Annotated in this window: 56 protein-coding genes (2 of these 56 only partly in view); 33 read left to right on the top strand and 23 right to left on the bottom strand. The window is 64.5% G+C overall.

Annotation, left to right across the window (positions count from 1 at the left end; genetic code table 11):
- Positions 1-41, top strand: partial view of a hypothetical protein gene (locus DEQ92_RS14575; RefSeq protein WP_199522921.1) — the 3' end only. 586 nt of this gene lie to the left of the window's left edge; the window shows 41 of its 627 coding nt (coding positions 587-627); its start codon lies off the left edge, out of view; its stop codon occupies positions 39-41.
- Between the two features lie 60 nt (positions 42-101).
- On the opposite strand, the gene DEQ92_RS14570 is transcribed toward DEQ92_RS14575, so the two are convergent.
- Entirely contained in the window at positions 102-422 is a 321-nt protein-coding gene (locus DEQ92_RS14570) for a CGCGG family rSAM-modified RiPP protein (protein ID WP_115821069.1), read from the bottom strand.
- 119 nt (positions 423-541) lie between these two features.
- On the opposite strand from DEQ92_RS14570, the gene DEQ92_RS14565 reads away from it, so the two are divergent.
- Both DEQ92_RS14565 and DEQ92_RS14560 read left to right on the top strand, forming a co-directional pair.
- Positions 542-2,824 (top strand): nitric-oxide reductase large subunit, encoded by a 2,283-nt coding sequence (locus DEQ92_RS14565; protein WP_115821068.1) that lies wholly within the window; start codon positions 542-544, stop codon positions 2,822-2,824.
- A 174-nt stretch (positions 2,825-2,998) separates the two neighbouring features.
- On the top strand, positions 2,999-3,268 hold the full coding sequence (locus tag DEQ92_RS14560) for a type II toxin-antitoxin system HicB family antitoxin (protein WP_115821067.1): 270 nt from the start codon (positions 2,999-3,001) through the stop codon (positions 3,266-3,268).
- Positions 3,269-3,336: 68 nt separating this feature from the next.
- Here DEQ92_RS14560 and DEQ92_RS14555 read toward each other — a convergent pair whose 3' ends face one another.
- The 3 genes from DEQ92_RS14555 to DEQ92_RS14545 all read right to left on the bottom strand — a co-directional run bounded on the left by DEQ92_RS14555 (position 3,337) and on the right by DEQ92_RS14545 (position 5,753).
- Positions 3,337-3,834: a hypothetical protein gene (locus tag DEQ92_RS14555; protein ID WP_115821066.1), complete on the bottom strand. Its 498-nt coding sequence runs from the start codon at positions 3,832-3,834 to the stop codon at positions 3,337-3,339.
- A gap of 95 nt (positions 3,835-3,929) precedes the next feature.
- Complete coding sequence (locus DEQ92_RS14550) at positions 3,930-4,496, bottom strand: halocyanin domain-containing protein (RefSeq protein WP_115821065.1); 567 nt, start codon at positions 4,494-4,496, stop codon at positions 3,930-3,932.
- A gap of 84 nt (positions 4,497-4,580) precedes the next feature.
- Complete coding sequence (locus DEQ92_RS14545) at positions 4,581-5,753, bottom strand: TIGR04053 family radical SAM/SPASM domain-containing protein (RefSeq protein WP_115821064.1); 1,173 nt, start codon at positions 5,751-5,753, stop codon at positions 4,581-4,583.
- Between the two features lie 32 nt (positions 5,754-5,785).
- On the opposite strand from DEQ92_RS14545, the gene DEQ92_RS14540 reads away from it, so the two are divergent.
- The 3 genes from DEQ92_RS14540 to nirK all read left to right on the top strand — a co-directional run bounded on the left by DEQ92_RS14540 (position 5,786) and on the right by nirK (position 7,687).
- Positions 5,786-6,145, top strand: coding sequence for a DUF2249 domain-containing protein (locus DEQ92_RS14540; RefSeq protein WP_082220651.1), 360 nt, complete (start codon positions 5,786-5,788; stop codon positions 6,143-6,145).
- 140 nt (positions 6,146-6,285) lie between these two features.
- Positions 6,286-6,438: an HVO_2142 family zinc finger protein gene (locus DEQ92_RS23450; protein ID WP_008096193.1), complete on the top strand. Its 153-nt coding sequence runs from the start codon at positions 6,286-6,288 to the stop codon at positions 6,436-6,438.
- A 169-nt stretch (positions 6,439-6,607) separates the two neighbouring features.
- Positions 6,608-7,687: a copper-containing nitrite reductase gene (gene nirK / locus DEQ92_RS14535; RefSeq protein WP_115821063.1), complete on the top strand. Its 1,080-nt coding sequence runs from the start codon at positions 6,608-6,610 to the stop codon at positions 7,685-7,687.
- 103 nt (positions 7,688-7,790) lie between these two features.
- Here nirK and DEQ92_RS23245 read toward each other — a convergent pair whose 3' ends face one another.
- Together DEQ92_RS23245 and DEQ92_RS14530 are read right to left on the bottom strand one after the other, a co-directional pair.
- A complete protein-coding gene (locus DEQ92_RS23245) occupies positions 7,791-8,144 on the bottom strand; it encodes a hypothetical protein (RefSeq protein ID WP_147299499.1) in 354 nt (117 codons plus the stop codon).
- Between the two features lie 137 nt (positions 8,145-8,281).
- A complete protein-coding gene (locus tag DEQ92_RS14530) occupies positions 8,282-8,617 on the bottom strand; it encodes a hypothetical protein (protein ID WP_004976073.1) in 336 nt (111 codons plus the stop codon).
- 178 nt (positions 8,618-8,795) lie between these two features.
- On the opposite strand from DEQ92_RS14530, the gene DEQ92_RS14525 reads away from it, so the two are divergent.
- On the top strand, positions 8,796-9,116 hold the full coding sequence (locus DEQ92_RS14525; RefSeq protein WP_004976068.1) for a hypothetical protein: 321 nt from the start codon (positions 8,796-8,798) through the stop codon (positions 9,114-9,116).
- 239 nt (positions 9,117-9,355) lie between these two features.
- Positions 9,356-9,976: a hypothetical protein gene (locus tag DEQ92_RS14520; protein ID WP_004976067.1), complete on the top strand. Its 621-nt coding sequence runs from the start codon at positions 9,356-9,358 to the stop codon at positions 9,974-9,976.
- Between the two features lie 33 nt (positions 9,977-10,009).
- Here DEQ92_RS14520 and DEQ92_RS14515 read toward each other — a convergent pair whose 3' ends face one another.
- Complete coding sequence (locus DEQ92_RS14515; RefSeq protein ID WP_004976066.1) at positions 10,010-10,315, bottom strand: cupin domain-containing protein; 306 nt, start codon at positions 10,313-10,315, stop codon at positions 10,010-10,012.
- A 143-nt stretch (positions 10,316-10,458) separates the two neighbouring features.
- On the opposite strand from DEQ92_RS14515, the gene DEQ92_RS14510 reads away from it, so the two are divergent.
- Positions 10,459-10,758 carry a hypothetical protein gene (locus DEQ92_RS14510; RefSeq protein WP_004976065.1) on the top strand — a complete coding sequence of 100 codons (300 nt, stop codon included), beginning with the start codon at positions 10,459-10,461 and terminating at the stop codon, positions 10,756-10,758.
- A gap of 32 nt (positions 10,759-10,790) precedes the next feature.
- Here the strand turns inward: DEQ92_RS14510 and DEQ92_RS14505 are convergent, their stop codons facing one another.
- Together DEQ92_RS14505 and DEQ92_RS14500 are read right to left on the bottom strand one after the other, a co-directional pair.
- The gene (locus DEQ92_RS14505; protein WP_115821062.1) at positions 10,791-12,131 is read right to left on the bottom strand and encodes a hypothetical protein; all 1,341 of its coding nucleotides are present in this window, start codon (positions 12,129-12,131) and stop codon (positions 10,791-10,793) included.
- Between the two features lie 110 nt (positions 12,132-12,241).
- Positions 12,242-12,475, bottom strand: coding sequence for a DUF2249 domain-containing protein (locus DEQ92_RS14500; RefSeq protein ID WP_004976062.1), 234 nt, complete (start codon positions 12,473-12,475; stop codon positions 12,242-12,244).
- 372 nt (positions 12,476-12,847) lie between these two features.
- Here DEQ92_RS14500 and glpK point away from each other — a divergent pair, with 372 nt between their 5' ends.
- From glpK to DEQ92_RS14475, 5 genes are all read left to right on the top strand, one after another.
- Complete coding sequence (gene glpK / locus DEQ92_RS14495; protein ID WP_050459369.1) at positions 12,848-14,398, top strand: glycerol kinase GlpK; 1,551 nt, start codon at positions 12,848-12,850, stop codon at positions 14,396-14,398.
- 1 nt (position 14,399) lies between these two features.
- On the top strand, positions 14,400-15,479 hold the full coding sequence (locus DEQ92_RS14490; RefSeq protein WP_004976060.1) for a hypothetical protein: 1,080 nt from the start codon (positions 14,400-14,402) through the stop codon (positions 15,477-15,479).
- A 47-nt stretch (positions 15,480-15,526) separates the two neighbouring features.
- A complete protein-coding gene (locus DEQ92_RS14485) occupies positions 15,527-16,693 on the top strand; it encodes a Cdc6/Cdc18 family protein (RefSeq protein ID WP_115821061.1) in 1,167 nt (388 codons plus the stop codon).
- A 54-nt stretch (positions 16,694-16,747) separates the two neighbouring features.
- Positions 16,748-17,137: a RidA family protein gene (locus DEQ92_RS14480; protein WP_050459370.1), complete on the top strand. Its 390-nt coding sequence runs from the start codon at positions 16,748-16,750 to the stop codon at positions 17,135-17,137.
- Positions 17,138-17,448: 311 nt separating this feature from the next.
- Positions 17,449-18,318 (top strand): class 1 fructose-bisphosphatase, encoded by an 870-nt coding sequence (locus tag DEQ92_RS14475; RefSeq protein WP_115821060.1) that lies wholly within the window; start codon positions 17,449-17,451, stop codon positions 18,316-18,318.
- A gap of 862 nt (positions 18,319-19,180) precedes the next feature.
- Here DEQ92_RS14475 and DEQ92_RS14470 read toward each other — a convergent pair.
- From DEQ92_RS14470 to DEQ92_RS14445, 6 genes are all read right to left on the bottom strand, one after another.
- Positions 19,181-19,414 carry a hypothetical protein gene (locus DEQ92_RS14470; RefSeq protein WP_004976054.1) on the bottom strand — a complete coding sequence of 78 codons (234 nt, stop codon included), beginning with the start codon at positions 19,412-19,414 and terminating at the stop codon, positions 19,181-19,183.
- A 132-nt stretch (positions 19,415-19,546) separates the two neighbouring features.
- Positions 19,547-20,653: an oligopeptide/dipeptide ABC transporter ATP-binding protein gene (locus DEQ92_RS14465; protein ID WP_115821059.1), complete on the bottom strand. Its 1,107-nt coding sequence runs from the start codon at positions 20,651-20,653 to the stop codon at positions 19,547-19,549.
- The gene (locus DEQ92_RS14460) at positions 20,650-21,696 is read right to left on the bottom strand and encodes an ABC transporter ATP-binding protein (RefSeq protein WP_115821121.1); all 1,047 of its coding nucleotides are present in this window, start codon (positions 21,694-21,696) and stop codon (positions 20,650-20,652) included. Before DEQ92_RS14460 ends, DEQ92_RS14465 begins: the two co-directional genes overlap by 4 nt.
- A gap of 42 nt (positions 21,697-21,738) precedes the next feature.
- Positions 21,739-22,800 carry an ABC transporter permease gene (locus DEQ92_RS14455; protein WP_394324755.1) on the bottom strand — a complete coding sequence of 354 codons (1,062 nt, stop codon included), beginning with the start codon at positions 22,798-22,800 and terminating at the stop codon, positions 21,739-21,741.
- Positions 22,787-23,791, bottom strand: a complete 1,005-nt coding sequence (locus tag DEQ92_RS14450) for an ABC transporter permease (protein WP_004976045.1) — start codon at positions 23,789-23,791, stop codon at positions 22,787-22,789. The genes DEQ92_RS14455 and DEQ92_RS14450 overlap by 14 nt, the downstream gene beginning before the upstream one ends.
- A 21-nt stretch (positions 23,792-23,812) precedes the next feature.
- Positions 23,813-25,411, bottom strand: coding sequence for an ABC transporter substrate-binding protein (locus DEQ92_RS14445; RefSeq protein ID WP_115805274.1), 1,599 nt, complete (start codon positions 25,409-25,411; stop codon positions 23,813-23,815).
- 520 nt (positions 25,412-25,931) lie between these two features.
- On the opposite strand from DEQ92_RS14445, the gene DEQ92_RS14440 reads away from it, so the two are divergent.
- Positions 25,932-28,082, top strand: a complete 2,151-nt coding sequence (locus tag DEQ92_RS14440) for a glycoside hydrolase family 3 N-terminal domain-containing protein (RefSeq protein WP_004976041.1) — start codon at positions 25,932-25,934, stop codon at positions 28,080-28,082.
- 996 nt (positions 28,083-29,078) lie between these two features.
- A complete protein-coding gene (locus DEQ92_RS14435; protein ID WP_004976039.1) occupies positions 29,079-30,176 on the top strand; it encodes a TrmB family transcriptional regulator in 1,098 nt (365 codons plus the stop codon).
- A 179-nt stretch (positions 30,177-30,355) separates the two neighbouring features.
- Here the strand turns inward: DEQ92_RS14435 and DEQ92_RS14430 are convergent, their stop codons facing one another.
- The 3 genes from DEQ92_RS14430 to DEQ92_RS14420 all read right to left on the bottom strand — a co-directional run bounded on the left by DEQ92_RS14430 (position 30,356) and on the right by DEQ92_RS14420 (position 34,464).
- Positions 30,356-31,174 carry an IclR family transcriptional regulator gene (locus DEQ92_RS14430; RefSeq protein WP_004976035.1) on the bottom strand — a complete coding sequence of 273 codons (819 nt, stop codon included), beginning with the start codon at positions 31,172-31,174 and terminating at the stop codon, positions 30,356-30,358.
- A gap of 641 nt (positions 31,175-31,815) precedes the next feature.
- Entirely contained in the window at positions 31,816-33,072 is a 1,257-nt protein-coding gene (locus DEQ92_RS14425; RefSeq protein ID WP_004976033.1) for a hydantoinase/carbamoylase family amidase, read from the bottom strand.
- Between the two features lie 129 nt (positions 33,073-33,201).
- Positions 33,202-34,464: an amidohydrolase gene (locus tag DEQ92_RS14420; protein ID WP_050459376.1), complete on the bottom strand. Its 1,263-nt coding sequence runs from the start codon at positions 34,462-34,464 to the stop codon at positions 33,202-33,204.
- Between the two features lie 185 nt (positions 34,465-34,649).
- On the opposite strand from DEQ92_RS14420, the gene DEQ92_RS14415 reads away from it, so the two are divergent.
- The 6 genes from DEQ92_RS14415 (at position 34,650) to DEQ92_RS14390 (ending at position 40,836) form a co-directional block, all read left to right on the top strand.
- Positions 34,650-36,392: an ABC transporter substrate-binding protein gene (locus DEQ92_RS14415; protein WP_004976029.1), complete on the top strand. Its 1,743-nt coding sequence runs from the start codon at positions 34,650-34,652 to the stop codon at positions 36,390-36,392.
- Between the two features lie 75 nt (positions 36,393-36,467).
- Positions 36,468-37,427 (top strand): ABC transporter permease, encoded by a 960-nt coding sequence (locus DEQ92_RS14410; RefSeq protein ID WP_008096151.1) that lies wholly within the window; start codon positions 36,468-36,470, stop codon positions 37,425-37,427.
- Between the two features lies 1 nt (position 37,428).
- A complete protein-coding gene (locus tag DEQ92_RS14405; protein ID WP_004976026.1) occupies positions 37,429-38,433 on the top strand; it encodes an ABC transporter permease in 1,005 nt (334 codons plus the stop codon).
- A complete protein-coding gene (locus DEQ92_RS14400; RefSeq protein ID WP_050459378.1) occupies positions 38,430-39,506 on the top strand; it encodes an ABC transporter ATP-binding protein in 1,077 nt (358 codons plus the stop codon). The genes DEQ92_RS14405 and DEQ92_RS14400 overlap by 4 nt, the downstream gene beginning before the upstream one ends.
- Positions 39,503-40,627, top strand: coding sequence for an ABC transporter ATP-binding protein (locus DEQ92_RS14395; protein WP_004976018.1), 1,125 nt, complete (start codon positions 39,503-39,505; stop codon positions 40,625-40,627). Before DEQ92_RS14400 ends, DEQ92_RS14395 begins: the two co-directional genes overlap by 4 nt.
- A complete protein-coding gene (locus DEQ92_RS14390) occupies positions 40,624-40,836 on the top strand; it encodes a hypothetical protein (RefSeq protein WP_004976015.1) in 213 nt (70 codons plus the stop codon). Before DEQ92_RS14395 ends, DEQ92_RS14390 begins: the two co-directional genes overlap by 4 nt.
- A 530-nt stretch (positions 40,837-41,366) precedes the next feature.
- Here the strand turns inward: DEQ92_RS14390 and DEQ92_RS14385 are convergent.
- Together DEQ92_RS14385 and DEQ92_RS14380 are read right to left on the bottom strand one after the other, a co-directional pair.
- The gene (locus tag DEQ92_RS14385) at positions 41,367-42,827 is read right to left on the bottom strand and encodes an FGGY family carbohydrate kinase (protein ID WP_004976013.1); all 1,461 of its coding nucleotides are present in this window, start codon (positions 42,825-42,827) and stop codon (positions 41,367-41,369) included.
- Positions 42,828-43,173: 346 nt separating this feature from the next.
- On the bottom strand, positions 43,174-43,935 hold the full coding sequence (locus DEQ92_RS14380; protein ID WP_004976010.1) for an IclR family transcriptional regulator: 762 nt from the start codon (positions 43,933-43,935) through the stop codon (positions 43,174-43,176).
- Positions 43,936-44,148: 213 nt separating this feature from the next.
- Between DEQ92_RS14380 and DEQ92_RS14375 the strand changes: the two genes are divergently transcribed.
- The 6 genes from DEQ92_RS14375 to DEQ92_RS14350 all read left to right on the top strand — a co-directional run bounded on the left by DEQ92_RS14375 (position 44,149) and on the right by DEQ92_RS14350 (position 48,652).
- On the top strand, positions 44,149-44,574 hold the full coding sequence (locus DEQ92_RS14375; RefSeq protein ID WP_004967184.1) for a secondary thiamine-phosphate synthase enzyme YjbQ: 426 nt from the start codon (positions 44,149-44,151) through the stop codon (positions 44,572-44,574).
- A gap of 2 nt (positions 44,575-44,576) precedes the next feature.
- Complete coding sequence (locus tag DEQ92_RS14370) at positions 44,577-45,353, top strand: class I fructose-bisphosphate aldolase (RefSeq protein WP_115821058.1); 777 nt, start codon at positions 44,577-44,579, stop codon at positions 45,351-45,353.
- Between the two features lie 28 nt (positions 45,354-45,381).
- Positions 45,382-46,059, top strand: coding sequence for a triose-phosphate isomerase (locus DEQ92_RS14365; protein ID WP_004976006.1), 678 nt, complete (start codon positions 45,382-45,384; stop codon positions 46,057-46,059).
- Between the two features lie 100 nt (positions 46,060-46,159).
- Positions 46,160-46,456, top strand: coding sequence for a PTS sugar transporter subunit IIB (locus DEQ92_RS14360; protein ID WP_004976001.1), 297 nt, complete (start codon positions 46,160-46,162; stop codon positions 46,454-46,456).
- A gap of 176 nt (positions 46,457-46,632) precedes the next feature.
- A complete protein-coding gene (locus tag DEQ92_RS14355; RefSeq protein ID WP_049905142.1) occupies positions 46,633-48,075 on the top strand; it encodes a PTS galactitol transporter subunit IIC in 1,443 nt (480 codons plus the stop codon).
- A gap of 115 nt (positions 48,076-48,190) precedes the next feature.
- Entirely contained in the window at positions 48,191-48,652 is a 462-nt protein-coding gene (locus DEQ92_RS14350; protein ID WP_004975995.1) for a PTS sugar transporter subunit IIA, read from the top strand.
- A 78-nt stretch (positions 48,653-48,730) separates the two neighbouring features.
- On the opposite strand, the gene ptsP is transcribed toward DEQ92_RS14350, so the two are convergent.
- Complete coding sequence (gene ptsP, locus DEQ92_RS14345) at positions 48,731-50,413, bottom strand: phosphoenolpyruvate--protein phosphotransferase (protein ID WP_115821057.1); 1,683 nt, start codon at positions 50,411-50,413, stop codon at positions 48,731-48,733.
- A gap of 129 nt (positions 50,414-50,542) precedes the next feature.
- Here ptsP and DEQ92_RS14340 point away from each other — a divergent pair, with 129 nt between their 5' ends.
- The gene (locus tag DEQ92_RS14340; RefSeq protein ID WP_081605232.1) at positions 50,543-50,824 is read left to right on the top strand and encodes an HPr family phosphocarrier protein; all 282 of its coding nucleotides are present in this window, start codon (positions 50,543-50,545) and stop codon (positions 50,822-50,824) included.
- Positions 50,825-50,953: 129 nt separating this feature from the next.
- The gene (locus DEQ92_RS23915; protein WP_199522920.1) at positions 50,954-51,127 is read left to right on the top strand and encodes a hypothetical protein; all 174 of its coding nucleotides are present in this window, start codon (positions 50,954-50,956) and stop codon (positions 51,125-51,127) included.
- 385 nt (positions 51,128-51,512) lie between these two features.
- Here DEQ92_RS23915 and DEQ92_RS14335 read toward each other — a convergent pair whose 3' ends face one another.
- Entirely contained in the window at positions 51,513-51,839 is a 327-nt protein-coding gene (locus DEQ92_RS14335) for a hypothetical protein (protein WP_004975981.1), read from the bottom strand.
- Complete coding sequence (locus tag DEQ92_RS14330) at positions 51,839-52,186, bottom strand: helix-turn-helix transcriptional regulator (protein WP_004975978.1); 348 nt, start codon at positions 52,184-52,186, stop codon at positions 51,839-51,841. Before DEQ92_RS14330 ends, DEQ92_RS14335 begins: the two co-directional genes overlap by 1 nt.
- Positions 52,187-52,468: 282 nt before the next feature.
- Between DEQ92_RS14330 and DEQ92_RS14325 the strand changes: the two genes are divergently transcribed.
- The 3 genes in view from DEQ92_RS14325 to DEQ92_RS14315 are tightly spaced (each overlapping or abutting the next) and all read left to right on the top strand, a layout consistent with a single transcriptional unit that may run on beyond the window.
- Entirely contained in the window at positions 52,469-53,935 is a 1,467-nt protein-coding gene (locus tag DEQ92_RS14325) for a hypothetical protein (protein ID WP_115821056.1), read from the top strand.
- On the top strand, positions 53,932-54,609 hold the full coding sequence (locus DEQ92_RS14320; protein ID WP_004975976.1) for an ABC transporter ATP-binding protein: 678 nt from the start codon (positions 53,932-53,934) through the stop codon (positions 54,607-54,609). The genes DEQ92_RS14325 and DEQ92_RS14320 overlap by 4 nt, the downstream gene beginning before the upstream one ends.
- Positions 54,606-55,453, top strand: the 5' portion of a protein-coding gene (locus tag DEQ92_RS14315; protein ID WP_004975975.1) for an ABC transporter permease. 295 nt of this gene lie beyond the right edge of the window; the window shows 848 of its 1,143 coding nt (coding positions 1-848); the start codon lies at positions 54,606-54,608; the stop codon falls past the right edge of the window. Before DEQ92_RS14320 ends, DEQ92_RS14315 begins: the two co-directional genes overlap by 4 nt.

Raw genomic sequence — 55,453 nt, 5'->3', positions numbered from 1 at the left:
CCGGCGGTGGAACCGCTGGAACCCCGGGTTCGTCGGGGTAGCTAGACACCGGATCGCCGCGAGTGCAGACATCGGTCTGGACGTTCGAGACCGAGATGCGGCTACCCGACGAACACCCGCGTCACGTGCCCGCCGCAGCCGCACTGCTCGACGTACTCGTACGCCACGCCGTCGAACCGCTCCGCCAGCGCGTCGTAGAGGTACGTCTCCGGGTGGCCGTGGTCGCCGTGGGTGACGAGGTTGACGTGGTGGCCGGCGGTCGTGTGTTCGACCGCGGCGACCGCCTCCGAGACCACGAGGTCGCGGTCGGCGGCGTGCCGCGGGTGTTCGAGGTTCGCCGACCACGACGTGTCGTGGACGCGGTCGGTCGCCGAGTCGGGCGGTTCGCGGTCGTGGTCCGCGGGTCGCGAGTCGGTCGTCATCACACTTCGAGAGACGGCTTCCGACTCAAAGAGCGGCTATCCGAACATGTTCGTCCGGGCTGTGCGAGGCCGGGAAGCGCCGCGTGTAGCCTATAGCAGGCGTGTGAACCACGACCTGTATGGAGCTTCAACGCAAGACCATCGCGAAGGCAATCGTCGTCGTGTTCGTCTTCAACCTCGTCGTGATGGGCGCGGGCGCCTGGTTCGCCTATCAGGAGGCCCCGCCCATCCCCGACGAGGTGGTCGGACCCGACGGCGACGTCGTCGTCAGCGGCGACGTGATTCGAGAGGGCAAGACGGTGTTCCAGAAAGACGGCCTGATGAACCACGGGTCGATACTGGGCAACGGCGCGTACTACGGCGCGGACTACACCGCCGACGCGCTGGATTTGAAAGTCCAGTTCATGCGGAACTACTACGCCCAAGAGCGGTACGGTGAATCCTACGACGAACTCGACTCCGCCGACCAGGCCGCCGTCGCCGACGTGGTGAAATCAGACCTCGACGACAGCTACGAGGGCGGCGCGATTCGGTACACCGCGGCCGAAGTCTACGCCCACGAGCAGGTTCGTCAGGAGTACGTCGAGCGCTACCACGAAGGCGACCACGAGCGCGGCGTCCCCGCGAACATGATCGACTCCGAGGAGGAGGCGCGGGCATTCGCGGACTTCGCCATGTGGACGGCCTGGTTCTCCCACACCGACCGCCCTGACGGCACTCACTCGTACACGAACGACTGGCCGTACCAGCCCGGCGCGGGCAACGACGCCACCGCCGCCTCGATGACGTGGAGCGTCATCGCCATGGTGCTTCTCGTCGCGGGCGCGGGCCTCGGCATCTGGCTGTACAAGTCGGTCGAACTCCCCGAGCCGTCGGCCGAAGACATCACGGTGCCCGAGCCGGGCGACGTGAGCGTCTTCCCGAGCCAGCGGGCGGCGCTTCGGTTCATCCCGGTGGCCGCGGGATTGTTCTTGGCGCAGGTGCTGTTGGGCGGCCTACTCGCGCACTTCTACATCGAGCGCGCCGGGTTCTTCGGCATCGAGTCGATATTCGGCGTGCCCATCCTGCAACTGCTCCCGTTCGCCATCGCCAAGACGTGGCACATCGACCTCGGTATCCTCTGGATCGCCGCGACGTGGCTCGGCGCGGGGCTGTTCCTCCCGCCGCTTTTGACCGGCTACGAGCCGCCGAAGCAGTCGACGTACATCAACGTCCTCCTCGGCGCGATCGTCGTCGTCGTGGTCGGCGGCCTGTCGGGCATCTGGCTGGGCGCGAACGGCTACATCGACGGCTCGCTGTGGTGGATTCTCGGCAACGAGGGGCTCGAATACCTCGAAGTCGGGAAGCTCTGGCAGTTCGGCATCCTCGCCGGCTTCCTCATCTGGGCGGGGCTGGCCGTCCGCGGCCTGAAGCCGCTTCTCGATAAGGAACCGCCGTACGGGCTGGCGCACATGATTCTGTACGCCGGCGGCTCCATCGCCCTCCTGTTCACCGCGGGCTTCCTCTTTACCCCCGAGACGAACATCGCCGTCACGGAGTTCTGGCGCTGGTGGGTCGTCCATATGTGGGTCGAGGGGGCCTTCGAGTTCTTCATCGTCGCCATCGTCGGCCTGACGCTGGTGTCGATGAACCTCCTGTCGCGCCGGAGCGCCGAGAAGGCGGTCATGCTCCAAGCGCTGCTCGTCATGGGCACGGGCATCATCGGCGTCTCGCACCACTACTGGTGGGTCGGCATGCCCGACATGTGGGTGCCCATCGGGAGCGTCTTCTCGACGCTCGAACTCATCCCGCTGGTGTTCATCCTCTACGAGGCGCTCGGGCAGTACCGCGCGATGTCGGGCGAGTCGTTCCCGTACCGCCTGCCGTTCATGTTCATCGTCGCCAGCGGCGTCTGGAACTTCGTCGGCGCGGGCGTGCTCGGCTTCTTCATCAACCTCCCGCTCATCAACTACTACGAGCACGGGACGTACCTGACGGTCGGTCACGCCCACGCCGCGATGTTCGGCGCGTTCGGCTTCCTCGCGCTCGGCATGGTCACCTACATGCTCCAACTCTCCATCGACGCCGAGCGCTGGGACGGCTCGTGGCTGCACGCCGCCTTCTGGTGTTGGAACGTCGGCCTCGTGTTGATGGTGTTCGTCTCCGTCCTCCCGGTCGGCTTCCTCCAGTTGGAGACGGCGTTTACCGGGAGCTACGCCGCCGCCCGGAGCGTCGCCTTCTACGACCAACCGCTGATTCAGACGCTGTTCTGGGCGCGGCTCCCCGGCGACTCCCTCATCATCCTCGGGACGGTCATCTACGCGGCCGACCTCGTCAGAAAGCGGTTCGTCCTCCGGCAGTCCGCCGACGACCCGAGCGTCGAGGACATGGCCGTCGCCGAGGGCATCCTGGGCGACGACTAACGAGCGAGGCTCCGTCGAACCTCGAATTTTCTGCTCGCTTTTCGAAGTCGTGCTGCATAGAGCGCGCGAGTCGGTCATCACACTCACCCGTTCCCGAACGAATCACGGTTTCATTTCGGTCGTGAGAGCGGTATGCCGAATGCTTATACAGTTCATCGGGCAACTAGAGGTAAGATGGCCAGTTCGACTCGTAACGGCGATACCAACGAAGGCGAGATTCGTCTCTGGCAAGAGGATGGCTGGTGGATTGCGAGGGACGTCGATACGGGCGTGACCACGCAAGGAGAGTCCAGAGAAGACGCGCTGGATAACCTCGACGACGCCGTTGCAGTCCACACCGGCGAACGCGGCCGCGAACCGACGGACGAGGAACTTCGTGCACTAGGTATCGACCCCGCGAACAACGCTACTGGCAGCCAAGAACCGCCGGACGTTCTCGACTAAGCTTCACTCTCGGCCACCGGGAACTGAGTAACGCGTTCTGATTTCTCGTTGATGTCGGCTCTCCCGACTCACTCCCACGCGAGCGCCAGCCCCGTCGCGGCCCCGACGACGACCGTCCCGCCGAGCGTCGCAATCACGCCCAGCGCCCCGAGGAGCAACGGGACGACGAGAAACAGGAGAACGGTCTCCACGAGCGCCGAGACCGCCCCCGCGCCGGGCGACGCTTCGAACGGGTTGCCCGCCGAGACGACCACCGCGAGTTCGAGCAGGTACATCGGGACCGGGAGCGCGAGCAATCCCACGAGCCCACCGACGAGCGCGCCGCGGACTCGGGAGTTCGCCCCGCCGAGTCGCCGCCAGAGCAGGCTGGCGAGCAGACCGCCGCCGAGAAACCCCCCGGCGACGAGCACCGCCATCGGCGCGGCGGGGGCGGCCGGGTCGCCGCCGGTCAACAACGCGACGACCGGGTCGGCGAGAACGTACCAGAGCGCGAACGCGCCGCCCGCGAGAGCGAACGTCATCGAGGGGCGGCGGCGCGCGGCGGCGAGGAGTGGTGGACGGCCCATGCGAGAGATTCGTCGCACCGGAAGAAGAAGTTCGCGGCAGTCGAGAACCGACCGACTGCGGGCGGAAACAGACCGAAAAACGACGTGGCCGGACGCTACTCAACGACGACCGCGCCCTTCATCCCGAGCGTCTCGTGGGGCGTGCAGGCGTATCTGTACGTCCCGGCCTCCTCGAAGGTGTGTTCGAACGTGTGACCGCTATTGCCCGCCAACTCCGATTCGAACCCGCCGTCCGCGGCGGCGACGTTGTGCGACCCGCCTTTTCCGTTCCACTCCCAGACGACCGTGGTTCCCGTCGAGACCCGCACGGCGGCCGGGCCGAACCCGAACGCCCCGCCGTTCGCCTGCGAACCCACTGTCACCGTCACCGTCGAACTCCCCGTCTCGTCCGAGACGCCGTCGTAGTTGTCCACGTTGTCGAACCAGCCGTCGAACTGCGGGGCGCTCCCGCCGCCGGAACCGTCGTCGCCGCCGGTCGTGCCGCCGGACTCGGTCGTCGGCTCCGCGGTCGATTCGGCGGTCGTCGCGTCGCCCCCGTCCGCTTCGGCCGCGTTCGCGGCGTCGTCGCCGGAGCCGGAACAGCCGGCGAGCGCCGTCGACAGCGCCGCCGTCGCAGTCAGTGCCGTAAAGCGCCGTCTCGTGAAGGTTGTGTCGCGCGTCATCAGCTACACCTCGGCGGCGACGGATGCAAGCGGTTATCCCGAACGTGTTCGGGGTTCTTCCCGTGCGCCGCCACTCCCGAGGCGTCAGTCGCCCGCCGACCGAGTCCCGGGCATCGGTCCGTCGTAGTCGGCGGGCACGTACCCGCAGAGCGGGTCGCTTGCCAGCGGGTCGCCGGTGTGGGCGTACGCCCGCGAGCGACTGCCGCCGCAGACGTGGCGGAACTCGCACGCGCCGCACTTCCCGCGGAGGGCGTCGCGGTCCCGGAGCGACCGGAAGAGGTCGCTTTCGCGGTACCGCTCGACGAGTCCGCCGTCGCGGACCGAGCCGGCGGACGCGGGGAGGAAGCCCGACGGGAACAGCTCGCCGGTGTGGCTGACGAAGGCGAAGCCGTCACCGGCGGTGATGCCGAGTCGGCGGCCGATGCCGTCGGTCGGGGGCGCGTCGCTCGCGTCCCGCCGGCGCTGGATGGCGACTCGGCGGTAGTGGGGCGCTTCGGTCGTCTTGACGCCGAAGGGCGCTTCCTCGCTCACCTCGGTCAGCCACTCCATGACGCGCTCGGCGCGCTCGGGAGAAATCGGGTCGAGAACGCGCCCGCGCCCGACGGGGACGAGGAAGAACACGGACCAGAGGACCGCCCCGAGGTCGGCCACGAGGTCGCAGAGCGCGGGGAGTTCGTCGACCGTTTCGGCGCAGACGGTCGTGTTTATCTGGAGCGGGAGGCCGGCCTCGCGGGCCGCACGGGCGGCCGCGACGGTCTGCTCGAAACTCCCGTCCTCTCCCCGGAAAGCGTCGTGCGACGCCGCGGTCGCGCCGTCGAGGCTGAGCGCCATGCGCTTGACGCCCGCGTCGGCGAGGTCGGCGACCGTCTCGGGCGTCAGCGACGACGTCCCGCTCGGGGTGAGCGTCATCCGGAGGCCCAAGTCGGTCCCGTACTCGACGAGGTCCACGAGGTCCGAACGGGCGAGCGGGTCGCCGCCGGAGAGGACGACGAGCTGCCCGGGGCCGAACTCGCGGGCCTGGTCGAGCAGGCGCGTTCCCTCCGCCGTCGTCAGTTCGTCGGGGTGCCGTGCGGGCGTCGCGTCCGCCCGGCAGTGATCGCACGCGAGGCCGCACGCCTGGGTGACCTCCCAGATGAGGACGAACGGCCGCCGCGAGGTGTCGATGCTCGACGGGTCAGGCGGGGCGGTCGCCGTCGGCGGCGCGTCCGCGTCGCTCCCCGTGCCCGTGTCGGTGTCGAGGTGTGGCGGTCGAGACATGGCTCTGGTCGGGTGGTTCGAGGGCGTGAAAGGTGAGCCACACCCCGAACGCGTTCGGCCGCAAGACCGGCGGCGACGGGACGAACACGTTCGGGGTGAACTTCCTGCTCCGGCGGCCCCACGACACCGGTATGGAGCACGAAGCGTACCTCGACGGACTCGACGCACCGAGCGAACGAGCGGTGAGCTTCCTCGACGTGCGGGAGCTGCCGCCGCCGGAACCGCTCACGGAGACGATGAACCGCCTCGCCGCACTCGACGGCGAAACCGTGTTCGTCCAGCTCAACGACCGCGAGCCGAAGTTCCTCTACCCGAAGCTCGACGACCGGGGGTTCGCCTACTGCTCGGCCGAGCGTGAGGACGGCGTCGTCACCGCGATTTGGGAACCCTGAGTCGTCGCCACCACCGACTCACCTCCAGCGTGCCCCTCGCTAACGTCGTCGTCGACACCCTTAGCGTCCCGAAACGTATCAATCGAACCTAATTTGGCATAATCGTTAATGTAATAACTCCTCACGCGTTTGTACGTGGTATGAGTTCAGACCACACGAATACCACCCACTCCGAATGGTGCCCTGACTGCGGCTCCGAGATGGCCTTCACCGGCACGCAGCCAGCGGGACTCGCGCAGTTCTTCTGCGAGCAGTGTCGGTACCGCCGCGACCGGTTCGTCGGCGACGACTGAACCCTCGTTCGTCTTCTCGGGACTCGCGCACTCGGGAGCGACCGCGCCCGCTCGCGTCTCGCGGTGTGGTACGACTCGCGAAGATGTTCGGAGCGCGTCTCTCAACCGTACAACCATTGTTCGTTTATACCCGTGTTCGGGCACTCGATTCAACCGGAGGGAGACACAGATGCTATCTACGACTCGGCGACGGACGCTCCAGTGGCTCGGACTCGGCGGCGCCGCATCGCTCGCCGGCTGTGCGACGAAAGCGCCGACCGCCGCGCAGTCGCTCGACGGGACGGAGGAACCGACACAACAGCGTTCGACGAATCTGGTCGACCAAGTCGCGGCCGACCCCACTGATATCCCCGGACCAATCGACCGAAGCGAGCCCGCCGAGGTCGACGTGACGCTCCGGCCGGAGGAGGTGACCGCCGAGGTCGAAGACGGCGTGACGTTCACCTACATGACCTACAACGGGCAGGTCCCCGGTCCGTTCATCCGCGTCCGGCAGGGCGACACGGTGAACCTGACGTTCGAGAACCCCGAGGAGAACGCGATGCCGCACAACGTCGACTTCCACGCGGTCGCCGGTCCCGGCGGCGGCGCGGAGGCGACGATGACGAACCCCGGCGAGACGGCGCACCTGCGGTTCAAGGCGACCTACCCCGGCGCGTACATCTACCACTGCGCCGTGCCGAACATGGACATGCACATCAGCGCCGGGATGTTCGGCCTCATCCTCGTCGAGCCACCGGAGGGTCTTCCCGAGGTCGACCACGAGGTCTACATCGGCCAGCACGAACTCTACACTGACAAGGCCGCCGGCGAGGAGGGCCAGCACAACTTCGACTACGCGTCGATGCGGGACGAGGACCCAACGTACGTCCTCATGAACGGCGAGAAGTACGCGTGGACGCCCAACGCCCGGGGACCGGCCGCGACCGTCGGCACGGGCGAGACGGTCCGGGTGTACTTCGTCGACGGGGGGCCGAACCTCTCCAGTAGCTTCCACCCCATCGGGAGCGTCTGGGAGACGCTCTACCCGGACGGCTCTTTGACGACGGAGCCCCAGAGCCACATCCAGACGCGGCTCGTCCCGCCGGGGAGCACGACCATCGCGACGATGAGCTCGCCCGTCCCCGGCGACTTCAAACTCGTCGACCACTCGCTGTCCCGCGTCGCCCGCAAGGGTTGTATGGCGGTCATCCGCGCCGAGGGGCCGGAGGACCCCGAGATATTCGACCCCGACCCTGACCCGCAGTAGCGCCGTCGCACCGACTGGCAACCATTGATCGCTGTTTTTCGCCCGTCTCTGTCGAAACCTCTCGGTGTTGAGAGAACACGCGTGCAACGCTTAGAGGGCGATGTCAACGACCGAATACAACAGCACTTCCAAAGAGTATGAACAGTGCCCCGAGTACAACTCCACCAACGAGCGTTCCGGTTGTTGACGAGGCAACAAGCCCGAGAGTCGCTATCCCGCCACCGATGAGTATCCAACACAGGCCAATCCAGTGACGGCTAAGGCGTTTGAACCACGGCGAGATGCGAGGGGCAAGAACCTGTACAAGACCAATAAGGGCCAAAACGATTCCGGCGATAACTCCACCAGTATTGATCGGGTTCGTCAAGAATACGAAGACGCCGATGGCGAGTACTGCGACTAGCAGCGTACTCACGCCACCCCACACACCACCGAACTCGTCGTTGATGTCAGTCATCGATAGAGGGCCGATGCTGGTTGCAACGCATACGTGAACGAGTACTGATTGGACGTGTAATATATTTCGCCAGCGAGTCGCTAGTGGCCGACTCGCACTCTGTGTTCAGCGAGGCGTATTACACATCGTGGCGGTTGTCAGTCCCAGTAGGAATCAACCGATTCACCGGCGAGTCGTGCGCGGACGAACAGGTACGCGAAATGAACTGGGACGTAGCCGAGACAGAGAATCCAGCCCTGTGGCTTCGAGACTAAGTCCCATGTGCGTTCAACACCCCTCGTAGCATCCATCGAGAGCGTTTCCAAGCCGGCTATCGAATCAAGCGCAGATCCGACGACTATCACAAACACGCAGATGTAGAGGATAGCCACGGCGAGGATTTCGAGCGATTGGTGAGCACGCATCGTTCCGCAAGTGGTGTACCGTATATGCGGGCCGAAAATAAAGCCACTCTGAGGCCGGTTGGCATTCATCGTGTACCTCGACCGTTCCGACCGCAACGGAGCGCCGGCACCAACCGGTCGTCCCCGGACTGACCGGTTTTCTACCTGACGCTGTTGACCCCCGCCGGACCTGACAGAACCCGCATGTCGGAAGTGACTACCGAGAATCGGCCACAGCATTATCCCGTTCGCTTTCGAAGTGCCAAGGATGCCAGACGACAAACAGGGCCGAAACAAGCAAGCGGCCAACGAAGAACAGCGCCAGCGCGAACGAGCGCTCCAAGAGGCGCGTGACCGCGCCGACGAACCCGCCCCCGGGGAGCAGCTTGGGGACCTCGACGATGCGCTTGAGATTCAGGACTACCCGACCACGACGGAGCAACTCGTCGAGAACTACGGCGACTACGAGGTCGAAACGCAAGGAGGGTTGAAACCCGTCGACGAGGTCCTCGCTCCGGTTGACAACGAGCTATACGACTCCGCGGACGAGGTTCGCGACCGGATTCAGCGATTGATAAATCGGAGATGAGTGCGTCCGAAGCCGTCTCCGTCGTGGCGATATTTCGGTAACCTACGCTCCGAGCCGTGTCCGGTCCGTCTGTGCCACTCTTTGGCCCGTCCATACGTAGCTCCCGTCCCGCGACGACGAATTTTGACAGCACCGAGCACCATCGACTCGTGCCACGACCGCGACGGGCGCCGGCACCGAACGGTGCGTTGAACGTGTTCGGGGGTGGGCCTACGCCCGTGGCGACCCCATTTCGGACCATGCCAGACATCCCATCCCTGTTCGGCGGGTCGCGAGCCGACCGCTTCGACGATATCGACCAGTTCGTCCCGGAACACCTGCCCGGCCCGGACGCCTTTCTCGACGGTCACCGCGTCCTCGACGGCGACGACCACGTCGCCGTCCACCGGGTCGCGCGCGACCTGTTCGAAGACCGCGGCGTCTACGACGTGACGTTCGGCTACAACCTCGCGCGGCTGAACCTCGACCGGCGACACCCCGAGGCGGGCTTTCGCTACGCGGAGGACCGCGACGACCCGTCGATTCTCCGCGCGGAGTTCACACCGACGACGCCGTTTTGCCCGCAGTCGAAGACGCTCACCGTCGGCGCGTTTCGGGCGTGGAACGGCCTCGCCGACCGCCACGACTACGACCGCGTCCGGGTCCGCGTCGCGCCGATGCACCAGCAGGCCGACGCCATCAACGCGGAGCTCGACGCGATGGACGCGGGCGACGCCCAGGCGCAGGCGGAGACGAACGACTCGACCCGCGTCGCTGGAGCGCCAGCGGGCGAGCGCGACGACGAGGCCGAACCGGGAGCGGTTTCGCTGTCCGAGGAGTTCGAGGCGGCGCTGAACCGGCTGTCGGGCGAAAAGCAGTAGGCGTCCGTTTTTCGTCCGTCGTGACCCCGCAGCTCAGTCGTCGCCGGCCGGCGCGAACACGAGCACTGCGGTACTATCGACTGGCGCGCGCGGCGAGATGTCGCGGTCGCCGCCGAACCGCAGCAGCTCCCCCGCCGCGACCTCGTGGGTCTCGCCGTCGAGCGCGAGTTCCATCCGGCCGTCGACGACGTGGAAGACGATGTCGAAGCCGGGGTGAGAGTGCGCCGGCACCTCGTCGCCGGCTTCGAGGCGGAGCCTGACGGTTTTCGGACGGTCGGTCTCGAAGACGGGCGCGTGCATCTGCGGCGGGAGGTCGGCGAGCGCGGCGTGTTCTGGCATCACGGCTGGACTGTCGGCCGCGCGGTCGGTAAGCCTGCGGCCGAACGCGTTCGGGGGAGACACGACCTGTGGACGAGAGCGAGAACGAACGAGGTGAGCGACAGCAGGTGCTATTTTGTTCTCCGCGGGCGATGGCCTGTTCGATGCCCTCCATCGTCGACGAAACCGTGTTCAGCGAGCCCTCCGGCGGCGTCTTCCCGGTCGTCCAGCTCTGCGGCGCGCTCGTCATGTCGGGTCTGTACTGGCAGTACGCCGTCGTGGACCAGTCCCTGTCTGGCGGGTGGCTCCTGTTCATGATAGCGGGGACCGCGCTGTCCGGCGTCGCCGAGTCGCTTCCGAACGATCGACGGCGAGAAGCCGGGGTCCTGCGTCTCGCGGCGGTTCTCGTCCTGACGTGTCTGCTCGCGATGCTCTTCCTCGCGCCCGAACTGCTCATGGAATGAAGGAGTCCGAGACGCGTCGCTGACGAATCGACTCAGTCCGCGCCGTCGTCCGCATCGGCGGCCGACGCGACTGCGCCGCCGACCAGCGACTGCGGGCTGTGGAGCCAGATGACCCGCAGGAGGTTCGCGGCGAACGCCGCGACGCCGACGAACACGAGCGTCCAGCCCGCCGTCTCGGCGGCCGGAGAGAGTCCGGCGAGGTCGTTCGTGACGACGACGGCGACCCCCGAGAGGACGAGGGCGAAGTCGAGGCGGGCGAGGCGGTCGCTGTAGAGGTCGTCGAGCATCGGTACGGGTTCGAGGCCGAGGCGGTCGCTGTAGCGGTGGACCCAGACGATGAAGGGGACGACGTGGTAGAGCGTCCCGAGCACGACGAAGCCGACGAACCCGAGGAGGAACAGCGAGTCGACCCCCGGCGTGCCGAACAAGCGGTCGCCGGCCAGCGGGGCCGCGAGCCACGCGGGGAGCGTCAGGACGGCCCAGGCGGCGAGCGCGACGGCCGCGACGGCGTACCGGGTGAGCATGGGCGTCCAGTCGACCGACGACTCGACGAGGCGACGGGCGAGAATCACCGCGACGCCGAGAAGCGAGAGGGCGACGAGCGCGCCGCCGACCCGCGCGAGCGTCGGCTCGGAGACGAGTCGCCCGCCGGCGAGCGCGACGACGCCCAGCGGGTAGCCGACCTCCTCGACGCGGCGGAGCCACACGTCGACGCCGCGGAGTTTCGTCTGGGTGAACATCGTCGCGAGTTGGTAGAGCGCGCCGACGACGGTCGTCACGACGACGCCGAAGACGGCGAGCGTGACGTGGGCCGCGCGGACGGTCCCGTGGGTCGCGCCGACGCCGGCGAAAAGCGGCCGCGTGAAGTCGACCGCGAGCAGGAACCCGAGCCCGGTGACGGCCACGAGAAAACCGATTGCGAGGCCGAAGTGGCGCTCGGTCACGTCGAAGCCGTCGAGTCGAGAGAGCGTGCGCGCCATGTTGTAGGCGAACGTCCAGAAGCCGAGGAGGGCGGCGGCACCGAAGACCGGGAGCCACGCGAACGCGCCGAGGAGAAAGCACCCCGCGAGGCCGACGAGACCGACGCCGACGGCCCACAGTTGGGCGGTCGCGAGTCGCCGGGAGTAGAGGTCGACGCCGGACCAGACCGGGACGAACTGCGTCATCGCGCCCATGATGGTGACGCACACCCACCCCGCGACGAGGAGGTGGACGTGCGCGAGGCGGGCGGCACCGGGAGCGACGCCGACGGCGAGGCCGACCCGGAGGCCCACCGCGGCCGCGAGGAGGCCGAGCGCGACGACGAAGTGCCGGAGCGGAATCGTCATCGGTGGCTGTCGAGCCGTGTCGATGTCGGCGGGAATGGCGCTCATACGCGACCTAGCGCGGCGAGGAGTCCTACCGGTGACTCCGAACATATTCGTCGAGGTGGAGAAACGCGGGAGGCGGGCCGGAACCGCGGTCACGACCCGCGGCCGCGACGCTACTGCTTCGGGAACGTCGCCGCGAACTCGTCGGGGGCGCGCTGTTCGACGGTGTAGTTGTCGGCGTCGAAGGCGTCGACTTCCGCCTGCATCTCGTAGAACAGCGGCTTGGGGTCGTGGTCGTTGAGAATCGTCAGCGACTCGCCGGCGTCGAGGTCGTCGAAGGCGGCGTGAATCTTCGGATGGCGCTCTACCGGGGGGAGGTCGCGCACGTCGAGGGTGGTGTCTGCCATGCGTATCGTCCCTCGCGGGAGACCACCGAGTCGATTACCCCGAACACGTTCGCTTGCACGGCTGAACCGAATCGACACTACCCACTGCGGATGGCTAGTAAACATAATGATTCTGTGATTGTTCTCGGTGAAGAATACGTTCGTCGCCGAGCGTCGGGTGCTTTCGGACGGGAACTGGTTACTCCGGGAATACGCGGATTAAAGCGCCTCTATTGTGTAGATGGGCTCTCGAAACACCCATTCGAACGACAGTTGGTTCCCGTGTGTCACCGACGAAAATCAGTCTGAGAGGTATATTTATAACGATTCAATATATTGTTTACTGGTAAGCCCGCACCAGCAATAACGAATTGGGCAGGGCACGGAACACACATGGTAGACACATACGTCGGTTCGATCGACCAGGGGACGACCGGAACGCGCTTCATGATCTTCGATCACAGCGGGCAGGTCGTCGGCAACGCCTACGAGAAACACGAGCAGATTTACCCGAATCCGGGATGGGTCGAACACGACCCCCTCGAAATCTGGGAGAACACGAAGCAGGTCATCGCGGACGGGCTGGCCGACGCCGGCCTCGACGCGGAGCAACTCGAAGCGCTGGGCATCACGAACCAGCGCGAGACGACCATCGTCTGGGACCGTGAGACGGGCAAGCCGGTCCACAACGCGCTCGTCTGGCAGGACCGCCGGACGACCGACCGCGTCGAGGAACTCCAGGCCGAAGACAAAGTCGAGTGGATTCGCGAGCAGACCGGCCTCGAAGCGGACGCCTACTTCTCGGCGACGAAAGTCGAGTGGATTCTCGACAACGCGGAGCCGCTGAAGCTCCAGAGTTCGCGCGGCGACGACCTCCGCAGTCGGGCCGAGGAGGGCGAACTCCTGATGGGCACCATCGACGCGTGGCTCATCTACAACCTGACGGGCAACCACATCACTGACGTGTCGAACGCCTCGCGGACGATGCTCTACGACATCGAGGCGCTCGACTGGGACGACGACCTCCTCGCCGAGTTCGACGTGCCCAAAGAGATGGTCCCGGAGGTCCGGCCGTCCTCGGACGAAGACCTCTACGGCCACACGGACGCCGACGGCTTCCTCGGCGCGGAAATCCCCGTCGCGGGCGCGCTCGGCGACCAGCAGGCCGCGCTGTTCGGCCAGACCTGCTTCGACGAGGGCGACGCGAAGAACACCTACGGCACCGGCTCGTTCTACCTGATGAACACCGGGACCGAGGCGGTCTCGTCCGACCACGGCCTCCTGACGACCATCGGGTTCCAACTCTCCGGCGAGCCCGTGCAGTACGCCCTCGAAGGCTCTATCTTCATCACCGGCGCGGCAATCGAGTGGCTCGAAGACGTCGACCTCATCAACAACGCCGCCCAGACGGCGGAACTCGCGCGCTCGGTCAAGTCCACCGACGGCGTCTACATGGTCCCGGCGTTCACGGGCCTCGGCGCGCCCCACTGGGACGGTCGCGCCCGCGGCACCATCGTCGGCATGACCCGCGGCACGCGGAAGGAGCATCTCGTCCGCGCGACGCTCGAATCCATCGCCTACCAGACCCGCGACGTGGCCGAGGCCATGGAGGCCGACTCGGGCGTCGAACTGAACGCGCTCCGCGTCGACGGCGGCGCGGTCAAGAACAACTTCCTCTGTCAGCTCCAGTCCGACATCATCCAGACGGACATCGCCCGGCCGGAGGTCGACGAGACGACCGCCCTCGGGTCGGCGTACGCCGCCGGCCTCGCCGTCGGCTACTGGGACACGGTGGACGAACTCCGCGACAACTGGCAGGTCGACCGCGAGTTCTCGCCCGAGGCCGACGCCGAGCGCGTCGACAAGCTGTACGACCGCTGGCACGACGCGGTCGACCGCTCGCTCGACTGGGCGCGCGAAGACGAAACCGAGGGGGACGAGTGAGATGGCCATCGTCTTCGGCCTCGAAGCCGTCGACATCCTCGTGCTCGTCATCGCCTCGTTCGCGGGCGGGATGTTCGGCGCGTCTCTCGGGGCGCTGCCGGCGTTCATCTTCACCGGTATCATGGTGCTCGTCGGCGAGGCCGGCAACGTCGTCTCCACGGAGTTCGTCGGGGGCGGGGGCCTCGTCGCGGACGCCGCGGGCGGCTACGGTGCCGGCATCGTCGGCCCGCTGGCGTTCGGCCCCGTCTTCGGCCCCCACGTCGCCTTCGCGGGCGGCGTCGCCGCCGCGGCCTACGCCGCGAAGAACGACGGTATGCCCGCGCCCGCCGACGGCGACTACCACCCCGCGAAGGACATCGCGTACGCGCTCGGCACCCGACCGGACATCCTCGCGGTGGGCGGCGTCTTCGGCGTCATCGGGATGGCGATTCGTCAGACCTCTGCTGGGCTCGCGCTCCCGCTCGACCCGCCCGCGGTCGGCGTCGTCCTGACCGCGCTGCTCGCCCGCGCCGTCTTCGGCTACGAACTCGTCGGAACCCCCCGCGGCAAGGGCTTCCTCGACGTGTCGCCGTTCGAGACGGGCACAAAACGCGAGGCGATGACCGACGGCGGGACCGCCACCGGCGGTTCGTACCGCCTCGCGGTCGAGCCGTGGCTCCCGCACCAGTACAAGTGGAGCGGCGTCGCCGCCGTCGGAATGGCCGTCGGCATCCTCAGCGCGTACATCTTCGCGCGCACGGGGAGCCTGTTCATCCCGTTCGGCATCTCCGCGACGAGCCTGCTGTTCTTGAACCTCGGCGTCGAGAAGATTCCGGTCACCCACCACATGAGCCTCCCGGCGACGTTCATCGCCAGCATGGCCATGCTCGACGGCGCGAGCGTCCCCGTGGCGCTCGTGCTCGGCGCGGGCTTCGGCGTCCTCGGCGGCGTCCTCGGCGAGGTGTACGAGCGCGTCTTCTACGCCCACGGCAGCACCCACTTCGACCCGCCCGCGGCCTCCATCGTGACGACCACGTTCGTCCTCGGCCTGCTCGCTATCGCGGGCGTCTTCACCACGGCCGGCGCGGTGCCGCTGCCGTGAGCAGTCAGAACTGATATACCTCCCATTTCGGAACTATCATCCACGACATGGACATCGAAGCGAGGATCAAACGTCGACAGCGCCGTGACGGTGAGCCTCGCCTCCTCGTCGACTACGATTCGCTCTCGCCGGTCGCGCACATCGACGACCCGGTGAACTGCGGGCCGGTGTTGGAGCGACTGCTCGACTACCTCGACCCGGTGTTCGACGGCCACCTCCCGCCGAACGCCTACGTCTACGGCCCCAAAGGGTCGGGGAAGTCGGCGGTCGTGACGGCGCTTTTCGACCGCCTCGTCCGCGTGTCGAGCGTCAACAACGCCGCCATTCACACGACGACCCGCGTGCAGGCGACGTTCGCGCCGCGGTTCGTCTACGTCGACGCGCGCGAGACGACGAGCGCGTTCGCGTTCTATCACGCCGTGCTCGACGCGCTCGTCGACGAGTCGGTGCCGAAGCAAGGCATCAAGACGGAGGCGCTCCAGTCGCGGCTCAAAGCGACGCTCGACGGCCCGCAGACGGGAGCCATCGTCGCCGTCGACCACCTCGAAGAGCCGGGAACGCTCGACGGCGAGGCGTTCGTCGAGCTCTGTGCCGGGCTTCCGAGCAAGGTCAGTTGGTTGGCCATCGGGCGTTCGTCGCCCGACGAGACGGTGCTGACCGACTACACGGCCGGCGAGATTCAGTTCGAACCGTACCAGAGCCAGGTGCTCATCGACGTGCTGATGACGCGGGCGTCGTCGGCCGGGTCCCAGCGGACGCTCGACCACCGACTCGCGCGCGACATCGCCGAGTGGGCCGACGGCGACGCCCACGACGCGCTCGCGGCGCTGTTCGGCGCGGCCGACGAGGCGACTCGGAACAGACACCAGAGCATCACCGCCGCCGACACCGCCGCGGGAATCGCCGCGGTGCCGCGCCCGTGCGTCTCGCTCGGCCGCGTGTTCGCGCTCCCGGAGAACCGCCAGCAGGTGCTTCACGAACTCCTCGCGTTGCGCCCCGATCAACAGCAGTCGGTGCGGGCGACGAGCCAGCACATCGCCAAGTCGGTCGACCTCTCGGCGGCGACGGTCAAGCGAATCCTCTACGAACTCGCCGAAGACGGCATCACCCGCCGGGTCACGGCGGAGCGCGTCGACCGAAAGGGCCGGCCGCCGAGCCGACTCGAACCGCGGTTCCCGACGGTCGTGTTCGAACGACTGTTTGCCGCGCAGTAATCTGCTTGTATTCATCACCCAAACTCATTTTAATGCCGTTTGTGAGTCTGAGCTATGGAGCGAAAACAAATCTCATCCGGGACTGAGTGGGAGTCCAAAGTCGGATACTCTCGGGCCGTTCAGACCGGCTCTCAAGTACACGTTTCTGGGACAACAGCGACTAACGATGATGGTCAAATCGTCGGTAAAGGCGACGCATACGAACAGACGAAAAAAGCACTCCAGAACATCGAAGACGCCCTTCGAGAGACTGATGCATCACTTGAGGATGTGGTCAGAACTCGAATGTTCGTCACTGATATCGATGAGTGGGAGGCAATCGGTGAAGCCCATGGTGAAGTGTTTCGTGACGTACGCCCAGCCACCAGCATGGTGGAGGTGAATCGCCTCATCGATTCGGAGTTACTTGTTGAGATTGAGGCGGTTGCGATTATCCCAAAGTAAGTCCCTGCTCTGTACGTAGCGATTTGAGCTGCCCATATCGAGTGCTGAACTCATAGCCGACTCGCGCCCTGTATTCAGCACGAGTCCAACAACCTCCACCAGCGGAGGACTTCAACAGCGCCCGAGTCGAAAACCCGCCGCAAACCCCGTCGTCGGCGCGGTGCAACGCTTACGAACGGGGACAGAACTATACTCCGTCCACGGAATCTGTAGGTAATGACGACCACCCCGACGCCCGTCCGCGCGCCGCCCGTCGGCGTCCCGTCGAACCGCTTCGACGCATCCCCGACTCCGCAGGGTGTATCGAACGCATGACAGACGAATCGAGTCGGGAGGACGACGTGGTCGACGCCGTCGTCGAGACGCTCTGTGCGGCCGCGCCGTCGATTCGGGCGGGGCTGCCCGGCCGGCGCGTCTACGAGGAGGGCACGAACCCGAGCGGCGAGCGCCAACTGGAAGCCGACACCTACGCCGACGAACTGCTGTTGAAGCGGCTTCGCCCCCTCGACGGTGTCGGCGAGTACGCCAGCGAGGAGCGCGCCGACGTCATCGACATCGGCGAGGGCGTGTCCGTCGCGCTCGACCCGCTCGACGGGTCGACGAACCTGAAGCCGAACAACGTGATGGGGACGCTCTACAGCGTCTACGACGAACCGCTCCCCACGGGCGGCGAGAATCTGCTCGCCGCTGGCTACATCCTCTACGGCCCGGTGACGACGCTCGTGGCCGCCCGCGACGGCGTCGTCAGCGAGTACATCCTCGAATCGGGCATCAAGCGCCCGCTCCGCGAGGAGTTGACGCTGCCCGACGACCCCGCCATCTTCAGTTTCGGCGGCCGCGTCAACCACTGGTTCGACGAGTTCGAGGCGTTCGCCAGCGAGACCGAGCGCACCGAGGGCATGAAGCTCCGCTACGGCGGCTCGATGATCGGCGACGTGAACCAGATTCTCCACTACGGCGGCGTCTTCGCGTACCCCGCACAGACCGACGCACCGAGCGGGAAACTCCGACAGCAGTTCGAGGGCTTTCCCATCGGCTACATCATCGAGTGTGCGGGCGGGCGGTCCTCCGACGGTGAGACGTCGCTCCTCTCGGGGACGCCCGACGGCATTCACGACCGCGTCCCGGTCTACATCGGCAACGACTCGCTCGTCGAGTCGCTGGAAGCGCGACTGGGCTGACGGTCCGACTCACGCGGTGGCGGAGTCGCGGTCCGATACGAGCCAGACTCACCGACACCCACCGAACTGAGCAATGCGCTCGCTAGCGCGGCGGTGGCACGTCCGTTCCGACCGCGGATGAAATATAAGTATAGTTAGTATTGAATTCAGATTTCACTTGGGGCTCATTCTCTAGAATACAATATCTTCGACCGCGCTTGGCAGCCAACTGTCGAGGTGATTTGAGACCTAGAGTATTGTTCGAAATATGGATCATTACCGAAGCCCGTGTGAATTCCACTTGAGGGAGGAAAAGACTCGGTTAAAACAGCCTATACGCGTGTGAAACCGACACTTCACGAGGTTTTTGCTCACGTGGTCGAATCGAGTCGGTCAGGGTGTCGGGACTGAGTCCGATACCGGTGGCCGACGACGAACGAGGCGCCGTACGGGTGACTGTGGGCCTCTGACGGGAGTATGGCAACGTACTCAGGACGGTTTCGCGGTGTCCGTCCAATTTGGCGAAAGAAGCGTCCCATCCAGTACTATTGTATAATAAAATCAATACATATTCATCACATCTGAACATAATTGACGAGGTGATCGCCCACCTTGCTGTTATCTCAGCTGAGTCGCTCCGCAGTCAGCAGACCGATAGTCAAATGTAATAAATTTGCTATGGTGTGCCTATGTCTCCTTTCTTTACATAAGTAACCGCTTCCTGGAGTGCGCGGAGAACTCCTGACTGGTGTCTCCAGGGAGCGGTTGGCTCCTTTGCTGGTTTGACGCATTCAGCGGCGGTCGGGTGTCGCGCAGTGATTTGTTTCTCGTGAGACCAGCCATTCGTCCCCACCGAGTGCTCAGCGCCGTCGCCAGTACCGCGTCAGTCCTCTACGGAGCGCTTCGTACAGAGCCAAAAGCCGCCGCCAAACCCGACCACCGTGACCGCAACGAGGCCAACGTCGACGAGCGCGATCGCGTACGCGGCAGTCCCCGGTTCGAGATACAACAACGAAAACCCGAGCAGGAGCCCCATCACGATGCCGATTGCGACGAACAGCGGGAACCGGTCACGTTGGTCGCAGATCACGTCGACAACCGTCTCTAGCCGTGTCATACGGTATCGTATATTGCGCCGATTATCAAGCTCCCGATTCGACCGATACCGGTCAGGTTCCGGTCGAGATGGAAGGGCGGGTTCGCACCGGCGACCAGCGAGTGAGGCGGAAGCGACAACCACCCATTCACATCAGTCATCGTCCTCCGTCAGCGGGTCGCTATCCCAATAGGAGTGGTTCGGGTCGTCTCTGAAGCAGGCGACGCGATGGCCAGCGGCCTCACCGGACTGTTGGAGTTGTGGGGCCACCTCTCGGCACGCCTCACGTGCTTCGGGACAGCGCGTGTGGAACCGGCACCCGCTCGGTGGGTTGACCGGGTCTGGGATGTCTATCTTCCGCATCGGCGGCTCACCAGCCTCACCCGACTGTCGGGACAAGTTCGGCGTCGCCCAGCGGAGGACGTTCGTGTACGGGTGACTGGGGTCGCCGATGAGTTGGTCTGCCGGCCCGACTTCGACCAGATTTCCGAGATACATCACCCCGATTCGACCGTCCCCGTGTTCTGCGAAGTACCGCGCGTTCGAGAGGTCGTGCGAGACGAACACGAACGAGGTGTCGAACTCCGACTGCAAATCGAGCATCAGGTCCATCATTTCGACCCGTAAGGAGACGTCGAGTGCGCTGATGGCCTCGTCTGCGAGGATCACGTCGGGATTCATCAAGAGCGCGCGAGCGAGCGCCACGCGCTGTTTCTCTCCGCCGCTGAGCTGGTGTGGGTACCGGTCTGCGAAGTCTGCTGCGGGGTTCATACCGACGCGCTCGAGAAGCGCGTGAATCCGCTCGCGGCGTTCGCTGGCCCCGACCGCTGGGTGAGTGAGCTTAATCGGCTCTGCGAGGATGTTCAGAATCCGTCGATTAGGGTTGAGCGAACTCCCGGGGTCCTGATGAATAATCTGGAGCGACGACCGAATCTCGTCGAACGGTATCTCTCCGTTGCCGTCTTTGGCGGCCCAGATGTCCTGTCCCTTGTACGTCACCGTCCCGCCCGTCGGCCGCTGGAGTCCGATGGTCGTCTTGCCGAGGGTGGTCTTTCCGCACCCGCTTTCCCCGACGAGTGCGAGGACGTCGTTCTCCTCGATGTCGAGCGAGACGCCGTCGACCGCTTTGACCACGTCTGGCTCCTCGAAGAGGTCGAACAGTCCTTGCTCTGTTTCGAAGTGGACTTCGAGTTTTTCGAGTGAGATGAGTGGTTCGTCGAGCGGGTCGGACCCGCTCGACGATTCGTCGGCACGGCTCACGACCCACCACCTCCCGAGACCGGAACGGTCTCCTCGGAACGGTCGAAGTGCAGCGCAATCTCGTCTCGTGCGTCTTCCGCGTAGTGACAGGCGACGGCGTGGCCGTCGTCGAGTTGCGTGAACGCCGGGTCTTCAACTCGGCACTCTTCGGTGGCGAGTGGACATCGCGGTGCGAAGGCGCACCCCTGTGGAACGTTGATGGGTGCCGGACTCTGTCCCTCGATCGGTCGCATCTCTTCGAGCGGTGCTTCGATGTCGGGCGTCGCATTGAGCAACGCTCGCGTGTATGGGTGCCCGCTATTCGCGATGAGTTGCTCACGGTCGCCGACCTCGATGAGTTGGAAGGCGTACATGACGGCCATCCGGTCGGCGAGTTCGGCGACCAGCGGCAGGTCGTGGGTGATGAACACCATCGTCAGGTCGTACTTCTCCTGTAAGTCCTGGAGGAGCGTCAGAATCGAACGCTGCATCAGGAGGTCGAGTGCGGCGGTCGGTTCGTCCATCACCAGCACCTCGGGTTCGAGAACGAGCGACAGGGCGATGAGTGCCCGCTGTTGCATCCCGCCGGAGAGTTCGTGCGGGTACGACGTCAGCACGCGCTCCGGGTCGAGGTACAGGTCAGAGAGGAGTTCACGGGCGAACTCCATTCCAGACGTGACGTCGGCGTCGTGGGCCTTCAGCGTCTCTCTGAAGTGCCCGCCGATCTTCATCGTCGGGTTGAACGAACTCATCGCGCCCTGGAAGACCATCGACACCTCCTCCCACCGGAACTCCCGAAGTTCGTCGTCGGAGAGTTCGAGCACGTCGACTGTGGTCCCATCGTCGCGGTGGTAGCGTATCTCACCGGACAGTCGTCCGGGGTCGGGGATGGCGTCCAGCATCGAGTCGGCGAACATCGACTTGCCGCTTCCGCTCTCGCCCACGATGCCGAGAATCTCGCCACGTTCGATAGACATGCTCACGTGGTCCAACACGAACGTCTCGCCGCCGTCGTACGTGACGGCCGCGTTGTTGATCTCGATGATTGGGTCGTCTGTCGTCATAGTTGTCGTCGTGGTCGTCGTTTCGCGCTGTTTGGCAGTCATCTACAGTACCTCCGTCATGCCGGTGTCTTTCTCGTCGGCCGAAGCAGTCGACTCAGACTCCCCCGTCAGCCGAGTGCGGACACGCGGGTTGAACACGCGGTCCATCCCCTGACCGAGGAGGATGAGGCCGACCGAGAGGCCGATAATCGCGGCCATCGGGACGAGAAGCCAGTGTGCGGCACTCCAAGAGAACAGGGCACCACCATTGTACGCGAAGTTCAGGGTGACGCCCCAGTTCTGGTCGGAGTACGGCAACACGCCGAGGAAGAACAGTCCGATCGATGCGAACACGACGTACCGCGCGGCGAACACGAAGTTGACCGTCACGTACGGCATGATGTTCGGAATCACGTCCTTCAGGATGATTCGCGGCGTGCTCACGCCCATCGTCCGGGAGGCTTCGACGTAGTTGTTCTCTCGAATCGTCAGCACCTGTGAATGGATCGACCGGCCGAGGCCAGCCCAGTAGTTGATGTTGATGACGATTCCGAGCAGGATCGGGTTCTTGGGATTGAACGTAATCGCGAGAATCATCACCAGCGGGAGCCCGGGGATGGCCATGACGAAGTCCGATATCGACATCAACGCGCGTCCGACCGAACCGCCCTTGTACCCAGCGACGGTCCCGACGAGGACGGCGATACCGGTCGCCCAGAGCCCACCCGAGGTGACCATCAGCAAGATGTCTGGAGTCGAGTGGATGATGAGTGCGGCGAGGTCCGTCCCCGACGCAGTCGTCCCGAGCGGGTACTGCATGTTCTCGAACAGCGTCAGGTACCGAGGGGCCTGACTCGTCGAAGGCGCTCGCCAGAGACCGAGGACGGCCACGAGCGCCAACGACACGTAGAACCCGATGATGAGCAGTCCGAGTCGGGTTCTGCTGTCCGACCACGCGACGAGCATCGGTTTCAGGACGGTTTCCTCGTAGAACTCTCGAAGTCGCTCCGCACGAGTCACCGTCACCGACGACGAGGCCGACCCTCGCCAGTCGACGCCGGCACCGTCGGTAACCACTGCGCTGGACTCCGCCGCGCTGGACTCTTCTCTCTCAGTACGCTTCATCAGAACCTCCGGCACTGATTCGCGGGTCGATCTTGCTGTAGGTCAGGTCGGCGATATAGACGCCGACGATGAGCGCGACGGTGATGATGAGGAACGTCGCCATCATGAGCGGGTAGTCGTTCGCCTTCAGCGCGGCGAACATGTAGTAGCCGAGTCCGGTGTACGAGAATATCTGCTCCAGAATGACGGTCCCCGACAGGCGGAATCCGAGGAGCAACAGGAACCCGGTGTACATCGGAAGGATGGCGTTCCTCGCGACGTACCGAGTCGCGATTCGGCGGTCGGGGAGCCCGCGGAGTCTCGCGACCCGGACGTAGTCGTTACCGAGCACCTGGATGCTGTTCCCGCGCATGGCCAACGCCTGCCCGCCGATCCCGCCCAGCGTGTACGAGAAGATGGGCAAGAGACTGTGTTCGAGCGCGCTGAGCACGAACGGGACGCTCAGTTCTTTGTCGACGTTGGTCCCGACTGTCCCCGCCGTCGGCAACCATCCCCACTGGTACGCGAAGACGTACAGCGAGATGACGGCGACGACGTAGAAGGGGACGGACATGAGGCCGATCGAGAGGCCACTGAACGCCTTGTCGAACCGCGAACCTTCCCAGTAGGCCTGTAACGACCCGAGGAAGATACCGACGGCGAACATGAGAATCGTCGACACCAGGACGACGAACACCGTCCACGGCACCGCTTCGGCGATGACCTGCGCCACCGGTTCGCCCAGCGAGATCGACTCGCCGAAGTTCCCCTGCGCGACGGCGCCCATGTAGTCCAGGTACTGCCGCCAGAGCGGCGCGTTGGGGTCGATGTTCTGGAGGTTCGAAATCCGGGCGTCGACCTCGGATGCCGGAACGCCCTGCCGAAGCAGTTGCGCGCGCAACTGCGTGAAGGGTCCGCCCGGAAGGAGGCGAATCAGCCCGAACGTGAGCGTCGCGACCGCGAAGATGGTCGCGAACACCCTGGCCGTCCGACGGACGTAGTAGTTACTCATGGTTACGTTGCTCCACTTCGATTATCGCTCGGCCATGAGCTGTCCCTTGCGCGGGAGCCACTCGCTTGGCCACTTGATCGCTCGGTCGTCGCTCCCTTCCGCCGGGATGTCCCACTCGTCGGTGGTGAGCCACGACTGTTCGAGCTTCGCGACCAGCCCCAGTATTGGAATGTTCTGGTTGTGGTGCCACGCGACACGCTTGATGAGTTCCTCCGTCGCGGCTCGGTCCTGCGTGGTCGAAATCTCCTGTGCCACCGAGAGTGGGTCGATAGTCATCTCGCCGCCGTCCATCCCGGGGACAGTCTGTTCGCCCTCCGGGAAGTTGTGGCCGCCGTCGATGTCCGGGTTCGTGAGCTGCCAGCGGAGCGGGAAGTACGGGAACGACGACCGGGCGCCACCGGGCAGCCAGTAGAACGCGCCGATCTTGAAGTTGGATTCGATGTAGCCGCCGAAGAAATCCCCCGTCGGCTTCTGGCTGATTTCGAAGTCGAAGCCGAACGCGTTCAACTGGTCGACGACAGTGTTCGTCGCCGTGGTCCAGTCTGTCCAGCCAGCGGGGGTGTAGTACGTCCCACCGAGGGTTCGACCGCTGCTGTGCGTCCACGTGCCGTCTTCCTTCGAGTAGCCGGCCTCGCGGAGGAGCGCGGCGGCTTTGTCCGTCTGCGACGCCGCCATGCCGTACCCCTCGAAGGAGTCGTACGCGTCACCGAGCCACGATTCCTGGTCACCCGGGGCGATGCCAGTCACCTTCGGTGCGGGCGCTTTCGTTCGCGGCCCTGCGTTATCAACGACCTGCTGGCGGTTGACGATGTGAGCGACGGCCTGCCGGACGTTTCGCTTCCCGAAGTCGGGGTCGTCGTGATTGAACAGGACGCCGTACCCCCACTTCGCAGAGATGGTGACCTCTTCGACGGAGTCGGGGAAGTTGCCGACGATCTTCGGCGGCGCGAAGAGGCTCGTGACGAAGTCGAGTTCGCGGCCCATCAGGCCCTGTTGGAGTGCGGTGTTGTCCGCCCGCGAGAGAAGCGAGATGCCCGCGAAGTTGATGTTTTCAGCGCCGTAGTATTCGGGATTCCTCGTGAGTTCCCACGACTGCTTCGACTTCGACGCGACCGAGAAGGGGCCGCTCGCGACCACGTCTCCCTCGTATTTGAACTGCTGGAGCTCCTCGGCTTCTTTGTCGAGGAACTGTTCGAAGGTCGGATGGTACGCGAACAGTCGGAGTGAGCCGTTGGCGAGCGTGTGTTTGATGACCTCCGGGTTGGACGGTCGCTTCAGGTTGAGAACGACGGTCTTGTCGTCGTCGCCCCGTTCGACGCTCTCGGTGAAGTCCCAAAGCGACGTGTTCATCTTCTTCATCAGGCGGAACTGCGTCAGGACGTCACGCGCGGTCACGTCCTCGCCGGTATCCCACAACAGGTCGTCCCGGAGCGTGAGTGTCACCGTCTGGCCCTCGATGGACCACGAGTCGAGCGCGGCTAACTCGAACTCGCCGGTCGAGAAGTTGTAGGCGGCGAACCGTTCGAAGACGAAGTTCCCCGCTCGTGGGTCGTAGTTCTGTGTCGCTTCCGGGTTCAGGTGGAGGTTCGTCGGCACACCGTTGTTCGTGGCACCGACCATCTTCTTGTCGAGGACAGTCGTCCCACTCGTCTCGGAATCGTCACCGCCTGCATCGTTCCCGTTGGACCCGGTCGTGTCCCCGTTCGACCCACCGTCGTCGGTCGTTCCCCCTCCGGTGGACGCACCACTACACCCCGCAAGGGCTGCGATTCCGGTTGCCCCGGTTAGTTCGACGAAACGGCGCCGGCTAATCAAGTCGCTAAAGCGGTCAGTACTGTCTGACATGGCGTACTGATAACAAACCACAGTCATTGTTAATAAATATTTGGTTAGGTGTAGCAGATGGCTGTTGTGACAGTTCTCCCAAGAGGGCCACACCGAACACGTCGGCGTCGGAGAACACGGCACAGTCACGCTCTCGTCGCGAAACACGGCCGTCTGAGCGACGCTCGTCACGCGTTGGCAAATGTATAAGTAGTAGCGGCCTTCTCTTCGCCGTATGCAGTCAGAAAGCAAGCATCCCCCTTACAGAGATGAGACTCTCCCGACCGAGAAGCGCATCGAGGACCTTCTCGACCGAATGACGGTCGAAGAGAAAGTCGGGCAACTCGTCGGCACGTGGGCGGGACAACTTGATGGGTTCAAATCGGTCGAAGACGTCGAAGACGAAATCGTCGAATCCGCAGTCGGTGCTGTTGCGTCGTTCGGGTGGGCAGGAGCGCTCGACTCTCGAATAGACGACATCGTAGAGACGGTCAACCATCTTCAAGAAGTCGCGCTGTCGAAGACTCGACTCGGTATCCCGCTGTTGTTCAACGTGGATGCCGTCCACGGTCACGCGTACGTCGCCGAAGGAACGGCGTTCCCGAACGGACTCGGGATGGCGGCAACGTGGGACGAAGACGGCGTCGAGAGGGCGGCAGCGGTCACTGCAACCGAAGTCCGGAAGTCGGGGGCACAGCAGAACTATTCGCCCACGTGCGACGTTGCTCGAGAGCCGCGGTGGGGCCGCACCTTCGAGACGTTCGGCGAGAGTCCATTTCTGTGCGGACGGATGGCGGGTGCGATGGTACGCGGGTACCAAGGCGACGGCCTCGACGACCCCAACTCCGTGGCGGCAACCGCGAAGCACTTCCCGGCCTATAGCGAGCCCGCACGGGGGGAAGACACTGCCCCCGTCGAAGTGTCCTCGTACCTCCTTCGAAACGTCTTCTTACCGTCGTTCCTCGACGCGATTGACGAGGGCGTCGCGTCCGTTATGCCCTGCTACAACGCAATCGACGGGAAGCCCGCACACGCCTCACGCGACTATCTCACGGACCTTCTGCGAGGGAAACTCGGATTCGATGGAACCGTCGTCTCTGATTGGAACGGGGTCCGGATGCTTCACGAGGACCACCACGTCGCGAGCGACCACCGCGAGTCGGTCCGGATGACTCGCAACGCTGGACTCGATGTCGCATCAGTCGATGCGGTCGCGCACGCGGACCATCTCGTGTCGCTCGTCGAAGCGGGGGCGGTTGCAGAGCACGCTCTCGACGAGAGCGTCAGGCGCGTCCTCGACCTCAAATTCCGGCTCGGGCTCTTCGAAGACGCGTTCGTCGATGCGAACGAAGCGCGAGACGTCGTCGGTGCCGATGCGCATCGAGCCGACGCGTTAGCGACCGCGCGGAAGTCGATGACGCTGCTTCAGAACGACGACACGCTCCCGTTGGACCCCGGTGCCGACGTTCTCGTCGCTGGACCGAACGCAGACACCCCCGTTCACCAACTCGGTGGCTGGAGCGTCCCCGACGAAGCGGGCACCGACGTCATCACAATCAAAGACGGAATCGAATCCGTGTGCGATGGGACGGTGACCTACGAGCGGGGGGCGACGGTAACCGACCCAGACGATATCGACGCCGCAGTCGAAGCGGCGAAGGATGCGGACGTCGCGGTGGTCGCCGTCGGAGAGAACTGGTATATCCACGAGTTTGGGCCGACCGCGGAGAGCGGTACCGCCCCCGACGAGTTTCCGAACCGAACCACGCTCGAACTCCCCGATGCGCAGCGCGAGCTCGTAACCGCGTTGCACGAGACGGGGACTCCTGTCGTTGGCGTCCTCGTCACCGGTCGACCGCTGGCCGTGGAGTGGATGGCAGCGAATCTCCCCTCGCTGTTGCTGGCGTACTACCCGGGGACAATGGGTGGCCAAGCCGTCGCGGAGACGCTCTTCGGGGCGTGCGACCCCGGCGGGCGATTACCGATTTCGTTCCCTCGGTCCGCGAGTCACCTTCCCACCCGGTTCAATCACTTCCCGCACCCGACACCGATCGGTCCCGACGAACATCTCCCGTCGTACGACCCACTCTTCGAATTCGGTCACGGGCTGAGTTACACCGAGTTCGAGTTCGGCTCGATGACCGTGACGAACGAGCGGATGTCACCCCACGGGACCACGACAGTCGAACTCCCCGTGGAGAACGTCGGGGACCGACGCGGTTCGACCGTCGTACAGGTGTACGTCACCGACCAGGCTGGAACGCGCGTAACCCCGGTCCGGGAACTCTGTGGGTTCGAGCGTGTCTCGCTCGACCCCGGAGCCACAGAGACGGTGTCGGTCCCCATCGATGCGGCATCGATCGGGCGCGTCGACGAAACCGGCAGGGTGTTGGCGATTCCGGGTGAGTACACCCTTCGTGTCGGCGAGCAAGCTGTCACGATTACCGTCGAACCGAAGTCCGACTGACCGGCCTCGTCGCGGACTGTGTAACCCGTTCCGAGCGAGGTTTTCGGCGGCGATATTTTTCCTGGCGGTTCTTCGTGGAGAGAGCGCCGCCACTACGTGTCCCCCTCTCGACGCCGCGGCGAGAACAGACACGGAACTGCCTCCTGTTGAGCCGTCGCCCGCGTTTCGTGAGGCTCTCATGGACGACCTTTCGGGCCGTCGTTCGGTATCCTACGGGAACCCATCGTCTGGCATTCGGCCACATGAAACACACATATTCAGAATATCAGGACATTTCAGTGAAAGATTGAGAAAACAACTCAGAGTAGAGTAAGTTTACTGAAAGAGATTATGCCCTTGAAACCGGCTTTAAAGGGCATGATGCCCGTGTTTCTGATTCGGATAGACTAGAATACTAAGGAAGCAGACACAAGCAAATTTTCTGTATAGGGCGCTGAAAAATAAGTACGCCGACATTCCAAACGCCTGATTGACGGCTTCTAACGGCGTATCTGGGAATGGCGTCCGAATTGGTTCGCTCCTCGGTAGGGGCACGAAGCCGTGTCGCCGGCTCAGCTATCATATCCTAGAGTATATCTGGGTCGTAGCCGGGATATATATTACAGACTTAGGCCCGTAATGACTTGGTGTGCCCGCCGTTCGCGACGTTCCCCAACGGAGACTCGGACAGCCATTCAGCAGTTGAATCGTGCCTCGAGACAGGCACCACATATTCGACTGGCTCTGGGTGAGTCGTGATCTCGGTGGCGGTGTCTCAGACGGCCTCCCGAGGGTAGTATATCGCCCACCAACGACACCCGAATTGCTGACAAGAAAGTAACCATCTCTGATGGAACCCGCACGGTGAATCGTTCGCGAGCGACGGCAGTCGTTTCGAAGCGGTCGAACTCCCCCGCACAGGCGGTTTACCACGTACTGGTCGAACGCAAACGGCTCCCGGAACCAGGGCCGGACATCAACGAAGTATTCATGGTGAACGATTGTGTGGGTGCGGGTATGGACCGCGAAACGCTGACGAACGCACTCGAGTACGCGGACCTCACGTCGTACCAAGCCGACGCCTATCTCACACTCCTCGAGATGGGCGTCTCGCCTGCTATCGAGGTGGGTCGTGAGAGCGCCGTCCCCGTCTCGCAAGTGTACGACGTTCTCCGGAGCCTCGAATCGAAGGGGTACGTCGAAACGATCGAACGAGAGAAACTGTACGTGCAACCGTGTGACCCGGAGGCGGCGATGGCGGACCTAGAGTCCAGGGGTGAACTCCTCCACGATGCCGCCGAAGCGGTCCGCGAGCGGTACCGAACTCCCGAGCGGATGGACGCGAGAGTCGGCGTCACCAAGCGTGTCGAGACAGCAGTCGAGAACGCACAGGACCTCATCGACGACGCAGAAACCGTCGTGGAGGTCGCCGGGTCGTTCGAACAACTCCAGTCGCTTTCTCCGGCGCTTCGAGAGGCCCGCGACCGAGGTGTCGTCGTCCGTGCGGCCGTCTACATCGACCAGGACGATGAACCACCCGCGGCGTTCGACCCGAGTGGGGTGCTCTCGGAACTTCGTGTGTGTACCATTCCGGGACCGTACCTCGTCGTTATCGACCGAAACCGGACGTGTTTCGGACCGAACACGCGCTCCGACGAAGACTACGGCGTCCTCGTCTACGACCGCATCCTGCCGTTTGTCTTTCACTGGTTCTTCCTCACCTGTCTGTGGAACCTGTACCCGACCGTCTACCTCGACGCCGAAGACCAGTACACCTACGTCACCATCGAGGAGTTCATTCGGGATATCGTCCCGCTTTGGGAACGCGGGTTCGAACTCGGGGTCACCGTCGAAGGCGTCGACCTTGCGGATGGCGGAGAGACGGCTGTCGAAGGGAGCGTCGCCGACATCTCGTTCTACGGAGACGAGCGACCGCCGTCACGGCTGGCGCTGTCCGACCTTGGGGCGTACAAGAACCTCACACTCGACACGGGCGACGAAACGGCCGTCGTTGGCGGGTGGGGTGCTGTCTTCGAAGACATGGAGATACGGACGATCACCTTGGAGCGTATCGACATCGGAGAGACACCGTTCACCCACGAGAGACGGGACTGACGGGCCAGCGCTCGCTGGCTTCGAGCGGCCGACGACGGCTGCGGGACGGCCCCGGTGAAACGGTCGGGAGAACGGTCAGAACGCCGAACTGCTCGACCGGACACCGCATCCGAACCCGGATGAGATGTCGCAAAAGATTACGGGCATATCTGTGTCATGGCTGTCGGGGGGCGGGCGGTTCAGTCGAAGCGCCCGGCGTTCGAACTCCGCGCCGCCATGTTCATGTTCACTTCGATGATGTTGGCAGTGCTCGTGACCATCTCGGGGATGGTGTCGCGGAACTGCTCGCCCTTGATTCGGCTCGTCGGCCCGGAGACGCTCAGCGCGCCGAGGACGGTGCCGTTTCGGTCTCGAATCGGTGCGCCGACGGCGCGGAGGCCTTCGATTTCCTCCTCGTCGTTGCAGGCGTACCCCCGCTCGCGGATGGCGTCGAGCTCGTCGAACAGCGCGTCGCGGTCGGTGATCGTCGCCTCGGTCTTCGCCGGCAGGCCGTGTTGGTCGACGATTTCCGCCACCCGACTGCGCGGGAGGAACGCGAGGATGGCCTTCCCGGTCGACGACGCGTGGAGGTTGTCCGGGCGCTGAATCTTCGAGCGCTGGTACTGGCTGCCGACCGCGCGCTCGCCGCGAACCTTGAGCAGGCTGATTCGCAGGCCGTGCTGTTCGGTCGAGAGGTGGGCGTACTCGCCGGTCTTCTCCGCGAGCGCCTCGACTTCCTCCTTGCCGACTTGGTAGAGTATCTGCTGGTTGCGCACGTACTCGCCCAGAAGCAGGAACTGGAGGCTGAGATGGTAGCTGTCGCCGTCCTTGGCGACGAGGTTGTTCTTCCGCAGGGTCGCGAGGTGGTTGTACACCGTGGACTTCGAGAGGTCGAGGTAATCGACCAACTCGGCGACGCGCGCCCCGTTCAACTCCTCGAGCGCCCTGACGACGCTGACCGCCGTGTCCACCGTGCTGAGGGTCCGCGACGGCGCATCGGTGTTGGGGTTCTCGGGCATGCTACGAGAACGTCTATCGGGTGTCATAGCTGTTCCGAATATCTTGCAATCGAAACGTGTTGGGCAAAATCGGTGTCGAGACAGGGGCTCGAAGGCGGTTTCGCTCGATAATTGTCAACCCCGACTCGAAGCCGGAGTCGTCCACCCCCTCGCCCAGCGCGAGCGCGGATGTGCGCATCCCCCGAGACACACCGGAGGCGACGGCCACTGCCCGCGATCCCTGCCTGTCAGATGCGTAGAATCGTCGTACTCCCGGTGTTTCCGCTTGTTGACTTCGGTACCGAGAGATACGTCGCCTGCGACTCCGATAGTCGTTGTATTTGACGGCAAAGCAGCGGTACAGAGTTGTCCACGAGTGATTTCGGCTATCGTGGTCCGTGGCTCGCTGGACGAGAACCCGAGCGACCCGAGACCACTCCAAGCGGGAATCCGACATCTCCGGCGGAGCGCGTCCGACGCTCCCGGAACGCGACCGAGACGACGCCGTTGGGTGAGCATGCCGGGTGCGTGTCACATAGCGAGATTGGCGATGCGGTCGGGACGAAACGGCGGCAAAGACGCGAGTAGAGCGCTAAACTATCGGAACGCGAAGACGGAGTGGCAGAGAGGGGTGGGTCGTCGGCGACGGCTCAGGCAACGACTCACGCGGCGGCGAGGCGAGCGAGCGTCCCCGCGAGAACCGACGCTGCGGTCGCACAGTCGGCCCAGTCGGTCCATTCGCGCGGGTTGTGCGAGAGGCCGTCCGCCGACGGTGCGAACAGGAGCACGGCATCGGTGACGGTGGCAACATTTGCAGTATCGTGCATCGCCGCGGAATGCATCCGTTGGGCGTCGATATCCTCGGCCGCGGCGGCGGCGAATGCGGCGTCGACGCAGTCGTCGGCCATCCGACTCGGGCGCTGGTCGCGGTAGCGGTCGAAGCTCGTCTCGACCGGGTGGGTGGTTTCGAGGCGCGCGAGCGCGGCGTCCGCTCGCTCCGCGATGGCGTTCATCGCCCGGTAGTTCACGTCGCGGATGTCCATCTGCAGCGTGACCTCACCGGGGACGATGTTGCGCGCGTTCGGGGTCACGTCGAACTGGCCGACGGTTCCCACGGCGGTGGCGCTCTGGTTCTGCGCCACGTCGTCGGCCGCGGCCCGGAAGTCGACGACGAACTCGCTGGCGGCGACCAGCGCGTCGCGGCGCTCGTCCATCGGCGTCGCGCCGGCGTGGTCTGCCTCGCCGACGATGTCGGCCGCGCAGGTCGTGATACCGGTGATGGCGTCGACGACGCCGACCGACGCCCCCGCGGACTCCAGGAGCGTCCCCTGTTCGATGTGGAGTTCGGCCCACGCGTCCCACTCCGCGGCCGCGATGGTGTCGGTTCCGCGGAAGCCGATGGCGTCGAGGTGCGCTGCGAGCGTCGTGCCGTCGGCGTCGCGGAACGCGAGCGCGTCGTGGGCGTCTCGCGCCCCCGTTGCCACCGACGACCCGAGCAGGCCGTGCGAGAAGCGCGCGCCCTCCTCTTCGGTGAACGAGACGACGTCGATTGGGCGGTCGAGGCTCACGTCGGCGTCTCGTTCTTGGAGCGTTCGGACCGCTTCGAGCGCCGCGTAGACGCCGAGCGGGCCGTCGAAGATGCCACCCTCGGGGACCGAATCGAGGTGACTCCCGGCGGCGACGGGGGCCGCGTCGGGGTCGGCTCCCTCGGGGACCCACCGCCCGGCGACGTTGCCCACGGCGTCGATGCGGACCGAGAGGCCGGCGTCGCGCAGCCGCTCGACGAAATATTCGCGAGCGCGTCGGTCGGCGTCGCTTCCGGTCAGGACGGTTCGGCCGCGTCCCGCCGGCGCGTCGATGTCGCCGAAGCGGGCGTTCGCTTCGATGTCCTCGCGGAGTCGCTGCTGGGAGGCCTGCATGTGCGACTCAACTCGCAAACGATAGCTAATAATTGTGTGCGTTCGTGGCAGATTCTACGGGTCGGCGGCGGCGACGACGGCCGGGACGCGCGGCTGGTCGGGGTCGGACAGCCGGGTCGAGTCGCTGCGTTAGAGCGTTCGAATCGTCTGACACACCACGTCGACGCCGACGTCGAGGGCGTCTTCGTCGATGTCGAACCGCGAGGTGTGGTGGCCGAACTCGTTGCTCGCGCCGATACCGACGTAGGTCGCCTTCCCGCCGTGGTCCTGCACGCGCCGGATGAGGTAGGAGGCGTCCTCGCTGCCGCCGATGTCGAGTCGCGGGACCGTCTCTGTCACGTCGTCGAGGTCGGCCGCCGACGCGAGGACGGCCTCGACCATCTCGTCGTCGGCCGTGAACGTCGACGTCTTCCCGTACAGTCCCGTCTCGACCGACACGTCGTGCATGCCCGCGGCGTGGTCGAGCACGCGGCGGGCCTTTTCCAGCATGTAGTCGTTGAGTTCGGCGGTCCTGCCGCGGACCTCGACGCGGAGACGCGCCTCTTCTGCGATGATGTTCTGCGGGTTGGGGGACTCGAACTTCCCGACGTTGATGCGGGTCGCACCGTCGGCGTGGCGCGGAATCCCGTAGAGATTCTGGACCGCTGCGGTCGCCGCGTGGAGCGCGTTGCGCCCCTCGTTGGGCGCGTTGCCCGCGTGGCTCGGCGCGCCCTCGAAGGTCGCGTCGAGTTTCGCGTTCGAAAGCGGGTTCTCGTAGGCGGCGATGACGGTCCCCGTGGGGTTGCCGAGACCGAGGTGGAGCGCGAGGAAGTAATCGATGTCCGCGAGCAGGTCGGTCTCGCTCATCGGCTTGCCGCCGCGGCCGCCCTCCTCCGCCGGCTGGAAGAACAGCCGAAGCGTACCGTCGAACCCGCCGTCGTCGTCGATGTCGCGGGCGATGCCGAGGCCGATGGCGGTGTGACCGTCGTGGCCGCACGCGTGCATCTCGTTGGGGTGCGTGCTCGCGAAGCCCAGTTTCGCGGGGCGGTGCGCCTCGTCGCTCGACTCGGTGCGTTCGAGGGCGTCCATGTCGACGCGGACGCCGACGGTCGGCCCGTCGCCGAAGGTCTTCTCGGCGACGAGCCCCGTGATACCGCCCATCCGGTCCAGGTAGGCCTCGGGCGCGCCTTCCTCGCGTGCGCGTTCGATTGCGGCCGCGACCGCGTCGTCGTCGGGGACGCCGAGTCGCTCGTCTTCGGCGACTGCGTCCGGGCCGAGGTGGAGTGTGAACTCGCGGTCGTCGAGCGCGGCGGCGATGAGGGCTGTCGTGCGGAACTCCTTCCACCCGGACTCGGGGTGGGCGTGAAGGTCCTGTCGTAACTCTCGCAGGGAGAGCGTGCTGGCGTACGCCATGAAGCCGACATTGCAACCACCCCGTTAAACTGTTTGGGAAGCGGTAGCACAACGAACGCGCCCGGAACCCATTGCGAGATAGTACCAAGTTTGTGAGGGGTTGCCAAAGATATAAATAACGGTGTTTCATGAGCTAAGGTATCACGCGTACCGCTACAAGGGTGTGTACGTAGCTCCGAGAAACAATGTCAGACGACAACATTACCGAGATAAACATGGACAGACGGCAATTTATTGCGGCCGCGAGCGCGGTCGGCGCGACCGCGTTTGCGGGCTGTACCGGCGGCGATTCCGGCGGTTCCGACGGAACCGAGACGAGCGGCGGGAGCACCGACAGCGGTTCGTCGGGCAACTCGGGAGAGACCGTCCGCGTCAACGTCGCGCTCGCCGCGGAGCCGTGGAACTTCGACCCCGCGCTCTGGACGGACACCGCGACCAGCACCATCGGCGGCCTCATCTACGACGAGGTCATCGAACTGACGCCCGACTCCGAACTCCAGCCCGGCCTCGTGACCGAGGTTCCCGACCCGGTCGACGGTGGGACGGCCTTCGAGTACACGCTGCGCGAGGGTATCACCTTCCACAACGGCGACGAGGTCACCGTCGAGGACTTCAAGTACTCCGTCGACTGGATTCTCAACCCCGACAACAAGTCGCCGGTCAAGAGCCGCCTGCCGTTCGTCGAGGACACCGAAATCGTCGGTGACCGGACGCTCCGGCTCAACCTCTCTCAGCCGTTCGGGACGCTCAACTGGTGGCTCACGCGCGGGCTGGAAGGCATCGTCCCCGAGGGCTCCCGCGGCGACACCGCGGACGGGAAGGGGCCGAGCGGCCTCGCGACCGACCTCACGAAGGACCCCGCCGGCGCGGGCACCGGCGCGTTCAAATTCGTCGAGTGGAAAAGCGGGAGTCACGTCCTCCTCGAAAAGAACGAAGACTACTGGAAGGAGGGTGCGCCCGCCGTCGACGAGTTCAAGTTCGACTTCATCGGCGAGGACTCCACGCGCCTCGCGAACCTCCGGTCCGGCCAACTCGACCTGACGGACAAGGTTCCCCCGAAGGACTTCGAGAGCCTCAGCGGCCAACCCGACATCACGACCGAGTCCGTCCCCGGCAACTTCACCCAGGTGCTGTACGTGAACCTCATGGAGTCGGAGGGCAACCCGATGAGCAACCGGCACAACCGCCGCGCGGTGCTGTTCGGCATCGACCGCGAGGAGATCCTCGACGAGATTTTCTACGGACAGGGCGCGGTCCAGAAGGGACCGTGGTACCCCGACAGCGACTGGACTTCGCCGAAGCTCAAGGAGATGCAGATGTACGACCCCGAGAAGGCCAAGAAGGAACTCGAACTCGCGGGCAACCCCGACGGCTTCGAGATGGACATCATCGCCACCAAGGGCTCGTGGTTCAAAGACGAGGCCGTCGTCATCCAGAACCAACTGTCGAAAATCGGCATCGAAGCCAGCGTCACCGCCGTCGACAAGTCCACGCTCCTCAATCAGGTGTACAGCACGGACACGTGGCACGCCGCGATGGAAGACTGGGCGCAGTCGATTCCGGTCGCCACGTCGTGGCTCGACGCCGGCTACGCCGACAACAACCACAACCACAACAACTGGCACCACCCCTCGGACGACCTCGAAGACATCTACGCGCCGAGCGGCCCCGCCGCGCCCGAGGACGCCGAGGGCGACTTCTCGAACGGTCACGAGTGGTACGTCTCGAAGCTCCGCGAGGCACAGGCCTCGACGGACGAACAAGAACAGAAGGAAATCGTCTGGGAACTGGAGGAGTACCTCGTCGAACACGGCATCCAGATAGACATCGCCTACGTGAACAAGCTCGAAGCGTGGCGCAACGCCGTCAACGACTACGACGTGGGCACGTTCCAAGACAACTACCGCTTCGTCTCGAAGGGTGAGTGACGAGCCGATGCACACGCGTTCGCGCCAGACTCGTCGACCGCAGACGGCGACCCGGGAGGTGACTCGGCTGTGAGCATGTTCCGGTTCGTCCTCAAGCGCCTGCTGTTGAGCGTTCCCGTCCTCCTCGGGGTGAGCGTCGTCGTCTTCGCGCTCGTCCACCTCGCGCCGGGCGGTCCGGTGCGGGTGATGCTCGGCCCGCTCAGCAGCGAGGAGCTCGTCAGGCAGATTCGACTGGAGATGGGGCTCAACCGCCCGCTGTACGTCCAGTACGGCATGTGGGTGTTCGACGCGATACAGGGCGACTTCGGCGTGTCGTGGACGGTCAAGCAGGGGACGCCCGTCACCGACATCATCGTCGAGCGCATCCCGCTGACGGTCGAGCTGTCGATTCTCAGCATGATTACGGCGGTCCTCATCGCCATCCCGGCGGGCATCATCAGCGCCGTCCGGAAGGACAAGCCCGCGGACCACGCCGCGCGCATCGCCGCGCTGTCGGGCATCTCGATTCCCGACTTCTGGCTGGGTATCATCCTCATCATGATATTCGCGGTGCAGTTTTCGTTCCCGTGGGCGACCGGCGGCTGGACGCCGCCGTGGGTCGACCCGGTGGCGAACCTCCAGCAGTTGTTCCTTCCGGTCATCACGCTCGGGACGGCCTACTCCGCGCTCATCGCCCGGATGATGCGCTCCGAGATGCTGGACACGCTCAGTCAGGACTACGTCAAGACCGCCCGCGCGATGGGTATCGGCGCGCGCGAAATCGTCCTCAAGGACGCCTCGAAGAACGCGCTCATCCCCGTCGTGACCGTCATCGGCGTCGGACTCGGCCAACTCATGAACGGCGCGATTCTGACCGAGACGGTGTTCAACCTCCCCGGTATCGGCAAGCTCCTGATACTGGCCATCGACCGCCGCGACTACCGCATCATCCAGGCGCTCATCCTGTTCATCGCGAGCGTGTTCGTCTTCGCGAACCTCGCGGTGGACGTGCTGTACGCCTACCTCGACCCCCGCATCAGACACGATGGAAACTAACATGGCAACGACAGACCACACGGACGAGGCGGTGCCGGCCGCGCAAGCCCCCGGTACGCACCACAGTCAGTTCGAGATGTTCTGGAAGGAGTTCCGCAAGAACACCCTCTCGCTCGTGGGGACCGCGATTATCCTCACGATGCTCCTGACCGCGCTGTTCGCGCCGTTTCTCGCCCCCCACGACCCGACGACGCAGTTCGAGGCACCGGACGGCGAACACAACCCGATGCCGATGGGCACCCAGATGATCGTCGAGAACGACGCCGGCGAGGTCGTCGGCACGACGACGGCGTACCTCGGCACCGACCACCACGGCCGGGACATCCTCTCGCGCATCATCTACGGGTTGCGGACGCTGATGACCGTCTCGCTTGGCGTCGTCGGCTTCGCGATGGCGCTCGGCGTGAGCGCCGGCGCGATTGCGGGCTACTACCGCAACACCTGGGTCGACGAGGTCGTCATGCGCTTCATGGACATCCTGTTTTCCTTCCCGAGTCTCATCCTCGCCATCGCGGTGCTCGGCGTGCTCGGGGTCGGAAGCACGGAGTACGGCTCGTTCACGCTCCCGAACATCGTGAAGGTCATCGCCGTCATCGGCGTCGTCTACATCCCGAGTTTCGCGCGCGTCATGCGCGGGTCGGTCCTCAAGGAGATGGAAGAAGACTACGTCGACGCCGCGAAGTCGCTCGGCGCGAGCGACCGACACATCCTCGTGAAGGACATCGCCGTCAACACACTGCCGACCGTCGTGGTCCAAGGGACGCTCTACATGGGGACGGCCGTCCTCGCCAGCGCCGCGCTGTCGTTCCTCGGGCTGGGCATCCAGCCGCCGAACGCGAGCCTCGGGTTGATGCTGTCGAACGCCCGCGGCTACCTCTACAGCGGGGAGTGGTGGTACTCGGTGTTCCCCGGGCTCGTCATCGTCGTCACCATCCTCGGGTTCAACCTGCTCGGTGACGGCCTGCGCGACGCGCTCGACCCCCGCAACGACGGAGGCGAGCGATGAGCGCTGAGCCGGACGAACAACCGGTACTCGAAATTCGCGACCTCGTCACGCGGTTCTACACCGACGAGGGGACCGTCAAGGCCGTCGATGGCTCGTCGTTCGACCTCTACGAGGGCGAGACGCTCGGCATCGTCGGCGAATCGGGCTCCGGCAAGTCCGTGACCGCGCTGTCGATGCTCCAACTCGTCGACGCCCCCGGTCGCATCGAGGGGGGAAGCGTCCGCTACCGCGGCGACGACCTGCTCGAAAAAAGCGAGGCGGAGATGCGGTCGATTCGGGGCAACGACATCGCGATGATGTTCCAAGACCCGATGACGAGTCTCAACCCCGTGTTCACCGTCGGCGACCAGATCAGCCGGGTCATCAAGACCCACCAGGACGTCTCGGACGCGGCGGCCCGCGAACGGACCATCGAACTCATGGCCGACGTGGGCATCCCAGAGCCGACCTCGCGCGTGGACAACTACCCGCACCAGTTCTCCGGCGGGATGCGCCAGCGCGCGCTGCTCGCGATGGCCATCTCCTGCGAGCCGGACGTGCTCATCGCCGACGAGCCGACCACCGCGCTCGACGTGACCATCGAGACGCAGATATTCAACGTCCTCGACAAACTCCAGGAGAAGTACGGGATGAGTATCATCCTCATCACGCACGACCTCGGCGTCGTCGCCGGGACCTGCGACCGCGTCGCCGTCGCCTACGGCGGCCGCGTCGTCGAGCGCGCCGGGGTGGACGCACTCTTCGAGAACCCGCGGCATCCCTACACCCGCGGCCTCATGCGGTCGATTCCGCGGCTCACCGACGACACCGACCGGCTGACGCCCGTCAAAGGCGACGTGCCGAACCTCACGGACCTGCCGTCTGGCTGTTCGTTCCACCCTCGGTGTCCGCACGCGACCGCCGAGTGCGAGTCGTACGACCCCGAACTCCGGGAGGTCGAACCCGGCCGGGAAGCGGCGTGTCTCCACGCGCGCGGCTACAACCTCTCGAAGTCGGCTCTCGAAACCGAAGGCGTGCAAGCTGACGGCGGCAGTCCTGCGACTCCCGCGACCGACGGAGGTGCATCGCAATGAGCGACGACCCGCTGTTGTCCGTCTCGGGGCTCCACAAGTACTTCACGCAGAACGACGGCTTCATCGACCGCCTGCTCGGGGCCGACGAGACCGTGAAAGCCGTCAACGGCGTCTCGTTCGACATCGAGCGCGGCGAGACGCTCGGTCTCGTCGGCGAGTCCGGCTCCGGCAAGTCGACGACGGCGCGATCGGTCCTCCGGCTGGACGAACCCACGAAGGGGACGGTCAGCTACGACGGCACCGACCTGACGGCGCTGTCGGACCGGGAGATGACGGAGATGCGAAAGCGCATCCAAATCGTCTTTCAGGACCCCGCGTCGAGTCTCAACCGTCGGAAGACCGTCGGCCAGATAATCAAACAGCCGATGGAGATTCACGGCCTCTACGAGGGCGAACGCGACGCCCGCGTGGACGAACTCATGGAGACGGTCGGCCTGCCGCCGCAGTACTCCAACCGCTACCCCCACGAGTTCTCGGGCGGCCAGCGCCAGCGCGTCGGCATCGCCCGCGCGCTCGCGGTCGACCCCGACTTCATCGTCGCCGACGAACCCGTCTCCGCGCTCGACGTGTCGATTCAAGCGCAGATACTCAACCTGCTCGAGGACCTCCAGGAGGAGTTCGACCTGACGCTTCTGTTCATCGCCCACGACCTCAGCGTGATTCGCCACGTCTGCGACCGCGTCGCCGTGATGTACCTCGGCGAAATCGTCGAACTCGCGGACGCCGACGAGCTGTTTTCGAACCCCCAACACCCCTATACGCGGGCGCTGTTGGGCGCGATTCCCCAGCCGGTCCCGGAGCTGGCGCGGCAGCGGCAGGTGCTCGAAGGCGAGGTCCCCTCGCCGCTCGACCCGCCCTCCGGCTGTTCGTTCAATCCGCGGTGTCCCGAGGCGACCGAGGAGTGCACGTCGATCGACCCGACGCTCGACGACGTGGCGGGCGCGACCGGCGGCCACAAGGCCGCCTGTATCCACGTCGACGAGTTCGAGACCGGCGCGGGCGTCCCGAGCGCCGCACAGGGCGTCGACGAACGATTCAGCATCGAGAACTTCGACGCCGAACCGACGCTCGCGACCGACGGTCGCGGACGGGACCAGGGCCGGGGTGACGACGACAGATGAGCATCGCCGTCAAACCGATGCTTCGCATCGTCCTGACGTTCGCCATCGTGTGGTTCTACCGCGGGCTGTTGCCGCCGCTGTCGCCCGTCGCGAGCACGGTCGCGCTGGTCGTCCTCGCGGTGCCGACGTGGGTGGTCGTGAGCCGCCTGCTTTTCAACTCCGGCGGGGCGCTGGCGATGGTTGACGACGAGTTCGACCGCGGGGGGTAGCAGTCGACGGGTGCGCCGTCCGCACCCTGTACCCACAATAATAAATATCAGAAAACAGAGTAGTGATTAATCATTCAATATAGTAGTCAGTACCAAGCGAATTTTCCGAGGGGGACCACTAAATAGTTGAATAGGTGGCTCCAAGGGATGAATAAGACGATTTCAAAAGATCGTCTATCCGAGAACGCACTCAGCGGTTAACGAAACGTCCAAGCGACATACCGGACGCTAAATCCTCTAATTCGCATGGTATTTGCGCTTCAGACGTTATTCGGTCGAGGTGGCGAAATATTTTGTTTGATATATTATTATATCTGTCAAATTCGTCGTTTAGGATGTGGGCGCCCTCACCCTTCGAAGGCAGAGTCGCTCGCTATCTTGAACCCGCCGCCTCGTTGTGCATCGAACACACGACGCGACTGGCTCGTGAATGAGGCTGGGAGTTGCCACGATCGACAGGGAACGAGCGAAGGCGAGACGAGATGGACCGATGCAAGGCGACCAGAGCCAGTGAACGGTCGCACTCGGCGTCACTCCCGTTGATAGAACTCCGCGATGTCCCGCCATCGGTCGAAGTACGCCTCTTTTTGCGTATCGAAGTCCGCGCCGATCGACGGGTCTGGTTCGATAACGTCGCGCTCCCGGAGGAGGTTTTCCGCTGCCGTCTCGACGTCGCTGTAAATCGACGTGATGAGCGCGGGGGCCATGACCGCGCCGGCGGTCGTCCGCGGCTCCATCTCGACGACCGGACGGTCCCATATCGACGCGCGGAGCGTGTTCCACCAGTCGTAGTTGCCGTCGAGCGTCGGCGTCCCGTCGTTGATGACGAGCACGCGGTCGATGTCGGTGTCGAAGTGTTCTTCGACAAGCGAGATGTAGGTCCACTCGGTCAGGATGATACCGGTGATGAGCCCGCGGGCCAGTCGGCCGTGGACTTCCTCGGTCGACAGGGAGTTGTCGTAGTTGAGTCCGAGGAGCGACCCCGCGACGTCGGCGTCGAAAAACGGGCTTCGGTTGCCCTTGAGGAACATCTCGTACCCCTCTCCGCTCGGGACCTGTCGGGCGAGTTCGAGCCCGCGCTCCGGCGTACAGTTGAGGATGCGGTCGAAGAACCACCGAAGGAGGTTGCCGGTGTCGAACGACGCACCGGGAAGGTAGCCGTCGATGGGGTGGCGGTGATAATACAGCGCCGGGTGCGGCGAGACGGTCTCCGAGACGTACTTGACGACGCTCGACGCGCCGAAGGTGATGCTGAACTCCCCCGGTTTGACGCCGCCGTTCGCCAACACCGAGGCGTTGCCGTCGGTGAGTCCCTGAAAGAGTTTGATACCGTCGAAGCCGGTCCGCTCGGCTAACTGGCCGTCGGCGACGCCGATGAACGACCCCGGGGGTCGAATCGCCGGAAAGAGCGATCGAGGCAGGTCGAGCGTCTCGAACAGCGACTCGAACCACGTGGGGAGGGGCGTCGTCACGTCGGCACCGAACTTCAACGCGTTCGTCCAGTCGGTCTCGATATCGTGCCACGGCGTCGACGCGTCGAACCGGAGCCGATACAACAGCCACGTCGTCGGGCTGAGAATCCACTCCACCCGCTGGAACTTTTCGGGGTGTTCCTCGCGAAGCTTCAGAATCTTCGGAAGGGGGCTGGTCGGAGAAAACGCGATGTTCTGGTTAATCGAGAGGCCGGACAGGTCGAGGTCGCGGAGCTTCGATGCCTGTTCGGGCGCGGAATCGAAGTACATCTGCGGCGGAAACACCGGCTCGCCGTACTTATCGACGAGTACGGCCGTCCCCGACGTACTTGCGACCGAGCCGATACCGGTCTGCGGCAGCGCCGGTGCCGCCTCGTGGAGCGCACGCTCCCACGCGAGCGTCGTCTGCTCGGCGACCGGTGCCTCACCACCGGCGAGTCGTTCCCCGTCGGTGCTGTACACATCGACGTGCACGCTCGCGGTACCGAGATGAACGCCGACCAGTTGCGGGCTCTCCATACTACGGGGTCTCGTAGGACGCCATTAAACCCTTCCGAGGCAGTGACCTTGTCGACCGCGCGAGCGCGCGGTTCGACAGACCGGCCGCAGCAGAGTTCATTTGGTGGCTGTTAGCATACAATCCGGACGAGCGCACGTTCAATCGACATTCGTTTCGGGAGAGATGACATTCCGAGCGTTGATACCGAAATAAGAACGATAATCGGACAAACACGAACTATCGTTGAGATTCCTTCTATTCTGTGATTGAGAACACTAGTCCAAGGGTGCTGAACAGTCTCGACAGGGCCGGCGGAGGCTTGCAGGAGTCGTCGCGAAAGTCGTTACAAAGGTACGTTTGTAATAGCTAGTGGTTCGCGTGGAGTTCGATGACGTTGGCGGCGCTCTGGACGATATCGGGAACCTCGTCGGTGAACCGTTCGTTATTCATGCGGCTGACGGGTTGCGAGACGCTGATTGCACCCAGAACAGTCCCGTCTTTCGCGATGATGGGCGCGCCGACGCACCGGAGTCCCCGGATAAGTTCCTCGTTGTCGACGGCGTAGCCCCGGTCGCGGACCGTCGCCAACTGTGCGTCGAGTTCCGCCCTGTCGGTGATCGTCTGGTCGGTTTCCGCGGGAAGGCCGTGTTCGTCGATGATGTCGTCGACGCGCTCGGGAGAGAGGTGCGCCAGTATCGCCTTTCCGAGTCCGATAGCGTGTAGCGGCCGCCTGAGGCCGGGGTAGATGTCTAAATCGACCGCTCGCTCGCCCTGTTCGGAGGCGAGATACACGCCCTGCCCGTACTCCTCGACCATCAGATTCGCGAGTTCGCCGGTCTGTGACGCCAACCGGTGGACCTCGCGCTTCGCCACCTGATACAGCGGGTGGCGGTGCTGTACGTACCCCCCGAACCCGAGCAGCCGAAGGCTCAGTTCGTAATCGGTCCCGTCGCGGACGACGAACTTCTCGGCTTCGAGCGTGCTGAGGTGGTTGTGGACCGTGCTCTTGTTCATCTCGAGTTCCCGAGCGAGGAACGTCACGCTGCTCGACCCGTGTTCTCGGAGCGCGTCGAGCACCCGAATCGTCTTCCGACTCGTTTCGACCCGGTGGGGCGCGTTCTCTGTCATGACTGCGTGTCGTCGAGGCAACCCTAAATAGTTTGTTCCATCGAGTAGAACAGCTGTTCGATTCAGCGAGACAGCGGGGCGAACCGTCGACGCCGTTCGAACGGCGGAGCCAGACGAGGTGGAACCGAGGTATCTGGTGTCTAAGGGCCGCTGTGCGGTGTTCGGGGCAGTGCCGGCAAAAACTATTTACGCTCACTCCCTGAGCTACGGTGTATGGAGATACAGACAGAGAGCTTCTCCATCGAGAGCCACAGCAGGTTCGAGATTCTGAGCGTCACTCCCGAGGTGGAAGCGACCATCGAGGACCTCGGCGTGACCGACGGACTCGTGTACGTGTCGACGCCGCACACGTCTGCGGCGCTCTCGACTAACGAGTACGAAGAGAAGCTCCTCGACGACATGATTGACAAGTTCAAGGAGATTGCCCCCCCGGACGAGGGCTACTACCACGACCTCGACCACATCACCGCAGGTGAGCAGCCGAACGCTCACGCGCACCTCATCTCCGCGATGATCAAGCGACCGGTCCTTCTCGTCCTCCGCGACGGGGAGCTCGACCTCGGGACCTGGGAAGAGGTCATGTTCTTCGAACTGTGCGGCCCGCGCGAGCGAACGATTACCACGACGATTCTACAATAGCCATGACGGACCAACCACTCGGACGATCGGTGACTGTCGCTATCGACCACGGCCTCCATTGGGGTTCCCTCGAGGGGTTCGAGGACCCCGCGGCGCTCCTCGACACGGTGCTGGACGCCGGCCCCGACGGTATCCTCGCGAGCGTTCCATTCCTGAAGCGCTTCGAGGACCGAATCGCCGCCGCCGACGTCCACACCATCGGCACGCTCGACCTCCTGTACGACTCGACGATGCCGGGCGACATCGAAAACGCCGAAATCCACTCCCAGGTGTTCAGCGTCGAAGACTGCGCCGACGTGGCCGACGCCGCGAAGGTCGCGCTCGTCTTCGGCCGGGAGGACCCCGACGTGCTGAAGGAGAACGCCGAGTTCGTCGCGGCCGCGGCCGAGGACTGCGACGACGCGGGGATTCCGCTCATCGTCGAGCCGACCCTCTGGGGCCAGCGCGCCGACGACGAGTTCGACACCGACTACCTCGTCAACGCCAACCGCCTGGGCTTCGAACTCGGCGCGGACATCCTGAAGACGCCGTACCCACCCACGGGCTTCGAGCGTATCGTAGACAACGCGCCGGTGCCGACGTACATCGCCGGCGGACCCACCGTCGAGACGGACCGGGAGGTACTGGAGATGGTCCACGGTGCCGTCAACGCCGGCTCGCAGGGCGTGATGTTCGGCCGCAACGTCTGGCAGCGAGACGACCCCGCCGCCATCATCGACGCGCTCTCGGCCATCGTCCACGAGGGCGCGACCATCGAAGAGGCCGAGACGTTGCTATGACCTCCCGAAACACCTCCCGGACCCACTGATGAACCTTCCGTACCCCCACTTTCAGGTCAACTTCAAGGTGTACCCGGATACGAGCGGCGAGGACGCGCTCGCGTTCGCGCGCATGCTCGAAACGATAGAAGCGGAGACCGACGCGCGCTTCGTGTTGACGCCACAACTGCCGGACATTCGGCTGATAACCGAACACACCGACCTCGCCGTCACCGCGCCCGCGATGGACGCCGTCGAGCCCGGTCGCGGGATGGGGAAAATCCTCCCTGAGACCGTCGCGGACGCAGGGGCGGACGGCGTCGTCATCAACCACGCGGAGAACCGCGACACGCTGTCCGACCTCGTGTGGAAAATCGAGCGCTGCCGCGACCTCGACCTCGACTCGGTCGTCTGCGTCGACAGCATCGAGATGGGCCGAGCGGTCGCCGAGTTCGACCCCGACTCGATGATATACGAGATGCCCGAAGACATCTCGTCGGACCGCGCGATCACGCAGACCCACCCCGACCGCGTCCGCGCCTTCATGTCGATGGTCGAAGCGGAGAACCCGCGCACTCGCGTCCTCGTCGGCGGCGGCATCTCGACCGCCGAGGACGTCCGCCTCGCCTTCGAACAGGGCGGTCACGCGACCGGTGCCGCATCGGCCGTGTCGCTCGCGTCGGATCCGGAGTCGCTCCTCCGCGACATCGCCGCGAGTTTCCCCTGAGACGCCGGCGACGGCGAACGCCCCGCTTGGTTCGGCGACTGCAGCGCGTCAGACCGGCGCAATCTTTTTAGTGATCATCGATGATGTGCAATACACGTCAATGACAACGAAAAACATCCTCGTAGTGTGTGGCACATCGGTCGCGACGTCGACGGTCGTCAAGGAAGCGCTGAAAGAGAAACTCCCGGAGCGGGGCCTCGACATCGGGACCATCGCCAAGGCGAAGGCGACGGAGGCCCCCGGCAAGGTCTCGTCGGGGAACTTCGATCTTATCGTCACCACGACGCAGCTCAACCAAGACAAGTTCGACATCCCGGTCATCCACACGACGGCGTTCATGACCGGTATCGGCCAAGACGAGGTCCTCGACGACATCGCCGCGGCGCTCGAAGACTGACTGTTCGACGAGTCGGCGACGCGGATTTTTCACGAACGATAGCAATATTTATGTGGGATCACTCTCATCCTGAGACAGGGTTGTGAGTCAATAACATGGCAGTACCAGAAGTACTCTTACAGAGTGGTGTGAGTTCCCTGTTGAATTCTATCAACAGCGTAATCCAATCGTTGGGCGTGAGCGTCCTCCTTCCGATAATCATCTTCCTCATCGCGCTCGCGTTCCGGGTGGACGTGTTGAAGGCGGCGCGCTCGTCCATCCTCATCGGTATCGGCTTCATCGGCATCAATCTCGTCATCGGACTGTTCAGCGAGAACATCAGCCCGCTGGCCCAACAGATGGTCGAGGTGACCGGCATCACGCTGCCGGCGGTCGACGTCGGCTGGCCCGCCGCCGCCGCCATCGCCTTCGGTATCGCGGAACTCGGCGTCTGGATGATTCCGCTGTTCGTGGCGATGAACCTCGTCCTCTTCGCTATCGGCTTTACCTACACGCTCAACGTGGACATCTGGAACTACTGGCACTTCGCCTTCATCGGCGGGCTGGTCTACATGAGCACGAACAACTGGCTGTACTCGGTGGCGGTCGGGCTGACGCTTGGGCTGTTCGTCCTCGTCGCCGCGGACTGGACGCAGCCGGCCGTCGAAGAGACGTTCGACACGCCCGGCATCTCCATCCCGCACGGAACCTCGGCACCGTACGCCGTCGCCGCGATTCCGATTCACTGGGCGGTGGACAAGACACCCCTCGGAAACATCGAAGCGGACCCCGACGCGATTCAAGACCGGTTCGGTATCCTCGGCGAGCCCATCTTCGTCGGCCTCGCTATCGGTCTCGTCATCGGTATCGCCGCCTACAGTAACGCGCTTTTCGTCGCCGAGAGCTGGTACGCCATCCTCACCGCCGGCATCTCGTTCGCCGCGGTGATGCACATCCTGCCGATGATGGTCGGCATCCTCATGGAGGGGCTGACGCCGCTTTCGGAGTCGATTCGGAACTTCATGACCTCGCGGTTCGAAGACCGCGACATGGCGATTGGCCTCGACTCGGCCATCCTCATCGGCCACGAGTCGGTCATCGCGTCCAGCCTGCTCATCGTCCCGATCGCCATCGTGATGTCGATCATCCTCCCCGGAAACGACGTCCTGTGGGGAATCGACCTGGCGACGTTCCCGTTCTTCTTCGCGCTGATGGTTCCCATCATGAACGGCAACATCGTGAAGATGGTCGTCACGGGGACCATCCTGCTGATTCCGCTGCACTACATCTCTTCCGCGGTGGCGCCCCTCCTGACGCAGGCGGCGGGGAGCGCGGGCTTCGACCTCGCTGGCCGCGGGCTCATCACGTCGCCCGTCGCTGACGCGGGGTCGCCCGCGACGGGCGTCCTTGCCCTCATCCCGGCGCCGGTCGCCCTCGCGGTCGGGCTCGTCATCGTCCTCGGTATCTGGGTCGCACTTCGGATGTGGCCCCAGCGGATGTACATGGTCGCCGGCGCGTCAGAAGAGAAAGCGCGGGAGACCGTCGAACGTCGTCACACCGGGAAGGGCGGCGGCCTCTTGCCCAACAAACTCGGCTCGTCAGCCGACGTGACGGCCGCAGAGGGCCGCTCCGACGACTGACCGCGCAGTTCCCCGTTGACGTCCGCGGCCCGACCGCGACGAGCCACCGTGCTTCGCCGAACCGTCGGCGAACCGGTACCAACACTTTTCTCGGAGACCCGCGTACGACTCATCGATGCGAACTGAAAGCCTCGAACTGACTGGCGAGACGGACGAAGCGGTCCTCACGGAACTCGGCGCGTACGCTTACGACCGGGGATGGGCCGACGAGAGCTACGCGGATGCCCTCCTGACGCGGGAAGCCGACTATCCGACGGGGCTCGACATCCCGACGATGGGGTTCGGCATCGCCATCCCCCACGCCGACCCCGACCACGTCTCCGAACAGGCAGTGCTCCTCGGATTGCCGCCCGCGGGCGAGTCGATAGCCTTCCGAAGCATGGACAACCCCGACGAGCGCGTCGACGCCGAGGTCGTCGTGTTGCTCCTCGTGACAGAGACCGAGGGCTACTCGTCGTTCCTCTCGAACCTCGCCAAACTCTTTCAGGCCGAGGAGTTCGCCGAATTGACGAAGCGCCGCGACGCCGACGGCCTGCTCGACCTCGTCGTCGAGCGCTGCGTCGATTTCGACGGCTGAACCGGAGAAGACGACGCCGCGGAGCGGCGCTTCACGGCGAGCGAGCGGCCAGTCTTCTACTCCACTCCACTCCAGTTGTTAGTCTAAGAGCGCTCGAACGTCCTCGTTGGTCTCGGCGCGGAGGGCAGCCTCGGCGAGCGCCGCCGCCGACTCGTCATCGACGGCCCGGACGCCCGCTTTCACCTCGGGAATCGTCACGGCGCTCATGCTCAACTCGTCGAAACCGAGCCCGACGAGCAGTTCCGTGTGCGCGGGGTCGCCGGCCATTTCGCCGCACATGCCGACCCAGGCGTCGCCGTCGTGAGCGGCCTCGACCGTCCGCGCGATGGCGCGGAGCACCGGCGGGTGAAGCGGGTCGTGTAAGGAGGCGACGCGGTCGTCGTCGCGGGCCGCGGCCATCACGTACTGCGTGAGGTCGTTCGTCCCGATACTGAGGAAGTCGAGGCGGTCGGCGAACTCGCGGGCGAGAAACACCGACGCCGGCGTCTCGACCATCGCGCCGAGTTCGGGAACCGCGTAGTCGACGCCCGCCTCGTCCAGTTCCGCGGCGATTGCGCTCACTTCGTCGAGGAGCGCGTCGAGTTCCGTCACCGTCGACACCAGCGGGAACATCACGGCGAGCTGCGCCGGCCCGGCGGCCGCACGCAGAATCGCGCGGACGTGTTCTTCGAACAGTTCGGGTCGCTCGCCCGGCGCGAACCGGACGCCGCGAACGCCGAGAAACGGGTTGTCGCCGGGGTCGGAGTCGACGTACGGAATCGGCTTGTCGCCCCCGATGTCGAGCGTTCGGACGACCACGCGCGACCCGGCGAACGCCTCGCACACCTCGGTGAGCGCCTCGTACTGCTCGTCTTCGTCCGGCGGCGTCTCCCGGTCGAGAAAGAGGAACTCCGTTCGAAAGAGCCCGACGCCGTCCGCACCGCGTTCGGCGGCCGCCACCGCTTCCCGCGGCGTCCCGACGTTCGCGGCGACTTCGACGTGTCGGCCGCCGGCCGTCGTGACGGGGTCGTGTTCCACCGTTGCACCGCCCGATTCCCGCGCCGCGGCGACGGCGTCGGCGTCTGGGTCGACGGTCACGTCGCCCGTGGTGCCGTCGACGACGAGGCGCGTGCCGTCAGCAAGGTCGAGCACATCGGTGCCGACGCCGACCACCGCCGGAATCGCCAGCGACCGGGCCATGATGGCGGCGTGGGAGGTTCGTCCTCCCTCGACCGTGACGAACCCGGCGACGGCGTCGGGGTCTAACTGCGCGGTATCGCTCGGGGTGAGTCGCTCCGCGACGAGCACCGTTCCCTCGGGGAGCGCCGAGAGGTCGACCCGGTCGCGGTCGAGCAGGATGCGAAGCACTCGGTCGCGGACGTCGCGGAGGTCGTCCGCGCGCTCGGCGAACATCCCGTCTGCGGCCTCGAACGTGGCGATTGGGTCCTCGAACGCCTGCGAGACGGCGCCCTCGGCGGTGACGCCGTCTTCGCTGATCGCGGTCTCGACGCCCTCGGTGATCTGTGGGTCGGCGAGGAACTGCTGGTGCGCGTCGAAGATTTCCGCTTCTTCGGTGCCGACGCGCTCGGCCGTCCGTGACCGTTCGCGAGCGAGCTCGTCCGCCGCCGTCTCCCGTGCCGCCTCGAACCGCCGAAGTTCAGCTTCGGGGTCGGCCGTCGACCGCTCGCTCTCGTCGAGGTCGACCGTCGAATCGTACTGGACGACCGTGCCAACACCGAGAAGTGGTGTCACGCCGACGCCCGAGATTCTACGGTCGCTCATCGGTCCCTCGTAGCTACCGCTGGATACGCTGCGCTTGCGAACATCACACGCGACTAGTCCGCGTCCGCCGGCAAAAACGCTCGCGAAGCGGTAAAGCCTTTAGTACCGGCGTGGGAAATGGTGGCACGGATGGCAGCGAAATCAGCGACAGTAGTCGTAGAGCACGAGACCGGTCTCCACGCACGCCCCGCGTCGATGTTCGTCCAGACGGCGTCGAAGTTCGAGACGGATATCTCCGTGCGGAAAGCAGGCGGGGAGACGGAAGTAGACGCGAAAAGCAGTATCGCCGTCCTCTCGCTCGGCGTCGGCCCGGACGAAGAGATCGTCATCACCGCCGACGGCAGCGACGGCGAGCAGGCCGTCGAACGGCTCGTCGAACTCGTCCAGAACGACTTCGACCTCGATTCGTAACGACCGCTCGGGCTCGCGGTCGACCGCGACGCTCGACGGCGTGGCGAGCGCGACCCGCGGCCACAAAGCCGCTTGCACCTTCGACGCCGAACCGACGCTCGCGACCGCCGGCCGGGATGATGACGACAGATGAGCATCGCCGTCAAGCCGATGTTCTGCCTCGTTCTGACGGTCGCCATCGTGAGCCGCCTGCTGTTCAACTCCGGCGGGGCGCTGGCGATGGTCGACGACGAGTTCGACCGCGGGGGGAGCGGCCTCGCGGGGTGTCTGTGTCTCTCGTTCGGAGATAGAAACATACAATAATTGAGAGGAATAGAGATTATCTAAAGATATGTCATTTTAGGTCTGTTCGGACAGTACATATGAATAGACGTATCAGGCCATCTATCGGTGTTTGAGGAGTATTTGTCTTAGACTGCTATTCGAGTATCGATAATCTGGCTTGACCGGCCAGATATTGAATTAATCAGCGTACTCGCGTATTTCTGGGCCTAATTGACAGCGAAAACGTATATTTCGAAAATCCATTTCTGATTTATGATAGTATGTCCTTTCCACGAACGGTCTCCCCACTCCGGAGTGACGTTCGCTACCGAGAACGACGGCGACCGAGTCGCCTCCGGTGCTGGACGGGTTCTGAAGCGCGCGAAAGACGCCGAATCGGAAGCGCCTCGGACTCGGCCGAACGCTAGGACCCGCTCCGAAGCGCAAGTGAGTAGATGATAAACGACAGTCCGACGATTTGGCTTATCGCGGTCCCGAGCGGCAGATAAAACATGTAGATGTCGACGTGGAGCCCAAACGAGGCGGTGGCGAGTGACATGAGCGGTGGAATGACGGTGACGAACGCGAGGCCGACCGCGAGAAACAACATTCGTCGGTTCGCGTTCCGACGGTATCCGTGGTAGGCCTGGAAGACGATAAACAGGCCCATCACGATTGTGACGAAGAACGCGGCGAACAGCGTCACGTAGCGTATCGGCAGCGTAAGAAGGTCAATCTGAAGCGGTTGCATCACAGTTCCTCCCAGATCCGCGTGAAGCGGTCCGCCATCGTTTCGGGCTCCCGTTCTTCGATTGTGAGTTTGAGTTCATCGTTCTCTAATTCCACCGTGAGGCGCTTGAGCCGTGCTTTGTAGACGCTGTAGTGGTGCCCATCGCCTTCGAGTTCGGTCTGCTCTTCGAGAAGTCCGCAGTCGATCAGGCGCTCGGTGCGCCGGTAAATCGTCGGGAGCGACGCGTCGCACGCTTCACTGAGCTCTTTGGCGGACTTCGCTGTCGTGTCTGTCGACGTGAGGATGGTCCGTGCGTATTTGTCGTCGAGGAGGTGGTAGACTTCCTCCGGTGTAGACTCCTCACACACAACGGGGTATCATCGTGAGTGATGTTTATCGGTGCGTCGATTTTCTGGCCCAGAAAACGTGCGTCGCCCTATATACTCTCGGGCCGAGACGGCAGTCGGACATCTGTGACCCGGTCAAACTTTCCGACCCAGAAAATCTGTGTCGGTGTTTAATCACCTATCTGCCGCTTGCTCTCTCGTGAAACGACAGCCAGACACCGATGGCCGCGTTCGAGTATTGACCTATCAACGGATCGGACGGCGACTCGCTCGCCGTCGGAGCGCAATCGGGGTGGAGCGTCGGTGAAGCGGTTCTTCTCCGCTGTGTTCGCGTTGTTGTTGCTCACGTCGTCGGTCGGCGCCGTCGCGAGTACGGCGGGTGCGACCGAAGTCGCCATCCATGCCGACGCGTCCGTTAGCGACCCCGCACCGGGCGAACCGTTCGTCGTCTCCGTCAACCTGAGCAACGTCGGCGACGAGTCTGTCGACGTGACCGACGTGTACCTCCGCGATCCGAGCGGGGCCGAGTACGCGCGGGCCGAAGATCTCGGGTCGCTTACCGCGGGGCGTGAGATGAGCGTTCCCATGAGTGTCACCCTCGACGAGGAGGGGAGAAAACGGCTCACCGTCCAAGCGGCCGTTAGGGGACAAGGCGGTGGATACACCCGTGTGAGCTACCCGGTGTACGTAGATGTCGAGCCACCAGACGAGGCCGCAATCTCGTTCGAACACCTCGACCCCGTCGCGGGCGACGAGCGTTCCGTCGGGGTGACCGTTGCCAACGGTGACACCGACACGATTTCGAACGTCAAACTCACGCTCGGCGGCGACGCCGACGTAGAGGACCCGAAACGCGTGAGCGCCTCGCTCGCGCCCGGTTCGAAGGCCGACTACACGTACAACGTGACATTTCCCGAAGCCGGTGAGCACACGCTCCGCGGCACGGTCCAGTACAAAACCGCGACCGGAGCAACGCGGACAGCGACCGTCGAGAAGGCGGTGACCGCCGAGACCGCTGATATCGACACCGGTCTCACCGCGACGGTGGCCGAGTCGAACGGGTCGTCGGTCATTCAGACGACGCTCACAGAGTACGGGAACGTCGGCCTCACCGACGTTCAGTTCCGGGCGGTCGTCGACGGAACGGTCGTTGAACGCGCCCTCGTCTCGGACGTCGACCCGAAGACGTCGCAGACGTTCGCACTCAGCGGGACCGACATTCCCACGGGTGCGGTAACCATCGTCGCCGCGTACACCGCCGGTGGTGACGCCCACACGACCGAAACGACCATCGACTACAACCCCCGCGAGTTGTCGAACATCGAACTGACCGGTATCGAAGCGACGCGGAGCGGTTCGACCGTCACGCTGAGCGGCGATGCCGCGAACGTCGGGAGCAGTGACGCCGACTCCGTGCTCATGAGCGTCGGTGACGCCGCCGGGGTCAGCCCGGCTGCGCCGAACGGCGAGTACTTCGTCGGCACCGTCGAATCCAGCGAGTTCGCCACGTTCGAACTGACTGCCGAGACGGATTCAAACGGCTCGGTCGACAGCCTCCCCGTCGAAATCCGCTACTCTGCGGGTGGTGAGCAGTTCGTCCGGACGGTCCACGTCGACCTCGCGTCGAGCGAGTCGGCCGCGCGGGGTGGTGCGGCCGCGAGCAGTAGTTCCGGTGGTGGCAGCAGCGGGTTCTCCGTGGCGGCGCTCAGTATCGCACTCGCCGTTGCGGTCGGTGCTGCTGGTGTCTACTGGCGACGACAACAGTCATGAGCGTCATCGAACTCGAGGATGTCATCAAGCGCTATCAGAGCGGTGTGGAAACGGTTGAGGCGCTCAAGGGCGTGGACTTCAGCGCCGACCGCGGCGAGATGGTCACCGTCATCGGCCCTTCGGGTTCGGGCAAGAGTACCATGCTCAACATGATCGGACTGCTCGACACGCCCACGGAGGGCCACGTCCACCTCGACGCCCGCGACGTGACCGACTTCAGCGAGGACGAACTCACCGAAGAGCGCCGAACGGGAATCGGGTTCGTGTTCCAGGACTTCCACCTGCTTCCCATGCTGACGGCGGTCGAGAACGTCGAACTCCCCTCGATGTGGAACACCTCGGTAGACAGGCACGACCGCGCGGTTGAGTTGCTCCGTCGCGTCGGTCTCGGCGACCGCTTAGACCACACGCCCGACCAGTTATCCGGCGGCCAACAACAGCGTGTCGCAGTCGCGCGGTCGCTCATCAACGAACCGGACATCCTCTTGGCCGACGAGCCCACGGGGAACCTCGACCAGGACACCGGTCAGACGATTCTCGAAGAACTGACGCGGCTGAAGGAAGATGAGAACGTCGCCATCGTCGCGGTCACTCACGACGACCAGATGCTCGACTACACCGACACCACCGTCCGCATCGTCGACGGCGTCATCCAAGAGGTGGATCAGCCGTGAGTATCGCCGATTACCTGTGGCGGTATCCGAGCGCGCTCATGGCGTGGCGCAACCTCGGCCGCAACCGAACGCGAACGGTGCTGGCGGCACTCGGCATCGTTATCGGCGTGATTTCCATTGCGTCGCTCGGGATGGCGGGTGCAGCGCTCCAACAGCAGGCCACCTCCGACCTCGGCTCTATCGGCGGTGATGTGACGATCGCCTCGGGAGCGGACAGCGCCACCGACGGCGTCACCCGAGCGCAGGTCGAAACGCTCCGTGACATCGTGAGTGACGCGGAGGTGGTTCCACAGAAGTCGAACTCGACGGCGCTAACCGCGCGAAACGGCGAGGAGGCGCGGATGAGCGTCACGGGGGTGACGAACGCCGCCGCGCTGTACAACCTCACGAACGGCGACGCACCGAATCGGCTGGCTTCGGGGGCGCTCATCAGCAACGGCACCGCCGAGACACTTGACCTCGAACTCGGCGACCCCGTCGAGTACGACGGTCAGATATACCGCATCAGCGGATTCCTCGAGGAGTCGGGTGGCTTCGGCGGCGGTGGCGGCCAACTCGTGTTGCCGATGTCAGCGCTCTCTGAGCAGGACGGGTACGACACCGTGACCGTCGTCGCCGGCAATAGCGACGCGGCCGCGGCCCTCGCTGACGTGATCGACGCCCAGTTCAACGGGGAAGACGACGAGGAGCTACGCGTGAGCACGTTCGGGAGCTTAGACAGCCTCGAAACGTTCCTGAACACGCTCAACTACGCGCTGCTCGCTATCGGTGCCATCTCGCTCGTCGTGGCGAGCGTCGCCATCCTCAACGTGATGCTGATGAGCACGGTCGAACGCCGCGGCGA

Source organism: Haloferax sp. Atlit-6N (assembly GCF_003383195.1).
Classification (GTDB): Archaea; Halobacteriota; Halobacteria; order Halobacteriales; family Haloferacaceae; genus Haloferax; species Haloferax gibbonsii.
Note: the sequence above shows the minus strand (reverse complement) of the source record. Positions and strands in the feature narration are given on the sequence as shown.

What these genes read in the sequence shown, in the direction of transcription:
- DEQ92_RS14570 (WP_115821069.1), bottom strand. Translation starts at nt 422, where the DNA reads ATGACGACCGACTCGCGACCCGCGGACCACGACCGCGAACCGCCCGAC.
- DEQ92_RS14565 (WP_115821068.1), top strand. Translation starts at nt 542, where the DNA reads ATGGAGCTTCAACGCAAGACCATCGCGAAGGCAATCGTCGTCGTGTTC.
- DEQ92_RS14560 (WP_115821067.1), top strand. Translation starts at nt 2,999, where the DNA reads ATGGCCAGTTCGACTCGTAACGGCGATACCAACGAAGGCGAGATTCGT.
- DEQ92_RS14555 (WP_115821066.1), bottom strand. Translation starts at nt 3,834, where the DNA reads ATGGGCCGTCCACCACTCCTCGCCGCCGCGCGCCGCCGCCCCTCGATG.
- DEQ92_RS14550 (WP_115821065.1), bottom strand. Translation starts at nt 4,496, where the DNA reads ATGACGCGCGACACAACCTTCACGAGACGGCGCTTTACGGCACTGACT.
- DEQ92_RS14545 (WP_115821064.1), bottom strand. Translation starts at nt 5,753, where the DNA reads ATGTCTCGACCGCCACACCTCGACACCGACACGGGCACGGGGAGCGAC.
- DEQ92_RS23450 (WP_008096193.1), top strand. Translation starts at nt 6,286, where the DNA reads ATGAGTTCAGACCACACGAATACCACCCACTCCGAATGGTGCCCTGAC.
- nirK (WP_115821063.1), top strand. Translation starts at nt 6,608, where the DNA reads ATGCTATCTACGACTCGGCGACGGACGCTCCAGTGGCTCGGACTCGGC.
- DEQ92_RS23245 (WP_147299499.1), bottom strand. Translation starts at nt 8,144, where the DNA reads ATGACTGACATCAACGACGAGTTCGGTGGTGTGTGGGGTGGCGTGAGT.
- DEQ92_RS14530 (WP_004976073.1), bottom strand. Translation starts at nt 8,617, where the DNA reads ATGAATGCCAACCGGCCTCAGAGTGGCTTTATTTTCGGCCCGCATATA.
- DEQ92_RS14525 (WP_004976068.1), top strand. Translation starts at nt 8,796, where the DNA reads ATGCCAGACGACAAACAGGGCCGAAACAAGCAAGCGGCCAACGAAGAA.
- DEQ92_RS14520 (WP_004976067.1), top strand. Translation starts at nt 9,356, where the DNA reads ATGCCAGACATCCCATCCCTGTTCGGCGGGTCGCGAGCCGACCGCTTC.
- DEQ92_RS14515 (WP_004976066.1), bottom strand. Translation starts at nt 10,315, where the DNA reads ATGCCAGAACACGCCGCGCTCGCCGACCTCCCGCCGCAGATGCACGCG.
- DEQ92_RS14510 (WP_004976065.1), top strand. Translation starts at nt 10,459, where the DNA reads ATGCCCTCCATCGTCGACGAAACCGTGTTCAGCGAGCCCTCCGGCGGC.
- DEQ92_RS14505 (WP_115821062.1), bottom strand. Translation starts at nt 12,131, where the DNA reads ATGAGCGCCATTCCCGCCGACATCGACACGGCTCGACAGCCACCGATG.
- DEQ92_RS14500 (WP_004976062.1), bottom strand. Translation starts at nt 12,475, where the DNA reads ATGGCAGACACCACCCTCGACGTGCGCGACCTCCCCCCGGTAGAGCGC.
- glpK (WP_050459369.1), top strand. Translation starts at nt 12,848, where the DNA reads ATGGTAGACACATACGTCGGTTCGATCGACCAGGGGACGACCGGAACG.
- DEQ92_RS14490 (WP_004976060.1), top strand. Translation starts at nt 14,400, where the DNA reads ATGGCCATCGTCTTCGGCCTCGAAGCCGTCGACATCCTCGTGCTCGTC.
- DEQ92_RS14485 (WP_115821061.1), top strand. Translation starts at nt 15,527, where the DNA reads ATGGACATCGAAGCGAGGATCAAACGTCGACAGCGCCGTGACGGTGAG.
- DEQ92_RS14480 (WP_050459370.1), top strand. Translation starts at nt 16,748, where the DNA reads ATGGAGCGAAAACAAATCTCATCCGGGACTGAGTGGGAGTCCAAAGTC.
- DEQ92_RS14475 (WP_115821060.1), top strand. Translation starts at nt 17,449, where the DNA reads ATGACAGACGAATCGAGTCGGGAGGACGACGTGGTCGACGCCGTCGTC.
- DEQ92_RS14470 (WP_004976054.1), bottom strand. Translation starts at nt 19,414, where the DNA reads ATGACACGGCTAGAGACGGTTGTCGACGTGATCTGCGACCAACGTGAC.
- DEQ92_RS14460 (WP_115821121.1), bottom strand. Translation starts at nt 21,696, where the DNA reads ATGACGACAGACGACCCAATCATCGAGATCAACAACGCGGCCGTCACG.
- DEQ92_RS14455 (WP_394324755.1), bottom strand. Translation starts at nt 22,800, where the DNA reads ATGAAGCGTACTGAGAGAGAAGAGTCCAGCGCGGCGGAGTCCAGCGCA.
- DEQ92_RS14450 (WP_004976045.1), bottom strand. Translation starts at nt 23,791, where the DNA reads ATGAGTAACTACTACGTCCGTCGGACGGCCAGGGTGTTCGCGACCATC.
- DEQ92_RS14445 (WP_115805274.1), bottom strand. Translation starts at nt 25,411, where the DNA reads ATGGTCGGTGCCACGAACAACGGTGTGCCGACGAACCTCCACCTGAAC.
- DEQ92_RS14440 (WP_004976041.1), top strand. Translation starts at nt 25,932, where the DNA reads ATGACGGTCGAAGAGAAAGTCGGGCAACTCGTCGGCACGTGGGCGGGA.
- DEQ92_RS14435 (WP_004976039.1), top strand. Translation starts at nt 29,079, where the DNA reads ATGGACCGCGAAACGCTGACGAACGCACTCGAGTACGCGGACCTCACG.
- DEQ92_RS14430 (WP_004976035.1), bottom strand. Translation starts at nt 31,174, where the DNA reads ATGCCCGAGAACCCCAACACCGATGCGCCGTCGCGGACCCTCAGCACG.
- DEQ92_RS14425 (WP_004976033.1), bottom strand. Translation starts at nt 33,072, where the DNA reads ATGCAGGCCTCCCAGCAGCGACTCCGCGAGGACATCGAAGCGAACGCC.
- DEQ92_RS14420 (WP_050459376.1), bottom strand. Translation starts at nt 34,464, where the DNA reads ATGGCGTACGCCAGCACGCTCTCCCTGCGAGAGTTACGACAGGACCTT.
- DEQ92_RS14415 (WP_004976029.1), top strand. Translation starts at nt 34,650, where the DNA reads ATGTCAGACGACAACATTACCGAGATAAACATGGACAGACGGCAATTT.
- DEQ92_RS14410 (WP_008096151.1), top strand. Translation starts at nt 36,468, where the DNA reads ATGTTCCGGTTCGTCCTCAAGCGCCTGCTGTTGAGCGTTCCCGTCCTC.
- DEQ92_RS14405 (WP_004976026.1), top strand. Translation starts at nt 37,429, where the DNA reads ATGGCAACGACAGACCACACGGACGAGGCGGTGCCGGCCGCGCAAGCC.
- DEQ92_RS14400 (WP_050459378.1), top strand. Translation starts at nt 38,430, where the DNA reads ATGAGCGCTGAGCCGGACGAACAACCGGTACTCGAAATTCGCGACCTC.
- DEQ92_RS14395 (WP_004976018.1), top strand. Translation starts at nt 39,503, where the DNA reads ATGAGCGACGACCCGCTGTTGTCCGTCTCGGGGCTCCACAAGTACTTC.
- DEQ92_RS14390 (WP_004976015.1), top strand. Translation starts at nt 40,624, where the DNA reads ATGAGCATCGCCGTCAAACCGATGCTTCGCATCGTCCTGACGTTCGCC.
- DEQ92_RS14385 (WP_004976013.1), bottom strand. Translation starts at nt 42,827, where the DNA reads ATGGAGAGCCCGCAACTGGTCGGCGTTCATCTCGGTACCGCGAGCGTG.
- DEQ92_RS14380 (WP_004976010.1), bottom strand. Translation starts at nt 43,935, where the DNA reads ATGACAGAGAACGCGCCCCACCGGGTCGAAACGAGTCGGAAGACGATT.
- DEQ92_RS14375 (WP_004967184.1), top strand. Translation starts at nt 44,149, where the DNA reads ATGGAGATACAGACAGAGAGCTTCTCCATCGAGAGCCACAGCAGGTTC.
- DEQ92_RS14370 (WP_115821058.1), top strand. Translation starts at nt 44,577, where the DNA reads ATGACGGACCAACCACTCGGACGATCGGTGACTGTCGCTATCGACCAC.
- DEQ92_RS14365 (WP_004976006.1), top strand. Translation starts at nt 45,382, where the DNA reads ATGAACCTTCCGTACCCCCACTTTCAGGTCAACTTCAAGGTGTACCCG.
- DEQ92_RS14360 (WP_004976001.1), top strand. Translation starts at nt 46,160, where the DNA reads ATGACAACGAAAAACATCCTCGTAGTGTGTGGCACATCGGTCGCGACG.
- DEQ92_RS14350 (WP_004975995.1), top strand. Translation starts at nt 48,191, where the DNA reads ATGCGAACTGAAAGCCTCGAACTGACTGGCGAGACGGACGAAGCGGTC.
- ptsP (WP_115821057.1), bottom strand. Translation starts at nt 50,413, where the DNA reads ATGAGCGACCGTAGAATCTCGGGCGTCGGCGTGACACCACTTCTCGGT.
- DEQ92_RS14340 (WP_081605232.1), top strand. Translation starts at nt 50,543, where the DNA reads ATGGCAGCGAAATCAGCGACAGTAGTCGTAGAGCACGAGACCGGTCTC.
- DEQ92_RS23915 (WP_199522920.1), top strand. Translation starts at nt 50,954, where the DNA reads ATGAGCATCGCCGTCAAGCCGATGTTCTGCCTCGTTCTGACGGTCGCC.
- DEQ92_RS14335 (WP_004975981.1), bottom strand. Translation starts at nt 51,839, where the DNA reads ATGCAACCGCTTCAGATTGACCTTCTTACGCTGCCGATACGCTACGTG.
- DEQ92_RS14320 (WP_004975976.1), top strand. Translation starts at nt 53,932, where the DNA reads ATGAGCGTCATCGAACTCGAGGATGTCATCAAGCGCTATCAGAGCGGT.